Origin of the sequence: Winogradskyella sp. J14-2, assembly GCF_001971725.1 — a bacterium.
Lineage (GTDB): Bacteria > Bacteroidota > Bacteroidia > Flavobacteriales > Flavobacteriaceae > Winogradskyella.
Map to the genome: position 1 here is coordinate 2,018,501 of NZ_CP019388.1, position 57,671 is coordinate 2,076,171.

Here is a 57,671-nt window from a genome sequence, read left to right on the forward strand (position 1 = left end):
CTGTAGATGTTGTTGCTGCGGATGCTTTTAGTAATGATGCAAATACGCAGATTTGCGACGTAAGACAAATACCAGATGGCTGGCAAGGTTTGGATGCAGGACCAGAATCTCTTAAAATTTTTGATACGGTTGTCAGCGAAAGTAAAACTATACTTTGGAATGGACCTCTCGGTGTTTTTGAAATGGAATCTTTTGCTAAAGGTACTATAGCTTTAGGCGATTCTATAGCAAACTCTACAAAAAACGGAGCATTTTCACTAGTTGGTGGTGGTGATTCTGTTGCGGCAGTAAAACAGTTCGGTTTCGAAAATAAAGTGAGCTACGTGAGCACAGGAGGAGGAGCCATGTTAGAAAGTCTTGAAGGCAAAACACTTCCTGGTATTGCTGCAATTTTAGAATAACCGTTTTATTGAAACTTAATTTAGAGAGTAAAACGCACAAAAAATACTATTTTTAGACCTACTGACGTTACGTATAGTAGGTCTTTTTTTAAATATATGCATTACAAATACAATATTTTCACCTTCGTTCTTTGTTTGCTGACCATTGGGTTTTCGCAAACAAAGAGAGATACAATTATTCCAATACATAAAACAGGAGATTCTATAATTGATGGAAAATCACTTAATAGCGGAAAAATTATTCCAGCAGAACCAGATACTTTAAACATCAAAAACCTTAAGGACCATCCTGAAGCTGCAGAATTAGATCAAAAATGGCTTGAAGAATTATATAGTGATGCTCTTTACGATACAATTTATAAATCAATCACAGAGCTTACTTATGAGCCTGTTGACTACCCAGAATTATCAACAGACACTCTAAAGGCTAGATTAAAACGTCTCAATGCGAGAACACCATTTAATGTAGAGTATAATCCGTCTCTAGAAAATGTTATAAAACGCTATTTAAAACATAGAAGAACGTCTTTGGAACGCCTAATGGGATTGAGTCATTTTTATTTTCCGATGTTTGAAGCAGAATTTGATAATTACAATATTCCATTAGAGATGAAGTATTTATCAATTGTAGAATCTGCATTAAAGCCAAGGGCAAGATCTAGAGTAGGAGCCACAGGTTTGTGGCAATTTATGTTTGGTACAGGAAAAGAGTACAATTTAGACGTAAGCAGTTATGTAGATGAACGCAGCGATCCAATACGTTCTACAACAGCAGCAGCAAAATATTTATCGCGTTTGTATAAAGTTTTTGGTGATTGGGATTTAGCACTAGCAGCTTACAACTCTGGGCCTGGTAATGTAAATAAAGCAATACGACGCTCTGGTGGTTACAAGAATTATTGGAATATTAGACCCAACCTACCTCGAGAAACTGCAGGTTACGTACCAGCATTTTTAGCAACTATGTATATTTTCGAGTATGCTGAAGAACATGGTTTTAAGCCAGAACGGCCACCTTTTCAGTTAATACAAACCGATACCATCCATGTAAAACAGATGATAACTTTAGATCAGGTTGCAGAAACTACGGGTGTAAATATTGAAGAACTTCAGTTTTTAAATCCTTCGTACAAATTAGATATTATCCCTAAAATTGAAGGAAAAACCTATGTGCTGCGTTTACCAAGAGAGGCGATAGGAATTTTTACCACAAACGAGGATACAATTTATGCGTTTGCAAAAGCAGAATTTGATAAACGCGAAAAACCCTTACCGCAACTCTTTAATGCAGATACTAAGGTGCGCTATCGTGTAAAAAGCGGAGATTATTTAGGCAAAATCGCAAGACGCTATGGTGTAAGAGTTAGCCAAATAAAACGATGGAACGGATTGCGTAGCAACAATCTAAAAATAGGACAACGTTTAACGATCTACCCAAGAAAACCTGTAGTAACAGCTCAAACCACTAAACCAAAAACATCAGTAAGTACAAGTGGTAAAAAAACCTATAAAGTGAAATCTGGTGACTCACTTTGGAGTATAGCGCAAAAATTTTCTGGAGTTTCTATTCAAAATCTTAAAGATTGGAACGATATTAGTGGTAATAAACTCAAAATAGGAATGACACTTATTGTGTCCGAGTAATAAACCAACAAAAAAATATAAATTATGAGAACGCTTTATGCACTTGTATTATGCTTATTGCTAACGGCTTGTGGAGAAAAAAAGCAAGACGATAAAAAAAGATACTTACCAGAGTCTAACGGAAATTTAAATAGCATTTCGGTGGTTATAGATAACGATTTGTGGGAAGGTAGCATAGGAGAAACCATTAGAAAAACCTTTGCGGCTTCTATTTATGGACTACCAGTAGACGAGCCCATGTTTAAACTTCGCCAAATACCACCGCAAGTATTTGACGGATTTGCTACAAGAAGCAGAATTATTCTTAAGATTGAAAAAGGTGAGGCTATAAAACCTACAACCAAAATAGCAAATGAAGCTTTTGCAAAACCACAAACCGTAGCAATTGTTGGTGGAAAAACAAATCAAGAAATCATTTACCAACTTACTGAAGCTAAAGAAAAAATAATAGACGCTTTTAATAAAGAAGAGGTTAAAGAGAAGCAAAGACGAATTAAGTTAGATCTATTAGATGTTAGCGGTATAGAAAATAAGTTAGGTTTTACTGTTAATATTCCATCTGCATACAGAATAGCTAAAGCGGATGATGATTTCTTTTGGATTAGAAAAAACCTTAGTAACTCCAAGACCATAGAGCTAATGTTTTATGAAGTGCCTTTAGAAACTATCTCTAAAAGTGATAGTACAGTTGTAGACATTGTAAAAATGAGAGACCATATTACAAAAACAAAAATACCTGGTGAAGACGGTATTTATATGGCTATAGATGACGCTTACGCTCCAGGAATGTTTAATGCCATAATAGATAATAAACCTGCTTATGAGATAAGAGGCATTTGGGAAATGAGAGGCTTTACAATGGCTGGACCATTTATTACTTACGCTATAGAAGATAAAGTAAACAAGCGTTATCTTATTGCAGATGGCTACGTTTATGCGCCATCCTTGCAAAAAGCTGAGTATGTCTTTGAGCTAGAATCGATTATAAAATCAATTAAGATTAAGTAACAAAAAAAGCCAACTTTTTAAAGTTGGCTTTTTATTTTTATTTAATAAAAACAATTAATTGTTTTCTTCCTTATCTTGAGTTTCGTCTTTACTCGCATCCTTAAACTCCTTAATACCGCTTCCTAAACCTCTCATTAATTCAGGAATTTTTTTACCGCCAAACAATAACAAGACAGCCAAAGCAATTAACACCCAAGAGCCTGGACCAATTGCACCCAAAAATATACTACTAAAAATCATAACTTCAAATTTAGATCGCAAAGTTAGTAATTAAACTTTAATTACAACGTTGTATTCTCAACTTTAATAACTATTGCCAACACAGTTTCACTATTTTATTTAATTTTGTTTTAATGGTAAAAAAGAAAAAAAAAGAAAAGAAGTTTACAAAAAAATTGCTTCATAAGTATCGCCTTGTAATACTTAACGAGGATACTTTTGAAGAGCGTTTTGCGATAAAATTAACACGTCTTAACGTATTTGTTTTAACATCGTTTTCTGCTATTTTTCTCATATTTTTCACAATACTTTTAATAGCATTTACACCGTTAAGAGAATATATCCCTGGTTATTCTTCGGCAAAACTTAAAAAAGAAGCCTCAATGCTTAACTATAAAACAGATTCCTTAGTACAAGAGTTAGAACTTAACAAACGTTATTATGCATCTATCCGAAAGGTACTTACAGGAGATGTATCTACTGTAGATTTTAATAGAGACTCTGTTATCGAAGCCGCTAAAAATGACCCTGAAATTCTTCAAATAACAACAAATAGACAAGATTCTTTACTAAGAGACAAGGTAGAAAAAGAAGATAAATACAACCTTTTTGATGATACATCAAATCAAAACAACTTTGTTTTATTTCCACCTGTAAACGGCACCATTTCAGAAGGTTACAATATAGAAGATAAGCATTATGCGGTGGATGTTGTTGTTGCAAACAACACGCCTGTAAAAGCCACAGCAGATGGAACTGTAATATTTGCAGAGTGGACGGTAGAAACTGGCTATGTTGTTATTATAGAGCATAACCAAGAGTTAATTTCTGTATATAAACATAATGGAGCAATCACTAAATCTCAGGGTGATTTGGTAAAAGCAGGAGAGGTTATTGCCATGTCTGGTAATACTGGCGAGCTTAGCACTGGACCACACCTTCATTTTGAATTATGGAGCAAAGGATATCCCGTAAATCCAACTAATTTTATCGATTTTCAGTAATGGCATCGATTAAGGCAGCACTATCAAAACCGTTTGCAAAATACATCGCAAAACGCATTAATAAATGGGCCTCTCAACCTGTAGAAACTCAAGAAAAGGTGTTTCAAAAGCTTATTAAAGAAGCTAGAAACACCGTTTTCGGAAAAGACCACAAGTTTAATACGATTCAATCTTACGAAGATTTTAAGAATCAAGTTCCGGTAAGAGATTATGAAGCGCTTAGACCTTATATAGAACGCACTGTAGCAGGTGAAAAAAACATACTTTGGAAAGGCAAGCCAATTTATTTTGCTAAAACATCCGGAACGACCTCTGGAGCTAAGTATATTCCTATAACAAGGGCTAGTATGCCAACTCATATTGAAGCAGCAAGAAATGCAATCTTAATGTATATACAAGAAACAGGCAATGCAAAATTTGTAGATGGTAAAATGATTTTTCTTCAAGGCAGCCCAATTCTAGAAGAAAAAAATGGCATCAAATTAGGCAGACTCTCAGGTATTGTTGCGCATTACGTGCCCAAATACCTTCAAAAAAATAGAATGCCTAGTTTAAAAACCAATTGTATAGAAGATTGGGAAACTAAAGTAAACGCTATTGTAGAAGAGACTGTAAATGAAGATATGACTGTCATATCTGGAATACCATCTTGGGTACAAATGTATTTTGAGAAATTAATTGAAAACAAAGGACAAAAGGTCGGCGAAATATTAAAAAATTTCAATTTGTTTATTTTCGGAGGAGTCAATTACGAACCATACAGAGCAAAATTTGAAAATTTAATAGGTCGCAAAGTGGATAGCATCGAATTATATCCTGCTAGTGAAGGATTTTTTGCATTTCAAGATAAGCAAAATCAAAAAGGAATGCTTTTACAATTAAACTCTGGTATCTTTTACGAGTTTATAAAAGCAGATGAGTTTTTTGATAAAAATCCTAAGCGTATCACCATTAAAGATGTAGAACTAGGAGTAAATTACGTTATGCTCATTTCTACTACAGCAGGACTTTGGGCCTACAATATTGGCGATACCGTGCAGTTTTCTTCCTTAAAGCCTTACAGGGTTATTGTAAGTGGTAGAATTAAACATTTTATATCTGCATTTGGAGAACATGTTATAGGTAAGGAAGTAGAGCAAGCCCTCAAAGAGGCAATAGCAAACACAAACATAACTGTTAATGAGTTTACTGTGGCACCTCAGATAAATCCTTCGGAAGGATTACCATATCACGAATGGTTTATTGAGTTTGAAACGGAACCAGAGGACGAATCAAAGCTTATACGAGATTTAGAAAGTTCGCTTCAAAAACAAAATAGCTATTATTTTGATTTAATTGAAGGTAAGGTTTTAAGACCATTGGTAATAACCAAAATTAAAAAAGATGGATTTCAAAAGTACATGAAATCCATAGGCAAATTAGGCGGTCAGAATAAAATTCCGAGACTAGCCAATGACAGAAAAATAGCGGATGCCATATACCAACTTCAATTAACTAAATAAAACTATATTTGCGGGTTAATATAACACATGGGCACAACTAAAAAAAAACACGAAAGAACAAGAGCACAAGAAAGTTCTAATGCAATAGAGCGCATGTACATTACTATGCGTCATTTATTTAATCGTGGGTTTTATAAACCAATGGGAGTTTCTGGCGAAACCTTGCGAGAAGCGTTATTATTATTAAGACCAGAAATCTATGGCTCTATTGCAGATGAAAAAGCAGAGCTCGATGGGTTACTTTACGTTGTAGACCGCCTACCGCAAGGCATCGAAGAATGTACGTTTATTAATTTAACCAGCGACGAAGGCTACGCAAACTCACATTTTAAACCTATTATTCCACCCAAACGAAGACGTAACTGCTACCGTATAGATGATGAGCAAATGAATATTGAAATTACTCGAGGACGCTCAGAGATTTATGACATTTTAACGCATCTAACGTTTTTATTTGTAGAGTCTCATAAAATAAGCAAGCGCGTACTTATTGATGAAGAAGGATCTACCGTAAGAGACTGGCAAAAGTTAGAACAAGCCGTTACGTCAACCAAAAAATTAACCCAAATAGAGCGTGAAATTGCCATTACGCATACTGCAAATATCTTAGGCCGCACATTTAATGAGTTAACAGAAGCCTATCCAAAATTTGCTACAGATATTCAGCCAGAGCGATTATTACATATTGTTTATTGGCTTGGAAAATTAGCTATTGAAGAAATAGTAAAAGGCCATAAGAGAACCATAACCTTTAGTCCTGTATTAAGAGAACGATTAGGACACCATATCCATGGCGAAGAATGGTCAGATAACATCAAGTCTGTACTTCATAAAAAAGGGTTGCTACAAAGACCCATTCATATTATAAGCGCAAATATGCATAGTGTAATGAACTCCTTATTTGCTAAAGGAACACTTAAGGGCGCTGAAGTAAAAAAGAACATTTTTGAAGTATATGAAATATTGAGCAACCCTAAAAGTTCTATAATGCGCAATAAAGTAGAGAAATCTGCGTTGCAAAACGGAATGATATATATTAAGGACACATCTGGGACAAATATCGATGTGCAGATTTTTGACACAGACAACATAAATTTTGCTAAGACAGATTTTGAATATTCTGAAACAGAAAAAGATAACAAAGCTGTCATTTTTGTTATGGATTATGCTTTTGGAGAACAAGCCTATGAAACCTTAGATGAACTTTTAAAGCCCATAAAAGTTAATGGCGAAAAAGTACATTTAGACGTAAAGTCTATCTCTATAATGGGTAAAGCAGGGATTTTAGAAGGAGGTAAGGGAGATATTATGATACCTTCTGCCCATATTTTTGAGGGAACAGCAGATAATTACCCTTTTAAAAACGAATTAAGTAAAAACGATTTATTAGATTGCGGAGTCGATGTTTATGAAGGCACAATGATAACAGTTTTGGGTACATCCTTGCAGAACAAGGAAATCTTAAAGTTTTTTAAAAAATCTACATGGAATGTTATAGGGTTAGAAATGGAAGGTGCTCATTATCAGAAAGCAATTCAAGCAGCATCCAAGGTAAGAGGCAACATCAATGAAGACGTAAAAGTAAGGTATGCTTATTATGCGAGTGATAACCCATTAGAGACAGGCAGTACTCTAGCTTCTGGAGGCCTAGGGACCTCAGGAGTTAAACCAACATATGTAATTACAAAAAAAATACTAGAACAAATATTTAATTCTTAAAATATGAGCGATAAATTACCTCAAGATTCTACTAATGAAGAAGTTGATTTAGGGCAGTTGTTTAATGCTATTGGTAAGCTCTTCGAAAAGCTTTTTGCGTTTATAGGAAAAATATTCAAAGGCCTTTTTACTTTTATTATCTACTCCTTAAAGCCAATTGTAAACAATTTTAAACTATTGGCAATTGTACTAATGTTAGCTGCTATAGTTGGTTTTTTGGTAGAGAAGTATAGTAAAGCAGTATTTAAATCAGATATGTTGGTCAAGCCCTATTTTGAATCTAAATACCAATTAGATAATAATATCAATTATTTTAATGCCTTAATAAGTTCTCAAAACTATTTACAACTATCAAATATTTTTGAAATTGACACTACGGTAGCCAAGGAGTTAATTGGTTTTGAACTGACTATAGGTCCAGAAACCCAGAACGACCTATTAAAAGAATACGACGACTACATAAAATCTATAGATAGCACATTAGCAGCAGAGGTTACTTACGAGCAGTTTATTGATAATAGAGACATACTCTCAGGAACCGTATTTTCTATTCAGGCATACGCATCAAAAAAAGATATATTCTCTAATTTAGAAAAAGGGTTTATTAAAACCTTTGAAAATGAGTATTCTAAAAAATTAAAACGAATTAGAGACTCTGCATTAATCATTAACAAAGAAACTTATCTTAAAGAATTACAAAAAACAGATAGTCTACAAAAGATATATCTATCAATAAAGAAAAGCGAATCTGAAAAAGGTGAGGTGGTTATTGGAGCAAAAGGGTTTTTACCATTTATGCAGCAAAAAACTACCACAAATGAGTATGAGCTATTCCAAGAAGAACTACTTATTAGAAACAAAATAAGAGAGATCGATGAGCAATTAATAGAAGAAAGTGACTATTATGATATTTTATCAAGCTTTGAAGAAGTAGGTACAAGGCATACTTTATTTTATCAAAAATACTCAGTAATATTTCCAATCTTAGCCTTTTTAGTAATGCTATTAGGGTATTTTTCTTTAAAGTTTTTTAAATTTATTAAGGAGTATGAATAATAAAAAATCCTTGCTTGTTACTGGTGGCGCTGGCTTTATAGGTTCTAACTTTATAATCCACACACTAAAAAACAACAAAGAAATTAACATCATAAATTTAGACAAGCTTACCTATGCGGGTGAGCTTTCTAATTTAGAACCAATTGCAGATAGTAAAAATTACCAATTTGTAAAAGGGGATATCTGTAACGAAAAATTGGTTGAGAGCCTTTTCGAAGAACATAAATTTACAGGTGTAATTCATTTTGCAGCAGAGTCACACGTTGATAATTCAATACTAAACCCAGATGCCTTTATTAAAACCAATATATATGGTACTTTTAATCTATTAAATATTGCAAAACGATACTGGATGCAAAAACCATTTCTTGCAAAAAAAGGATGCAAAAACAATAGGTTTTTACACATCTCAACCGACGAAGTATATGGCGCACTAGGCAAAAAAGGGTTGTTTACAGAAGACACACCCTACGCACCAAACAGTCCTTATAGTGCCTCAAAAGCATCATCAGACTTTATAGTAAGAAGTTATTTTCATACCTATGGTTTAAATGTAGTAACTACCAATTGCAGTAATAACTATGGACCCAAACAACACGATGAAAAGTTAATACCAACTATTATTAGAAAAGCTGTCAACGGAGAAGACATACCAATTTATGGCGATGGTAAAAATATTAGAGATTGGCTTTATGTTAAAGATCATTGTGAAGGTATATATTTGGCTTTTAACAAAGGAAAAGCGGGCGAAACCTATAACATAGGAGGTAGAAATGAAAGAGACAATCTTTATATAGCTCATAAAATATGTGAAATATTAGACGAGGTAAGGCCTAAAAACTCAAAATACTCTGATCAAATTACATTTGTAAAGGATAGGCCAGGACATGACTTTAGATATGCAATAAACGCAACTAAAATTGAGAACGAATTAGGCTGGAAAGCAAATGAAAATTTTGAAACAGGTATTCTAAAAACCATAAAATGGTACTTAAATAAATACGATAAACCATGAAAGGAATTATACTAGCTGGTGGGTCGGGCACGAGATTACATCCTTTAACCTTATCAGTAAGTAAGCAATTAATGCCTGTATATGATAAGCCAATGATTTATTATCCTTTGTCTACGTTAATGTACTCAGGTATTAATGAAATTTTAATTATATCAACACCCAAGGACCTACCTCTTTTTAAGGATTTACTAGGAGATGGAAAGAAGTATGGCTGTGAATTTGAATTTGCAGTACAGGAATCACCCAATGGTCTGGCGGAGGCTTTTATAATCGGAGAAGAGTTTATTGGAGAAGATAAAGTTGCATTAATTTTAGGAGATAACATTTTTTATGGTACTGGATTGTCAGATCTTTTACAGAGAAACAATAATCCAGATGGTGGTATTATTTACGCGTACAGAGTGTACGATCCTGAACGTTACGGTGTTGTAGATTTTGATGAAAAAGGACAAGCCATATCTATAGAAGAAAAACCTAAAAAACCAAAATCTAACTTTGCGGTTCCAGGTATTTATTTCTATGATAATGATGTTGTGGATATCGCAAAAAGCATAAAGCCAAGCCATCGAGGCGAACTAGAAATCACAGATGTAAACAAAGAATATCTTAGAAGAAACAAACTCAGTGTTAGTATCTTAGATAGAGGCACCGCTTGGTTAGATACAGGTACTTTTGATTCATTGATGCAGGCATCACAGTTTGTAGAGGTGATAGAGAATAGACAGGGCCTTAAGATTGGCTCTATTGAAGCGGCAGCCTATGAAATGGGATATATATCAGAAGAGAAGTTTAGGGCCTTAGCAAAGCCGTTAATGAAAAGTGGTTATGGTAAAAACCTTTTAGATTTAATAAAAAACAAAAAATGATAGCCACCAAAACAAATCTAAAAGGTTGTTTTATTATTGAGCCTCAAGTATTTCAAGATGATAGGGGTTATTTTTTTGAAAGTTTTAATCAGCAAACCTTCAATAACTTAATTGGTAAACCCGTTAACTTTGTGCAAGACAATGAATCTTTGTCATCTAGAGGAGTCATAAGAGGTTTGCATTTTCAAGAAGGTGAGTTTGCCCAAGCAAAGCTTGTTAGAGTCATTAAGGGCTCAGCTTTAGATGTTGCTGTAGATATAAGAAAAGATTCACCAACTTTTGGCCAACATATAGCCGTTGAGCTAACAGAAGATAACAAAAAACAGTTGTTTGTTCCAAGAGGATTTGCACACGGGTTTTCTGTATTGAGCGACACAGCCATCTTTTCATATAAATGTGATAATTTTTACAATAAAAATGCTGAAGCAGGGATTATATACAACGATCAGTCTTTAAACATCGATTGGAAAATTAAACCTGAAGAAGCGCAACTTTCAGAAAAAGATATTATTTTACCAACCTTAGAAGCGTACTTTAAATGACACCAAGAATATTGGTTACAGGAAGCAATGGGCAGTTAGGAACATGTATCAAAGATGTTGACGACAATAAATTTGATATTAAATACGTAAGTTCTTCGGATCTCGATATAACAAATAACAAAGAGGTTGAAAGTTTTTTTGAACAGCAAAAAATAGATTGGTGTATAAATTGTGCTGCTTACACAGCCGTTGATAAAGCAGAGTCTGATTACAACAGCGCTTTTAATGTTAATGTTTCTGGGGTGAAAAACTTAGCAGAAGCATGTAAAGCGTATAATGTTAAGTTAATACATGTTTCGACGGATTTTGTTTTTGATGGTGAACAAAATAAACCATATAAAGAATCTGACCCAACAAACCCTCTTAGTGTTTATGGAGACACTAAATTAAAAGGGGAACAAGAGGTTTCAAAAGCTTTAAAAGAATATTTTATTTTAAGAACCTCGTGGTTGTACTCAGAACATGGTGCTAACTTTTTGAAAACGATGCTTCGTCTTTCTAAAGATAAAACTCAACTAGGAGTTGTTGGTGACCAAATCGGTACGCCTACTTACGCTAAAGATTTAGCTAAAGCAATATTGCTCTTTATAGAAAAGGATATTTCTAACTATGGAATATATCACTACAGCAACAATGGAGTTGCGAGTTGGTACGATTTTGCTAAAGCTATTTTTGAGATTCATAAAACTAATATACAACTAAACAATATATCTACGGCTCAATTTCCAACACCAGCAAAGCGCCCTCGCTTTAGTGTTTTAGATAAAACAAAAATAGAAACAGCACTTAGGCAAAACGTCCCATATTGGAGAGACAGTCTAATAACCGCAATGCAAAATATACAAAATGAATAAACTACTACAAATAGCTATCAAAGCATCACTAGAAGCAGGAAAAGTAATAATGCAAGTGTATGACACCGCTTTTGATGTAGAAATAAAAGATGATAAATCACCGTTAACAGAGGCAGACAAGAAAGCCAATGATGTTATAAATTCATTCCTAATTCCAACAGAGATCCCTATTATTTCAGAAGAAAACAAACAAACGGACTACAATGTTAGAAAGACTTGGAAAACATGTTGGGTAGTTGATCCTGTAGATGGGACTAAAGAATTTATAAAAAGAAACGGTGAGTTTACTGTAAATATAGCTTTGGTAAATGATGGAAAACCGGTTTTAGGCGTTATTTATGTGCCAGCAGTAAAAACTATCTATTTTGCCAATGTAGAGAGCAATAAGGCGTTTAAAGCAAATTTAGATTCTCATAATGTTACAGTGGAAACTATTTTAAAACTAGCAAAACCACTACAACCAAAGAATAACAGTTCTAACAAAGTTGAGGTTGTTGGAAGTCGCTCACACATGAACGAAGATACTTTAAACTTTGTTGAGGATTTAAGAAATGAAGGTAAAGAGGTAGAAATTGTATCAAAGGGAAGCTCATTAAAATTCTGTTTGGTCGCAGAAGGTAATGCCGACGTATATCCACGTTATGCACCAACTATGGAATGGGACACTGCAGCAGGTCAAGCCATATGTAATGCAGTAGGTATAAAGGTAATCTCCAAAGAAACCAACCAACCACTAATCTATAACAAAGAAAACCTATTAAACAGCTATTTTTTAGTTAGTAAGTAAATGGCAGACGTATCATATAAGAGACATATAGCCAAAACCATTACTTGGAGACTGGTAGGTACACTAGACACCATACTTTTATCATGGTTAGTTACAGGAGACCCTTTAGCAGGTTTAAAAATAGGCTTAGCAGAAATTACAACAAAATCAGTTTTATACTATCTACATGAGCGCGTATGGTATAAAATAAACCTCTCAAAAGATGGAATATTACTAGAAAGTAGAAAACGGCACATAGCAAAAACATTTACTTGGCGTTTTATAGGCACATTAGACACCATGACTTTGGCGTGGATAATATCAGGAAACCCCTTAGCAGCCATGCAAATAGGGTTTGCAGAAGTAATCACAAAAATGGTGCTTTACTATATTCACGAACGCGCTTGGTATAAAATTAACTTTGGTATAACAAAAAGAAAATAAAGCTTATAATGAAAGACAATATAACACCTCACAATTATCAGATCTCAGTAAGAGATAGAAGAGAGAGAAACGGCCATAATTCGTTTTTGTTATGGTTTACGGGTCTTTCAGGTTCGGGTAAATCAACTATAGCCAATGTTGTAGAACAAAAACTATTTAAAGAAGGCATAAAAACATATACCTTAGACGGTGACAACATGAGGAAAGGAATTAATGGTGATTTAACCTTTTCTCCAGAAGATAGAACTGAAAATATCCGTAGAATTGCAGAGGTGGCTAATTTAATGATAGATGCTGGTTTAGTGATACTTGCAGCTTTTGTGTCACCCTACAAAAAAGACCGAGAGAACATTAGAAGTATCGTTAAAGATGTTAACTTTGTTGAAATATTTGTGAATACCAGCGTAGAAGAGTGCGAAAGACGAGACGTAAAAGGACTTTATAAAAAAGCACGCGCTGGCGAAATAAAAAATATGACAGGAATTTCAGCACCTTATGAAGCACCAGAAAATCCTGATATTGAAATAAGAACAGAAAACGAATCGGTAGAGTCAGCAGCTCAACGAATCGCAGAATATATAACACCAAAATTAAAACTCAACGATGAGTAAGTACTATTTAAATTATCTAGACGAGTTAGAGAGTGAAGCTATTTTTGTTTTACGTGAAGTATGGGCACAATTTGAAAATCCGGTAATATTATTCTCTGGAGGAAAAGATTCTATTTTGGTAACACATTTAGCCAAAAAAGCATTTTATCCAGCGAAAATCCCATTTCCCTTAATGCATGTAGATACAGGGCATAACTTTCCAGAAACTATTGCTTTTAGAGATAATATAATTAAAGAATTAGGAGCACAACTAATCGTAGGTTCTGTACAAGAATCTATTGACGAAGGGCGCGTTGCAGAAGAAAAAGGAAAGAACGCTACACGAAACGCACTTCAAATTACCACACTTCTCGATGCTATCGAAACTAATAAGATAGATTGTGCTATTGGCGGTGGGCGTCGTGACGAAGAAAAAGCAAGAGCCAAAGAGCGCTTCTTTTCTCATAGAGATGATTTTGGACAATGGGATCCTAAAAACCAACGACCAGAATTGTGGAATATATTCAACGGAAAGCACTTTGAAGGCGAACACTTTAGAGCATTCCCAATAAGTAACTGGACAGAAATGGACGTATGGAACTACATTAAACGCGAGAATATCGCTATTCCATCATTATACTTTGCACATCAACGTGAGGTAGTTTGGAGACAAGACTCATGGATTCCAAATTCTGAATTTTTAGTATTAGAAGACCATGAAGAAGTAGTGACAAAAAAAATACGCTTTAGAACGCTAGGCGATATAACTATAACAGGTGGTGTAGAATCTGACGCAGATACATTAGAGAAAATTGCTGCTGAAGTTGCTGGTATGCGCAATACAGAGCGAGGAAACAGAAGCGACGATAAGCGATCAGAATCTGCTATGGAAGACCGTAAGCGTCAAGGGTACTTTTAGTCAAAATCAAATTAAAAAATTAACAGTTATGCTGAAGTCATTTTAGCATTTCATACAAAAAATAATATGTTAGACAACAATCAACTATTACGTTTTACAACCGCAGGAAGTGTAGATGATGGAAAAAGTACATTAATAGGGCGTTTGCTATACGATTCTAAATCTATTTTCGAAGACCAACTAGAAGCAATTGAGAATACAAGTAAGAAAAAAGGTCATGACGGCGTAGATTTAGCACTATTTACAGATGGTTTAAGAGACGAAAGAGAGCAGGGTATCACCATTGATGTCGCATACAGATATTTTACAACGCCAAAGCGTAAATTTATAATTGCAGATACACCAGGGCATATACAATATACGCGCAACATGGTTACTGGAGCATCAACAGCTAATGTAGCGACTATTCTAATTGATGCACGCCATGGCGTAATTGAGCAAACAAAACGCCATGCATTTATAGCATCACTATTGCAAATACCGCACATTATTGTTTGTGTAAATAAAATGGATTTGGTTGATTTCTCCGAAGAGGTCTTTAATAATATTGTATCAGAATTTGAAGAGATTTCTTCAAAAATGCTTGTTAAGGATGTTCGATTTATACCAATGTCGGCACTATTAGGAGACAATGTTGTAAATAAGTCAGAAAACATGCCTTGGTACCAAGGCGCACCGATGCTACACACTTTAGAAACGATGCATATTAGTAGTGATATTAATAAAGTAGATGCACGCTTTCCTGTACAAACGGTAATAAGGCCACAACGCGACGGGTTCATTGATTATAGAGGTTATGCAGGTCGTGTAGCTAGTGGAATTCTAAGAAAGGGTGATGAGGTTACTGTAATGCCATCAGGTTTTACATCAAAAGTAAAAAGTATCAACCTCTTCGATAAAGAGTTGGACGAAGCCTATGCACCAATGTCAGTTTCTATTACTTTAGAGGACGATATAGACATTAGTCGAGGAGATATGATAGTACGTTCTAACAACAAGCCAGAACCTTCTCAGGATATTGAAGTGATGTTATGTTGGTTAAATAACAGTCCAGCAAAACCAAGGGCAAAATACACCATTAAACATACGTCTAATGATCAAAAGGCCATGATAAAAGAGGTGGTATATAAATACGACATTAATACTTTAGAGCGTAAGAGTGAAGATAGTGATTTAGCGATGAATGATATAGCCAAAGTTAAAATACGCACTACAAAACCCTTAATGATTGATTCTTACCGAGAGAACAGGGCAACTGGAAGTATTATTCTAGTAGATGATGCCACTAATGAAACGGTTGCTGCAGGAATGATCGTATAATTTATAATAACAAATCACACTTTTACACATACCAAAAAGATAATATGTTTACATTAAAGAATAAATCAATTTTAATAACTGGTGGGACAGGGTCACTAGGTAAAGCACTTACTAACCATATACTCAACAAACACCCAGAAGTAAAAAAATTAGTTATATTTTCTCGAGACGAACAGAAACAATTTCAGATGGCTCAAGAGTATCCATCAGACAAATTTCCTCAAATTAGGTTTTTTATTGGCGATGTTAGAGATAGAGAACGACTAGAGAGAGCTTTTCAGCACATAGATTATGTCATACACGCTGCAGCAATGAAGCACGTTCATATTGCAGAATATAACCCAGACGAGTGTATTAAAACCAACATTAATGGCGCAGAAAATGTAGTAGATGCCTGCTTTAAAACTAATGTAGAGCGGGTCGTAGCCTTGTCAACAGATAAAGCGTGTGCACCCATAAACTTGTATGGCGCGACCAAGCTTACATCAGATAAGTTATTCATTGCGGCAAACAACATTAAAGGGCAAAATCCAATTAAGTTTTCGGTTGTAAGGTATGGCAACGTTATGGGATCTAACGGATCGGTAATCCCTTTCTTTATTAATAAGAAAAAAGAAGAAAATAGGTTGCCAATTACAGACCCAAACATGACGCGATTTAATATCTCTTTACAAGGAGGTGTAGATATGGTAATGCATGCCTTAGAACACGCTTGGGGAGGCGAATTATTTGTCCCTAAAATACCATCTTATAAAATCATGGATGTTGCTGAGGCCATTGGACCTCATTGCGAAAAGCCAGTAATTGGTATTAGACCAGGTGAGAAAGTGCATGAAGAAATGATAACAGCCTCTGACTCGTTTTATACCTATGATTTAGGAAAATATTATACCATTTTACCAGCAACCCATCAGTGGAGTTTAGACGACTTTATAGAAACCTTTGATGCAAAAAAAGTACCACAAGGTTTCAGTTACAATTCTGGCGATAATAGTGATTGGGAAACTATAGAAAGTTTAAGAGCTCTAATTAAAGAACACGTAGACCCAACTTTTGAAGTATAATGAATAAGCCTATCATACCATACGGACGTCAGTATATTGATCAAAACGATATCGATACAGTTATCGATACATTAACCGCAGATTTTTTAACACAAGGCCCTAAGGTTATTGAATTTGAAGAAAAATTTGCTAAATACATTGGTAGCAAGTATGCTGTAGCTGTTTCTAACGCAACAGCAGGGCTTCACATCGCAGTTATGGCTTTAGGATTAAAACCTGGTGAGCGAGTTATAACAACACCAATAACATTTGCAGCATCTGCCAACTGTGTGAGGTATTGTGGTGGTGAGGTCTGGTTTGCAGACATAGACTCTGACACCTACACGCTGTCTTTAGAAAGCACTAAGAAGCTCATAGAAAGTAAGCCGAAAGGATTTTTTAAAGGCATTATACCTGTAGATTTTGCAGGCTTACCCGTAAACTTAGAACAATTTAAGGCATTGGCAACTGAGCATGATTTATGGATTATTGAAGATGCCTGCCATGCGCCAGGAGGTTATTTTTCAGATACAAAAGGTGTAAAACAAATGTGCGGTAACGGCAAATATGCGGATATTGGGATTTTTTCGTTTCACCCCGTAAAACATATTGCTTGTGGTGAAGGAGGTATGGTGACTACTAATTCAAAAGATTTGTACGACCGACTATCTCGACTTAGAACACATGGTATTACAAAGGATAATATGAGCGAAAATCATGGTGGCTGGTATTACGAGATGCAAGAACTTGGATACAACTATAGGTTAACAGATATTCAATCGGCATTGGGTATTACGCAGTTAGAAAAAAACAATGCAGGTGTTAGAAGAAGGAATGAAATAGCTCAAAATTATAAAAATGCCTTTTATGGTAAAATCAAGTTTCAAAGTCTCCCAGAAGGAACTTATAATGCCCACCATTTATTTGTTATTGAGGTAGAAAACAGAAAAGCACTCTACGATTATTTAAGAGAAGCAGGTATATACGCACAAATACATTATATCCCTGTACATACACTACCGTATTACAAATCTATTGGATACGAAGGTGCTGACCTAGGAAATTCAGAAGCGTATTATTCAAAGTGTATTAGTTTGCCCATGTACCCAACCCTAACCGATGAAGAACAATCTTTTGTTATTGAAAAAGTATTAGGGTTTCTTAATGAGTAACTTAGCCATCATACCAGCACGAGGAGGAAGTAAAAGAATACCAAAAAAGAATATCAAATCTTTTTTAGGAAAGCCCATTATTGCGTATTCTATTGAAGCAGCCTTAAAAAGCAATTGCTTTGAAGAGGTTATGGTCTCTACAGACGACTCGGAAATTGCTAAAATTGCTGTTCAGTATGGCGCAAAAGTGCCTTTTATAAGAAGCCATGAAAACGCAAATGATTTTGCGGTTTTAGCAGATGTTATTAGTGAAGTTCTCGAGAGATATGCATCTAATAACAAAAAATTTAAAAACATTTGTTGTCTTCTACCAACAGCCCCTTTTATAGATTCTGAAAAGCTAAAAGAAGCGTATAGAATTTTTATGGATAAAAAATTTGACAGCATATTTCCAATTCTGGAGTACTCTTTTCCTATTCAAAGATCACTTAAAATAGAGGATGGTAAAGTTAAAATGGTCTGGGAAGAACACTTAAAAACAAGATCTCAAGATTTAGAACCTAGATACCATGATTCTGGACAATTTTACTGGGTAAAGTCGGATAAATTTTTAATTGAAAAAAAATTATTCACTCAAAATACAGGCTCATACATCATTTCACAATTGGAAGCTCAAGATATTGATACTGAAACCGACTGGAAGTTAGCAGAAATAAAATACAAATTGATGCTTGATGAAAAAAAGAATAATTTTTAGGGCAGATGGTGATGCAAGCACAGGTTTAGGGCATCTGTATAGGCTATTTGGTCTTGTTGAAGTCCTTAAAGACAGCTTTGATTTTGTATTTGTTACCAAAGCGTCTTCTACCTTTAGTGTTATCCCCAAAAGCTACAAGACTCATTTTATTCCAGAACATATAGATTTTAAAGATGAAGTCACCTGGCTTTCTCAAAGCTATAATCCTAACGATCATATAACTATTGTAGACGGATACCAATTCAATAGCACATATCAAAAGAAAATAAAAGATAAAGGATATACACTTGTGTATATAGATGATTTGGCATCAGAACACATCTTTGCAGACCTTGTAATAAACCATTCGCCTTACCTAACCGAAAAACACTACAAAAAAGAACCTTATACCAAGTTAGCACTTGGAACAAGATATGCACTACTTAGACCAGGTTTTTTAAAAGAAGCGAAGCTAGAAAGAAACATTAAAAGTATTGATTCGGCATTTGTTTGCTTTGGTGGTGCCGACCCGTTTAATTTAACATACAAAGCGGTAACTGCCCTATTGCAATTAAATAGAATTAAAAAAATATCAGTGGTCTTGGGCGGAGCCTATAAATTCAATGAGATTTTAGAATTAAAAAACACTCACCCATTAAAAATCGATTTGTATAAGAATCTTTCTGAAAACGAATTGATAAAAGTTATGAAAAACTGCAACTTTGCAATTGTACCGGCAAGCACTATTTTGTTTGAAATATGTTGTATAAAAATGCCAGTTTTGAGTGGCTTTTATGTTGAAAACCAAGAACTAATTTATAAGGGGTTTTTAAATAAAAAATCTATCTACGAAGGTGGCGATATGTCAAAATTTAAGGCGTTAGACTTTCATCGTATTGTAAAAAATTTACTTTTAAAAAATGATTATAGCTTGTATGTATCACATCAAAAAGTATTATTTGACAAAATGATAAAAGAGAGACATGTAAATTTAATTAAGTCTTTATGCTAAAATTGGCGGTATTATGTAGTGGTGGTCTCGGTCTAGACACACTAAAAAGAGTGCACATCAAGTATAAAATAGAATGTATTTTAACTGATAGTAATTCCAAAGGAATTATAGATTATGCAGAACAATCAAGAATACCTTGCTTTATAGGAAATCCAAGAAATGGAAAAGGCTACCATTTCATAAAAACCTACGATATTGATGTTATAATTTCTGTAAACTACTTGTTTTTGCTGGAATCTGATGTTATAAACCACTCCAATATCCTTACATTCAATATACATGGCTCACTCTTGCCAAAATATAGAGGAAGGACTCCTCACGTGTGGGCTATAATCAACGGAGAAACAAAAGCGGGTATTACGGCCCACCAAATAGATTCGGGATGTGACACAGGAAAAATCATACATCAAATAGAGGTGCCAATAACAAATGATGATACAGGCGCGAGCATTCTAAATAAGTACACTAAACTATACTTTCCTTTGATAGAAAAAGTGCTCAATGATATTTTACTAGGAACCCTTAAATTATATCCCCAAAACGAACAAAACGCAACTTACTTTGGTAAACGAACACCATACGACGGTGAAATAAATTGGGATTGGGATAAGGAAAGAATCAGAAATTGGGTAAGAGCACAATCCCATCCCTATCCTGGCGCGTTTACCTTTTTAGACGGAAAAAAGATTATTATTGACAAAGTCATCTACTTAAATCAAGAAAGAGTAAAAAGTGCGGACAATGGAGAAATAGTTCAAACTACACCCAAGATTTTGGTTAACGTAAAAGATGGCCTTATAATATTAGAGACGATACGAACAGAAAACTGTAATTTTGAAAAAGGAAACAAATTTGAAAATGAAAATAGGAAATAAGAGCATTGGTAAAAATCATCCCTGTTTTATTATTGCAGAATTATCAGCCAACCATAACGGAAATTTAGATGTTGCAATAGAAACGATTAAAGCAGCAAAGAAAACTGGCGCAGACGCTATTAAATTACAAACCTACACTCCAGATACTTTAACTATAGATTCTGATAAAGATTATTTTAAGATAGAAGGAGGTACATTATGGGACGGAAAGACACTACACGAATTATATGGGGAAGCTTATACACCTTGGCAATGGCACAAAAAACTTTTTGAAGTTGCCCAACAGGAAGGATTAATATGTTTCTCTTCTCCATTTGATTTTTCGGCAGTTGATTTTCTAGAAGAACTTAATGTTCCAGCTTACAAGATTGCTTCTTTTGAAATTCAAGATATTCCATTAATAGAATACGCCGCATCAAAAAAGAAGCCTATAATGATATCAACAGGGATAGCAGAAGAAGATGATATTCAACTAGCTGTAGATACCTGCAGAAAAGTTGGAAATAATGACATTACACTACTCAAATGCACCTCGTCCTATCCAGCTCCATTAGAGTTGGCAAATCTAAACACTATTCCTGATTTGAAAAAACGATTTAATGTTGAGGTAGGATTTAGTGACCACACATATGGTTCTTTAGCACCAACAATTGCAGTAACCTTGGGAGCTAAAGTGATTGAGAAGCATTTTATTTTAGACAAAAAAATAGGAGGTCCAGATGCAGATTTTTCTTTAGATGTTAACGAATTTACCGATATGGTTAAAAAAGTAAGAGATACAGAAAAATTATTAGGCGAAGTTTCTTATGAGATTTCTGAAAAGGTAAGAAAAAACAGAAAGTTTGCACGGTCCTTATTTGTTGTTAACGATGTAAAAAAGGGAGACGTTATTAGCTCAGAAAATATAAGATCTATTAGACCGGGTTATGGTCTTCACCCAAAGTATTACAATAAAATCCTCGGAAAACAGTTTACATGTAATGTAAACCGTGGCGAACCACTTTCGCTTAGTATGATTGAAGGCTTATAGAATGAAATTACTCTTTATCGAAAACAGGTATAAAACCTATTTTTTTGAGCCAATAGCGCATAGACTTAAGTCTGAAGGACACGATATATACTGGATTATTCAAAACAGGGAGTTTTCCCCTTCAGAATCATCCAATACGTATTTTATAGACTATCCTAAAGGTAGATTTGACTATGAAAAAGCAGAACATGTTGAGAAGGTTATCATAAGCGATAGGCAGATCAACCACTTCAACCAAAAAGACACCTCATATTTTTATTATTATGACAAGAAGATAAATGAGCTACTCAATGCAATACAGCCCGATTTGGTATTTGGAGAGTCTACGGCCTTTCATGAACTACTTACCATAGAAAACTGTAAAAAACGTAATATTCTTTATTTAAACCCATCAACATGTAGGTATCCTGTTGGTCGGTTCTCGTTTTATAAATATGATACATTAGAGCCTTTTTCTGGTAGTGGTGAAGTTTTAGAAACCAATGAAGCATTGGGTATAGTCAACCAAATTGTTAACAGAGAAACGGCGCCCAATTATATGGTACCGGTTACAACTTCAAAAACCACCTTGCTTAAGGATAAGATAAAAAAAACGCTAACGTATTATAAAGGCGAAATCTATAATACCCCTAACCCAATCACAAAATATAAACTAGAAAAAAACAAAAAGAAAAACATCATAAGATGGGATAAAAACGCTTTAACAAGTATTGAAAGTTCAAGCACCATAAAACTACTTTATCCGTTACAAATGCAACCTGAGGCAAATATTGATGTTTGGGGAAGGCCTTACAGAAATCAGCTCAAACTCATAAAAGACCTAAGTCTTGCTCTGCCTTCAAACGCGCAGCTCTATGTAAAGCCAAATCCAAAATCCAAATACGAATTAGGGAAAGATTTAATACATTTTGTTGAACAGACAAACAACATTAAGGCATTACACCATTCTACCAAAATGGACGACGTCTTACCAGTAATGGATTTAGTAATTACGGTAACAGGCACCATAGCCATAGAGTGTGTTTTATCTAATACACCTGTGGTCTCATTGGTAAACACCATTAATACCAAAGCCAATAACTGTAAGTTTGTAACCGATATTAAATCGGAGTTGCCTCATATTATAAAAATAGTTTCAGAAGATACCTTTCCAAAAATCTCTGATGAAGAAAAAATAGCGTATATTAATCTATTAAACCAAACGAGCTTTAAAGGTATTGTTTCAGATCCGTTAAGTGATGTAGGCTGTGTAAGCGAAGAGAATATTAATGATATGTTTGTCGCGTTTAGTACATTGTTGAATGATTATAAATGTAACTAGGATAAATGTTTTCAAGAAAAATCAGGTTACTTAATAAAATCGTTTATATTGAACTAAGTGAGGCTCCCTTTTATGAGCTTAAGGATTCTCTAATTTTTGGCTTCCCAATAAATTTAGAAGATTCATTTTTTAATCTTAAGAATGAAGTTTTAGGTAATAAACTAAAAGGCTATTGGCTTAAAATTGACTTTACTGACAATAAAATAACCATTACTAACGATATTTTAGGGGGCTACAGGCTTTATTATTATGAGGTCGCAAACAAAATTTATGTATCAGACAACCATTTTAAAATTCTTGAGAAGCTTGAACGTAGTGCAATAATAAAGAATAAGATTGAGTACGACTTTTGGCTAAAACATCGTTATACGACTGGAAAATCTACTTTTATTGAAGGCCTAAACAAGTTGAGCCCAGCAAGTATATTAGAAATATTAGATTATGATATTTATGAAAAAACATATTTTAAGGATATAATAAGAAAGTCAAACCCTGAAAATCATAAAAACCAAGTACACAAGGACTTATTAGAAACTTTTGCCAAAATAAAAAAATCTACTAATAAAGTAATTTTATTATTCAGTGGGGGTAAAGACTCTTGTCTTTTGTTGCAGTATTTATTGTATTATAAAATTCCTTTTAAACCTGTTTTTTTAAAATTAAATCCTATTTCTAAGTTTGGACTCAACGATATTAAGAGAGTAAGGGCTGTGGCAAAGGAGTTAGAATTAGATTTAGATGAAATAGAAATTGAATTATCAGTTATTTCCAAAAAGCAGAAAGAAGATATAGTAGAGAAGCAATTATTTGATAGACATTTTTCTTTATTGCACTTCATTGGCAGTAAAGCTATAAGAGAAAAATATGGTAAAGAATGCTTGGTTATTAATGGGCAGAGTTCAGATAGTATTTTATCTTTTGGCCCTTCCGAAAATAGTACAATGAGTTATTTTAGGCGGCACATAATGTACAAGCCAAGAACCATTATATCTAAATTAGGTCTTTTACTATTGATATTAAAAACAAAGAAGAAGTTTAGACTTCCTAAAAACAAAGACGAGTTGTTATTCGCCTTATTTGATGAGTATAAATACACAAGAGTTATAGATAATAATACAAGTAAGGAATATGTTAACTACATAAATGATTATATAAATACCAAAACCAAAAAACTAGAATCTTTTCATTCCAAAGAAATGTATGTTAAGATTTTATCCTTTTGCCAGGGCTCGGATAATCAAGTGGTTGTTAACAGTTCTAAGGCTAACAATCTCCTAACTATAATGCCTTTTGCTACACCAAACATTATATATGAAACAATAGAACTCAAAGACGAGAATTTAGAAATAAGGAAACCTAAATATGTAATTGAACAAATTTTAGAGAACCAATTCTCATTCTACTATAACAATTTAAAATTAAAAGAGGTCGATGCAAGCGATGTTTTGGTTGATATGAAAAGTAAAATACAGAATATAGTAGATGAAAAATTCATTGAAAGAGTTAAAAATGTTTTTGACTAACTTTAAAGCATAACAGTAACAGATTCAAATTCTTATGAAAACTAAATTCTTTTTTTGTGTATCGGTTTTATTAACCTTTCTTGGTTGTACTAAAGAATATAACTTTTATGAGGAGGGGTCGGCAGGAGACAACCCTTCTCAAGCAAAATATGTCTTTGTTAATGAAGAATATTCTATTCAACCAAACACAGATGTTTCTTCCGCACTTCAGCAAGCAGTGGATGAATCAGATGGAGCTATTTTGGTTATAGATGCAGGTACTTATTATTTAGATTGCCCAATAGTATATACTCCGAAGATGAACATGGTAGCAAACACAAATATCTCAAATATTCTAAACCCTACAGGACTAAAAATACAAGGGGATGGGATAAATAGTACGATTTTTATTAATAGAAGTAACGATTATGCTTTTCAGTTATTAGGGGTAACAAATGATAACAATGACTTGGTCTTCAATAAATTTCAAACTAACGGGTTTTTTAATGATTTTTCAATTTATAGCCCAAGTTTACCGTCTGAAAATGGGAATGATATGGAGTGTAACCCTGATATTGAACCACCTAAAGGAGGCGTACTTATGTTTGGATGCAAAGCGTTTAGTTTCAATAATTTTAGTGTAGCTGGTTTTGAAAACAATAAATTCTCTGAACATGGAATTTACATCCCTTTATTATCTTCTTTAACAACTGACTACCCATTTGAAACGTCTTATTTGAACGATTTTGAGGATTATGTAACGCATAATGCTAATATTAGCGGAGGTTTTCAAGTTATAGATATTAATCTTATTTACGACAATCCTGATTTTTATGCCTCTACTTCCACAATTTTAAACAATGTAGAAATAAATAATTGTAATGGATTTGCATTAAACGGGGAAAATGGAGTAGGGTTTAACTTTAGCTCAATTAATCTCAAAATTTATGGATGTGAAGATGGGGGAATATACACAGAGGGTCATTCATCAACGATTGAAGGAGGCTTTATTTTGGGCTGTGGTTTTAATGGCACAACTACGTCTGCAGGTATAATTATTGATAGGCGAGGTGCAAATCCAAACGGGTTTTCAGTAAGGGATGTTGAATTTGATGGTAATAATAACTATCACATTTGGCTAAAGTCGTCTATAAATGCTGAGATAACATTAAACAGATTCGTAAATAATCAGAGTATAAAAAGCAGCTGTAAAATTGGTGGTGCTCACAATAATTATGGTTTTATTTCAGGGATTAATCTCAATAACAATTTTTTTAGATACTCTGAACAAATCTTACCTAACTACCAAAATGCAATTGAATTAAATAATTATATTAAATATTCAATTTTTAGAGATAATACTCTAGATACAGGTGCGGCTTCAAACAGCGCGAACAACTCTAACTTTTATGAAATAAAACCAGGTTTTTCTCAAGGCAACAATTTAGTTATTCATAATGGAATAACTCTAGTTGACAATAACAATTCACCTTTTTTTATTGTCGATAATCGTTCAGCATCAAATTTAACTATACAAACAGGGAGTAACCGAGAAAAAGTAAATTGGACTGACATTATTCAAGATAGTGCTAATTCATTTAATTTAGATTCGGATAGTTATCTAACAACATCTGTTGGTTACCACACTTTCAATTTAACATTAGGTATAGATGATTTAGGCGTGGGGAAGACTATAAAAGTTGACTTTGGATATGAAGAAAATGGGTCTTTTGTGCCATTAAACTCTCAATTTCACACATCAAACACTAATGGATATAATACAGTTACATTTTTAGCAAATGTTTATTTAAGTAGTCCAAAAAACATAGAGGTAAGAATAACAAATAATTCAGGTGACGACTTTGATTTATTATCTGGCCCAAATGTCACTAATTTTTCAGGAAATTTAAACTAATGAAAAAAATTGTAACATTAGTTGTTGGGTTAATACCTGTTGGACTTCTGAGAAAAGTACTTTTAAACATACTTGGGCACAAAATCTCTTATAATTCCAAATTTGGAATTAACATTCTCTGGGTAAAACATATTTCTTTAGAAGAAGACAGCAGTATTGGACATTTTAACTTTATAGCAAATAAGTTGGTTCGTCTAGAAAAAAAAGCTTTTATAAAAAATTTCAATTACTTTAGAGGACCCTTTGATGTTTACATAGGGAATGAATCGGGTATTTCTAATAATAATAAGTTTAGGAGAGCAAAGTATCCAATTTCGGTTGGCGATTCTTCGCTGCAATTAGGAAAAAATTCATTTATAGTATCTGGACATTTTGTTGATTTAACAAGAGCAGTGAGCTTTGGGGATAATTCAATTTTAGCAGGAATAAGAAGTCAAATTTGGACACATGGTTACTATCATGCAAATGATGGTTCCGATAGGGTTAGAATAGATGGCGATGTTGTAATTGGCAATAATGTCTATATAGGTTCTAGCTGTATATTTAACCCAGGTATTAAAGTATTGGATGCCATACATATAGGAGCAGGTAGCGTAATATCTAAAAACCTTGAAGAATCTGGCATGTATGTTGGTCAAGGGCTTAGATTTGTTAGTAAAAATATTGACGATATAAAATCTAAGCTACATAAAGTGGAAGACGAAAACTTAGTAGAAGACGTATATTATAAATGAAAGCCAAAAATGAGAAGATAAAAAAAGAAAGTTCTAAGATAGAATGGGTTTACAGGGCTAAGGGTCTTGGAATTTTATTAGTAGTTGCTGGTCATATACTAAGGGGATTAAATAACGCAAACTTATTCTCTGGTTCAGTTTTTACCAATATTGATTATGTGCTTTATACATTTCATATGCCTTTGTTTTTCTTTTTATCAGGAATTTTTTTCTTAAGAAGTCTAAAAAAAAGAGGTTTAAAGTCCTTTTTGTTAAATAAAGTTAATCTTCTATTGTATTTGTACATTATATGGTCTATTATTCAATTAATAGTTCAGGTTTTATTAAATAAATATATAAATGGACATGCTGATTTTAAGGATTTTTTGGAAATTTTATATTTACCAAAAGGCCAGATGTGGTTTCTCTATGTTTTATTATTAATTTTTATTATAAACGCTTTTATTTTCTCGAAGTTTTCTGAGGGGTATAAAAATTTTATACTTACAATATCAATTATAGTGGGTATTTATCTTAGAGTTATTACTATAGAAGATTATTATGTAATTGATAAGTTGTCAGCTAACTTTTTGTTTTTTCAATTAGGCATTATGTGGTCAATGCTTAGTTTTAAATCATCATTAAATAGCGTTAATTATTTTTTTGCCGCTATAGCAATGGTCTTGGTCTTTACGGCTGTTACTTATTTTAATATTAATAATAATAGATTAGATTATGATAATCAAATAATAGCTGCAATTGTAGGGATTTTATTAATCAGTCTAATTTCTCAGGTTATAAAACTAAAAACTCTGTATAGCTTAGGTAAATTTTCTTTACAAATATATTTAGCCCATATTCTATTTGCTTCAGGGGCAAGAATTTTTCTTCATAAGTTCTTAAATGTTACCGATATATATTTGCATATTATTGCAGGAATAACTTTTGGGGTTTTTGGACCATTGGTATTGGTTAGAATTAGTGAAAAGTATAAAATATTTAAATTTCTGTTTGAAAATAAAATAAAAAAAATCAATGTCACTGATTAAACCAGCATACTTGTTGATTACCTCATTTATTATATGGCTTATTGCTTACTTGTCAATACCAGCTACATATATAAATTTAGGTGAGTCGTTGTGGTTTCCAATACTAACATTAACTTTTTTTAACCTGTTATTTGTTTTAGGCTTAAATACTGTAAACGGAGTACCTAAAAAGCATCCTCAAATATCTATTCAAAAAAAACAGATTATCATACTTTTATTGTTTGGGATTGGTGTTTTAGGGGCTACTTTAAGAGTTTTTCAAAGGGTATTTATACAAGAAATATATTTCGCCGAAGATTTAGTAAAAACCAGAATGGATTTGATGGCAAATGAAGGAAATTCTGGTTTAATTGGTGTGATTTCTGCCGTGGCCTATCCGTTTACCACAGTTACCCTAATGCTAGCTATACTATGGATTAAGAGCATAAGAAAGAGTTTTTTTATAGTAATATTCTTAATTGGTCTTTATCCGATTTATGATTCTTTTTTAACAGAAAGTCGTCTGTTAATTGTATTTGTATTAGGTATGCTAGTTGTTACGGTATTGGCTTCAAAAATTAGTTTTTTTAAATCATTTACCACCTTTAACTTTCATAAGCTACCCCTTTTTAGGATACCAACGATATTAAGACGAAAAAGGGTATTTATACCGTTAATAATTATTTCGGTGGGTTTTGTGATTTTTAGTCAAAAAGTAATAAATAACAGGTTGGCTGCTTTTGGATATAAAGATACTCTTACAATTTGGGAGTATTATCACGAGACAAAAATTGATAAAGATTTTAAACAAGAAGTTAAAAGAGAAAACTCTATTGTACAAAAAAACAAACAAATAGGGATGTATAGTTTAAAGCACTATTTTTCACACAGTGTTTTTGAGTACGTAAGGCTTGTAAACCATTTAGAGAGTTCTTATGGTTATTATTATGGGCTTTTTGAGTTTTATACTTTTATAAAGTTTGCAAAAATTATAGGTTTTGACATTCCTTCTTTTTCTGAATTAAATGAAGTTTCATACAAACCTGCAGTTTATACTACTTTTTGGGGGCCGTTTTTTATAGATTTTGGTGTTTTTGGTTTTATCATAAGTTTCATTTTAGGACGCTTCACTAAGCGCATGTATTTAAAAGCTAGAGAAGGCTCAGAGTCTGCGATACTAATTTATGCATTTATTGCGGTAATAATTTTAGCTTCTTTCTTTGTTAACTTAGCAATGGGTGGAAACCTGTATTTTCTTAACGCTATATTTATAAGCATACTATTTATAAAGTTCTGGCCAAACAAAACAGTTATTACAGTGTAAATGAGTTTAAGAATAATTTACTTAAGTATCGTACTTCTTCTTATAGGTTGTCGTAAGAATTCACATACTACTCCCAAAGAACGTACTTTAAGAGAGATGAGTGATCAATGCTGTGTAAAAGACTCTACATTTATAAAAGGCGACGTTAGGCGTTATGGTATTTATCCTAAACGTTCTTTTACCAACAATCAATGGAGTGAAGTGGTTAAGCTGGCCGATAGAGGTATGCCTATAACATTTAATAAAGGCATGTACTATGGCAATATTATCCTTAAAGGGGTTGATAGTATTACCATATACTTTGATGATGCTACAATAGCTGGAGGAATCCAAATAATAAACAATGGAGATGTAGCGTCCAATAGCATAACCCTATCTGGTAAACTAACCGTCTTAGACAAAGTGTTTATACGCCAATCTAGTAACATAAAATTTGACGAACTCAATATTATTTCAGATACATTAAACAACATTTATAAAAAGAAAAATAGAGGGTTAAGTATCTATGCTGGTTCAAAAAAAATAAATATAGATACTCTAAGAATCATGGATACAGGTGGCACTGATGATGACTTTTACACCTATAGTGCTGCAGCGATGCAGGTGCATGGTTATAATAATAACCCAGAAATGATTACTGTAAACTATTTAAAAATTAAAAATGCAGCCAGGAGTGCGCTTTATCTAACAGGTAACAATCACAAAATAGAAAAAGTTGAGATTAACAACTTTGGATATGGATCTAATAATAATATGTTTGGACTGGAAGACGCTAAGCCAGAAGCTCAAAAAGTATTCTCTGGAGCTTGGTTTAACAAGTGCAACGATTGTACCATAGATACGTTAATGATTAATGCAAAGAAAGGTAACAAAACTTACAGTGCAAGATTTGACCTTGGCGTATATTCTAAACCATGCATAATAAATACTATTAAGTTTAACAGTATTGCTAAACAGATGCCAATAGAAGATGATGTGCTTACCAACGTACTTGTAAAAAGGGTCTTAAAGGATGATTAAACATAGAGACAGTATAATATACAGCTTGTATGGGATCATTTGTTTGGCCTTTATATTGTCTTATGCTATTACAAATATTGCTTCAGTTTTATTGCTGGCCATGTTCTTTATAGATAATAAAAGTGAATTGGTCGATAAGTTTAAATACATCAAAACGAATAAAATTATAGGGCTATATATTGCTTTTTTTGTTATACAACTAGTTGGTTTAATCTACACCTCTAACCTTAATGAAGGTCTAAGAAGGATAACTGTTATGCTTCCGCTGCTGTTTTTGCCAATGGTAGTAATTTCAGAACGCAAAAATGATTCCTGTTTTGCTAGATTAATGAGTGTTCTTCAGTTTGCAATACCCATAATTTTTGTTGTGCTAATTTTTTTTCACGTCTTTTACGATGATAGAGTAATAAGCACTTTTGTTCATTTTACCATTGAAGAAAAATTAGGAATAAGTCAATTCTATTTAGTTTTTATACTCATATTACCCTTGTACGTTTCTTATCAAAAAATTTTAGACAAAAACAAGGTTCTATTAAGTAGTCTAACGTTTTTAACAACTTTGGGCATAGTGTTTATTTTGGGTAATAAAACGATTATTATTTTACTTTTTATTTTAGTGGGTTTCTATTTTATAAACAACCTTAAGAACTTGAGAAAATTTATTTTAAGCATAGTTGCGCTGGTTATTCTGGGAGTGGCTTCATTCAATATTCCAATTGTAAAAGAACGCTTTGTTACCATGTTTAAGACCATGGACTTTGACATGGAAGTTATAAAAACAAAAAACAGTTTTACTGTAACCAAAAACACATTAGAGCATAGAATTTTAATAAACTATCTTTCTTTTAACGAAATTATAGAGGCTTTACCCTTTGGTGTTGGTACAGGCGATGTAGAAGATGTATTAAAAAAACAATATAAAGAGGCCAATTTTAAGGCTGGAATGTTAAATAACTTTAATAGCCACAATCAATATTTTTATGAGTTTTTTAAAACTGGGCTTTTGGGTGGAGTTACATTCATTGTATTGCTTTTCTTTTTAATTGAAAGAGCGTACCATTCAAATGGTTTGGCTCTTATACTCACAATTTTCTTTGCATTAGCTTGTTTTATTGAGTCCTATCTTTTCAGACAGCATGGAGTTACTATATTTGCGTTTGTAATCCCTCTATTTTTAAATCAAAAACTTAAAACCAATCATAAATGAAGATATTAAGAATTTTTATTATTAGTATGCTCGTTTTTTTTTCATGTAAGAATGAAGAAAAGCAAAGAGAGAATACAGAGAGTTCAAATCCTAAAGAGGCGTTTAACGACTCTAGCTACGTTTTAGACCCTAAGTTTCCAATAGGTGACGCAAGAAGATATGGTGTTACCGCAAGTACGGCAAAACTAAAACACCCATATACAGGTAAAAATAGATTTACAACCACACTAGATCTAGCCCAAGAATATGGTTTAGAGATGACTTTTCCTAGCGGTTTTTATAAAATGAACTTAGATTTATCATCTTATAAAGATCTAAAACTCAACTTCAATAATTCTGAGTTTAGCCTAATTCAAATAGTTCAGATGAACGATTCTCTTCCTATTCCCAAGAATATTACATTAGGCGGAACATTAGTAGCCTTTGATAGACTTGCCATTACAGAAGCTCAAAATATAATTATCGATTCAATAATTATTAAATCCGATAAACAAAAAAATCTTTTAAGTGGAAGATCTAGAGGCTGCCACATTTATCATGGAAGCGAAGATATTAAGATAAAATATCTACAGGTTAATGACTTAGGGTCAGATCCAATAAAAGATAAATATACACACGCTGCGTTGGCAATTGATGGTTGGAATAATAATCCTGTAAATGTTCAAATTGAAGAAATATATATTAAATCTACAGACAGACATGGTATTTATATAACAGGAAAGGACCATTTAATTGGCGATGTTATTATAGACAGATTTGGCGTGGGCTCTTCAGAGGGTATGGATGGTATGCAAGACGCTCAGCTTGGTGAGGAAAAAGAGTTTAAAGCCCTGTGGATCAACAAATGCTATGATAGTTTTATTGAAAATATAACGATTAACGAAAAAGATTCTAAAGCTAAATACAATGCCCATTTTGATGCAGGAGATAAGACTAGGCCATTTACAATAGGAAATTTTAAAGTTATAAACGACAATCCTAAAATAGATACCTTAGAGGAAGAAAACAGTGGTGTAGTTATTGAAATTATGGACTAACAGAAGTAGTTTCCTGAATATTGAGCTGGCAGATATGATAAAGTATATAAAAAAACACGCCATGTTTGGTGTAATTTTTACATCTGCAAAAGCATTGGTATATTTTGTGCCATTATTACTTGCAGATGTTTTAACAACATCAGACTTTGGGATTTTAGAATACGCTTTGGCTGGATTGGGCATGGTAACTAATGCCTTGTTTAACCTTGGTGTACCTGGTGCTTACCCCTACTTTATAATTCGAAAAGAGCAAAGCGAAGTAAAACATGGATTTTCGCTACATCCAATAATTCTTTTAATCCCATTCTTAATCAATCAAATAGCATATTTTGTCCTTGATCTAGATCTTAGTTTTTATTTAGCTTTTAATATTTCTTACATCATTTCTAACCAAGTCTTTTACTCTACACAACTAAAATCTCACGAAAAATCGAGTTTTGCCGTAATTTTAGACTCTGGACTTTACATAGTTCTTTTTTTGCTTTTTATAGCTTACAAAGTAGGGCTAACAGATACTGATATTAATACCATTAACACCTTTATTCTTTGTTACTCTTTTATTTATATATTCATAGCCATTTATAGTTTTTTAAGAAATAAGAGAAAAAACCTTGTCACGGCATATAAAACAATATTGCGGTTTAGCATTCATCTACTTATCTCTACTTTTTTAATTTTTTTAATTACAACATCGGGTAGAATATTGGTCGAATATTTTTTTGGCTTTGAAGAGGTTGGTGTTTACGCCTTTTACTTTAGGTTGGCGGCTATTGTAGTTATGATTCATCAAGTAATTAATATTGCTTTTTTTAAGAAGATTTACACAGCCAATCCTTTAGTATTAGATAAATATTTTTCTATATTTTTTGTTCTTATTAGTATACTATCAATTATAATTTATTTGGTATCGCCATATATTGTAAGACATTTATCTGATTTTTTTAATAATACTTACGAACGCTTTAATGACATCTATTTTATATTATCCGCTCAAATGGTTATGTGGATAGCTAGCGCATTAAATTCTAATATTATTGACAGGGAAAATTTAGCAAAAAAAAATAATGTGTTTTTTTTCCTTCTTATCTTGTTAGTGTTAGTGCTTATTTACCTTTTTAGATATAAAATGACGTTTTCAGATTTAATATACATACATTTCTCTAGCATTTATATAGCTTGTATGATTCAATTCTTTTCGCTTTCAAGAAAAAGGATATTTTTTAAAAAAACAGGCGCTATACTTACACTTATATTTATTTTTCAGAGTAGCTACTATTTTATTAATTTCTAATGTTAAACATTGCAAAAACATACGGTTTTTTTTATGCCAGCATTCTTTTTGGGGTGTTTATCTGGTTGTTTTCTTTTTTAATATTACCAGCAAAAGCAGTTGAGGTTTTTAAACTAGAAACGGCCTTGTTTATACTGACGTGCTATACTACTCTTATCTTGGGTTTTACAATAGTTAGTTTTAAAACAGTTGACAGATACAAAGAGATTAATAGTAAGCGACTTATTAATTTTCTTACATTTCTTTTGGTCATCTGTTTTTTGTTGAGATGGGTAGATCTTTTTGGCTTCAGAAAGGTGTCTTTTTTTAATGATTCGTTTGAAAATAGAAGACTAAGTAAAATACATAGCGATACAAATATTATTTTCATTCTAGCCTCAATTTTAAAATCTTTATATTTTTTTCCTTTTGTAATACACCTCAAATTGGGTTTTAAAAAAAGAATTGCATCTGTCGCGGCAATTATAATTTTATTTTTTCCACTGGTGGAGGCTTTACTTTACGGAACAAGAAAGCCATACTTTGAAATAGCAATCATAATTTTTATTTCATTACTTCTTTTCAGGAAAATTAAATTAAAGATTTTTAACATTTTTGCTTTTTTAACAATATTATTCTTATTAATGACAGTGTCTTATAAAGTCATGTTAAAAAGAGAAACAGAGCGAAGTTCTAAAGAGGATATTTATAAAGTTATAACTACAAGTCGATATAACGACTTATTAAAACCTAATAAAGAAGTTATAGGCTACTTAAACAACCCAAATGTTAACGTAAATAAAAAAAACTATACCTTAATTTTATTACAAACGGGTCAATATATTAACCATGGTGTCTTTGAGTTTAATCATATTTTAAATACTAATTTGCCAACTACTTATGGCCAATACACTTTATATCCATTTTTTAAGTTTTTTGCAAAAACGATAACAAAAAATAATTATGAAAACTTCAATCCGTCACCAAGAAAATATGTCTATCTTTCAGCTTTTGGAAGCTTTTATATAGACTTTAAATGGGCAAGTATTATAATTTTTTTTCTACTAGGGATTATTCAAAAATATTTTCATAAAAATTATAAGGGCAGTCTAATTCACTCACCAATGGTTATTTATCTAGCAATAATTAACATATTTTTGCCAATACTAAATTACTTAAGAGGCGCTGGAATTTATCCACTAATAGGGTTCTCTGTAATTTTAATTTTTTGTCACTTTTTTATAAAAAGAATAAATGAAAAAAGCACTGATACATGATTGGTATTATATAAATGGTGGCGCAGAAAAAGTCATACATTCCTTTAATAACATATGGGATGATTTTAATCATTATGCCATAGTAGATTTTTTAAATTATAAGGACAGGGCATATATTTTAAACGGTAAAACCGTTAATACAAGTTTTATTCAGAATTTACCAACGGCTAGGTCTAACCATAGAAAATTTTTACAATTCTTTCCATATGCAATAGAACAATTCGATTTAAGTGATTACGACCTTATATTAAGCTCTTCAGCATCTGTAGCCAAAGGCGTTTTAACACACCAAAATCAACTTCATGTTTGTTACTGTCACTCTCCAATGCGATATGCTTGGGACTTATACCATCAGTATTTAAAAGAATCTAACTTTGGATATCTAAAAAAAATATATGCAAAACGTGTTTTGCATAAAGTTAGAATTTGGGATGTTATAAACTCCAATAGAGTAGATGTATTTGTGGCAAATTCAAATTATATAAGTGGTAGAATTAAAAAAATATACAATCGCGAGGCAAAGGTTATCTATCCACCTGTAGACGTTCAAAAATTCACCTTAGAAAAAAGCAAAAGCGATTACTACTTTACAGCCTCTAGAATGGTACCTTACAAAAAAATAGAACTCATTGTAAGGGCATTTAATAGGATGCCTAGCAAAAAACTCATTGTAGCAGGTGCAGGTCCAGAGCTAAAGAAGATAAAAGCAATTGCTAAAGAGAATATAGAGCTTTTGGGATTTATTGAAGATGAAATATTGACAAGGTACATGTCAGAAGCAAAAGCATTTGTATTTGCTGCAGAAGAAGATTTTGGCATTGTACCTGTAGAAGCACAGGCCTGCGGCACTCCTGTTATAGCTTACAATAAAGGCGGTACCAATGAAACTGTTATAAACCAAAAAACAGGCGTTCTGTTTAATAAACAAACAGAAAAGGAAATCATAGATGCGGTAACCAGATTTGAAACTTTAGAGTTCAGCCATGAGCTAGTAAGAGAAAATGCACTTAGATTTTCTAAAGAACGGTTTGAAAAAGAAATGGAGGACTTTGTGCAATGTCAATACCAACAATTTAAGAATCGAAAATAATACAGGTATTTTCACAATAAACTATTCAATAAAATAGGGACTAATTGATATTTATAACAACGAAAAGCTCTTCTAATTAAAAAAGTAGGTTATTTTTGTCAACCAATTAATTTTAAATTAACAAGTAGAGATTGAGTTTATTCAAACACGGAAGATATTCAGGCTATTTAAGACCAATATCCTACTTTATAGATTTAAGCATTATAAATGGCATAGGGTTCTTGTATTTACTACCAAACCAGAATCCTTTTATTTTTTCGATATTTATATCTATAGGTTGGGTTTTGTTATCTGTTTACTCCAAGTTTTATGAAGTTTACAGATACACAAGGCCTGTTAATATACTCTCATTAATCGTTAAACAGTCCGTTTTATTTACACTGTTTGTGTTTGCTTTTTCAGGCTTATACCATGAGTTAAAGATCTATCCAAAACCAATAGTAAAATACGCGTTACTATCTTTTGTTTTAATAGGTGTTTTAAAGTTTACTGTGTACTATTTGCTTCAAAAGTATAGGGTTTCCTTTGGTGGTAACTACAGAACTACAGTTATCTTAGGGCTCAATAAAAAAACACTTTCTTTAGAGAATTTTTTTAATAAAAATCCTGAATATGGATATCTACACAAAAGAACATTCAACTTTAAGAATAAAGCGCAGACAATAAACGAGTGTTTTGAGTACATTTTAAACGAAACTATAGACGAGATATACTGTTCTATATCAGAGCTCACAAATTCACAAATTGCAGACATTGTAGATTTTGCAGATAATAATCTAAAAATTTTAAAGTTTATTCCAGATAGTAAGGAGATTTATTCTAAAAAACTTAGATACGAGTACTACGATTATATTCCTGTACTTACTTTGCGTAATATTCCATTAGAGGATTCGGCCAATATGCTTATAAAGCGATCGTTTGATATACTATTTTCTAGTATAGTTATAGTATTTATATTGTCTTGGCTAACACCTATTATTGCCATACTTATAAAATTAGAATCTAAAGGACCAGTATTCTTCAAGCAATCTAGAAATGGATTTAACTATAAGGAGTTTGATTGTTATAAATTCAGGTCAATGACGCCTAATAAAACGGCACATCTGCATCAAGCCACAAGAGGAGACCAACGTGTTACTAAAGTCGGAAGATTTATCAGAAAAACAAGCATAGACGAACTACCTCAATTTTTTAATGTATTATTTGGAGACATGTCGGTTGTTGGACCAAGACCACATATGGTGAGTCACACCAACATGTATGCAAAGAAGATAGATAAATTTATGGTAAGGCATTTTGTAAAACCAGGAATTACTGGCCTGGCTCAAGTAAGTGGCTTTAGAGGTGAAGTAGAGTCAGATAAAGATATTATTGGAAGAGTAAAATACGATATCTTTTACATCGAGAACTGGTCTATACTGCTAGATTTAAAAATCATAGCTCAAACCTTTATAAATGCTGTAAAAGGGGAAGATAAGGCCTACTAGAGCTTTTTTTTAAGCAACGATAGCTGTTTTCTAAAATCGAAATTTTTATAAGCTGTTTGTTGAATCTTTTGTTTTAAACCAACATCCAGTTTTTCTTTTTTTATAGATTTTATTGTTGAATTTAGATCATTATAATCACCAGCTCTAGCAACCCAACCTAGGTCGTGCTCATTAATGACATCTTCACCTTCACCTCCACCAAAATAAAGCATAGGTAAGCCTAATTTAGCGTATTCAAATATTTTTGAAGGTACAGAGCCATAGATTCTATGTAATAGCGGAATTACCACGATATCGTACTTTTTAAGCTCGCTATGAAGCTCGGCTCTCTCAACCCTTCCATAAAAGTGTATAGGTAGGTCCTTATTATTTTCGATAAAAGTTTTGATGTCGTTTTCTTCAACACCAGAGCCATATATGTGTAGTTCTATAGTGTTATAATCAAGTTCTTTACAAAGCTTTAGAATACCTTGTGCCACACCCAAAAGACCAGCATATACAATCTTTAGAGTATTACTTTCTAAGAAAGTTTCAGTAATGTCTTGTCGGTTGATATTTGGATAGTTTCTATAAAGAAACAATTGCGGTTTTGAGGTAATCTTACCTACATGAGTTAAGATCTCGTTACTCTGTCCTAAAACCAAATCAGCAGCTTTGTAATTAAAATGTTCTAGTTTTTGAAGCATTTTATAACCAAACCCTTGTTTTAAAGCGCCAAGTTCAAAACCAGCACTAGGCCAAAGGTCACTAACGTTTAAGATGAGTTTTCGTTTTTTAGACCGTAAAAAAAACATACAAGTAAAAGCAACCAAGAGCGGCGGAGATTGCACAATGACTTTATCCGGAATTTTATGCCACATAAAAAACCACACCAAACTCATACTGTAAGATAGCATAGCAAATAAACGCACAAACTTGTTTTTAGATTTACTAGCATATATCCAAAGCCTAACAATAGTGATATTATTCTCACGAGATTTCACTTTGAATTTGCCCTTGTAAGCATCAAAAATTTTACCAGTAGGATAATTTGGTAAAGGGGTTACCACAGTAACATTATAGTCAGATTGTAAGCCTTCAGCTAAATGAAAAATACGGTTAGAAGCAGCACCAATTTCTGGTGGAAAATAACTCGTTATTATCATTATGTTTTTCATTGGCTTAATTTATGAACGATGTAAACTGTTTTAGTTTCCCTGATTTAGAACGATCTAGTTTTGCAACACGATCAAAAGTAATAGAAATTCCTGGCTCTAAATATTGAACCATCGCCTTTCTAATAGTTTCTTCTTCACTCAATAGGAGTTTAGTTTTACTCACATATGTTATCTTAAAAACATCTAACTGTAATTGCTCTATAACAAACTCGGATACGTTTCCATCGTTTTCAATAACGCTTTTGGTAATGTAGTAAAAGGTAAGTCCAGCTGCAGTTTTTCCGCTTGGTAAATGTGCAATATCGTTAGTACGACCTATTAATTGTTTTAAAATAGGCTTTTTTAAGGTGCTGTTTTCATCTAAAATCCCTATGTCTCCAATATCATATCGAATAAAGGGATGCGCTTTATTGTAAAGCGAGGTAATTACAATGCGCCCTTCTTGCCCATAAGGCAGTATATTGTCATTGTCATCTAAAATTTCAACATACAGCGTTTCGCTATTAACCTGCCATTGATCTTCGGTATTCTGAAAAGCGATGAGGTCTAATTCAGACGCTCCATACTCGTTTACAATCGGTAGTCCAAACTGTGTTTCTAATAGTGTTTTGTCATTATCAAAAAGCATTTCAGAAGTAACGATGCAGACTTTTAAAGTAGGACAAACAGTTTTTAAAACAATATCTTTTCTTTTAAGGAATTTGGCAAATTGTACTATAGAACTTGTGTAGCCATTGATATAGTCAAAAGATGTAGATTGAAACTTTGCTAATACGTTTTTAAAAGCGTTATCACTCAAATCAAAAACCGAAAACCGATAGCGATGACTAAACCAATCTTTTAATCGTTCTTTATAATAGCCTTTTTTATCCAGAGGAATCCCGTAAAATCGAGCTTGTTTAGAGGTGTTAAAGTCAATACCAAACCACCCAAAACGATTCATTATTTCAGCCCAAGTAAGTGCATGGCACCATTTGTCTTTTGCAAAAATAAAAGGATCTCCAGAGCTGCCAGAGGTTTTGTTTACATACACAGAATTTGCCGTATAGCCATCACTTAAGCGTTGCTCTAAGGGTTGCTGTAAATGACGCTTGGTCATAACAGGTAAGGACTCCCAATTGTTAATATTAGCCGTCTTGCTAAACGATTTATAGAACTTGTTATTTTCTGTATGAAAGGATACAATTTCTCGCCGCTTAGTCTTTAAATAGACCTTAAATTCATCATTATTGAGTATTTGAATATTTTGCAAAGCAGATTTAGCCTTGGTAATATCAAAGCCATTAAGTTTTAAGGAAAAATTGAATAGTTGCAAGATCTAAAATGAGCAATAAGGTTTATGTAAATTAATTGTTTTTTCATCGTAAAACCAATTATTTTTGCGCAAACAAAACACAATCATGAATATTTTAGTCTTAGGGTCTGGCGGAAGAGAACATACATTTGCATGGAAAATTACGCAAAGTAGCAAGTGCACTAACCTTTACGTTGCACCAGGAAACTCAGGCACAAGTGCCATAGCAACTAATTTAGACCTTTCGGTTACCGATTTTAAAGGCATTAAAGATGCCGTACTAGCTAATAATATAGAATTGGTTGTTGTTGGGCCAGAAGACCCTTTGGTACAAGGTATACACGACTTTTTTCTAGAAGACGAAGCAATAAAAAATGTGGCTGTAATTGGCCCTCAAAAAGCAGCCGCAGCGTTAGAAGGATCGAAAGAATTTGCCAAAGAGTTTATGTCGCGACATAATATTCCTACAGCAGCTTACCAGAGCTTTACCAAAGATAATGTAGAAGAAGGCTATAAATTTTTAGAAACTCTAGAGGCTCCGTACGTTTTAAAAGCAGATGGGTTAGCAGCAGGAAAAGGTGTTTTAATTCTTAATGATTTAGAAGAAGCAAAAACCGAATTAAAACATATGCTCGTTGATGCCAAATTTGGTAACGCAAGTACTAAAGTGGTTATTGAAGAGTTTTTAGATGGTATTGAGTTAAGTTGTTTTGTGCTTACAGATGGGAAGGATTACAAAATACTGCCAACGGCAAAAGATTATAAAAGAATCGGAGAAGGTGATACAGGATTAAACACTGGAGGCATGGGTGCTGTGTCTCCCGTGCCATTTGCTACGGATGAATTTTTAAATAAAATTGAAAATAAAATTGTTAAACCAACAGTTGATGGTTTACAGAAAGACAATTTACCATATGTAGGTTTCATTTTTATAGGATTGATTAAAGTAGGCAACGATCCAAAAGTCATTGAGTATAACGTAAGAATGGGAGACCCTGAAACTGAAGTGGTTTTACCAAGATTAAAATCAGATATAGTTGAAATTTTTATTGCCATGGCAAACGGTTCACTGTCCGATGTGTCTATAGATATCGACGAGCGTGCCGCAACAACAATTATGCTAGTATCTGGTGGATATCCTGAAGCTTATGAAAAGGGTAAGGAAATTACAGGACTAGAAAAGATTGAAGACGCTATCTTATTTCATGCAGGAGCAAAAGATACAGATGGTAAAGTGGTAACTTCTGGTGGTCGTGTTATGGCTGTAACATCTTATGGAAACACGTACCAAGAAGCCATAAAAAAATCTTATCAAAATATAGAAAAACTACATTTTGATAAGATGTATTATCGTAAAGATATTGGATTCGATTTATAAATAAGAGTGAGAAGTAATACTCTTGTCCTCTTCGTTGTTAGCGTTGTATTTTGCTAATTGCTTCATCCAATAAACAAATGCAACAAAACCAATAGCCATAAAAAACCAAGACATAATGTTTGCGGCAAACCAAGAAGAAAGCTCTAATTCTCTTAAATAATCTAATGGTGCAAACAATACATTAACAAATAAATCTTGTATTGCGTAAAAGAAATCCTTCATAACTTTATAAATTTACTCGGCTAGCGAGATTTAAATTATATTTATACTCACATCCAATTTAGCTTTGCTAAATAGCTAAAACATCTAATTGGATAACAAAAATACAAAAACAGTAAATGATTACAAGCATTTTTAGTAAATCTAAGCCCATAAACTTTATAATGGTTGCAGGTTTTGTGGTTGTACTCTTTATCACTTCTAATTTTACCGTACTTTTTACAGATATAAATTTAATTTTAAAGGCTTTAAGTAGACTGGTTATTACTGTTTTTTTTATTTTTCTTTTAGATTTTATTATTTCAAAAAATAATCTTACCAAGAAAAATAGTTATGCCATAATGACTTTTGGTTTGTTGTTTGGTATGTTCCCAGAGGCGTTAAAAAATTCAGATCTATTGCTTGCTAATCTATTTATATTATTAGCCTTAAGACGCCTAATTAGTTTACAAACCAATCTGCATATTAAGAAAAAGCTTTTTGATGCTGGGTTTTGGATTATGATTGCAGCACTATTTTATTTCTGGGCCATTTTATTTTTCGCCGTTGTCATAGTAGCTTTAATTTACCACTCTAAAAACAACTTAAAAAATGTAATTATTCCTTTTGTTGGTGTCGCTACAGTAATCTTATTATTAGTTGCCTATAATATTATTGTATATGATATGTATATAAGACCAACTAATTTTAGCCGTTTTGCAAGTGTTGATTACGCTGTATATAATAACAAAGCTTTTATTTTAAAGTTTACAGTTCTATTTACGTCTTTTGTATGGATACTGATCTACTTCTTTAGAAGTATACAAGACAAAAACAAAAAATTGAAGCCCTCTCTTTTTCTTATTGCTTGGTCTTCTATTATTGCTATTCTAATCGCTATAATTGCGCCTCTTAAGGACGGGAGTGAATTTATCTTTTTATTTGCACCATTTTCTGTAATTATGGCAAATTATATCGAAGTTGTTTCAGAAAAATGGTTCAAAGAAGTTTTCATTTCGTTACTAATAATAACACCTGTCATTAGTTTATTGCTGTAATTTATTACCAAAAGCTAAGTCTCCAGCATCACCCAAACCAGGTACAATGTAACCTTTCTCGTTTAGTGTATCATCGATATCTGCAATCCATAGATGGGCCTTTGCGTTAAAATGTCTAGAAACAAATTCAACACCTTCTTGCGCACCAATAACACTTACCAAATGAACATCCTTAGGTGTGCCAAAGGGTTTAAGCGCTTCGTAAGTAGCTACCATGGATTGTCCCGTAGCTAACATAGGATCTGCAAGGATTAAGGTTTTGTCTTCAAGGCTTGGGCAAGCTAAATATTCAACAATAATTTCAAAACTTTCAGGATTGTGTTTGTGGTGTCTGTATGCAGAAATAAATGCGTTTTCTGCTGCATCAAAGTAATTTAATAAACCACTATGCAGAGGAACTCCTGCTCTTAAGATTGAGCATAATACAATATTATTTTTATATAAACTTGTATTGTGGTTGCCTAAAGGGGTTGCTGTCTTGTGTGCTTCAAAATGAAGTGATTTGCTTAATTCATAACCTAAAATTTCACCTATACGCTCTATATTTCTTCTAAAACGCATACTGTCTTTTTGAACATTAACCGCTCTAATTTCAGACATAAAAGTATTTAAAATTGAAGGCGTTTCAGAAAGGTTATGAATTTGCATAATGATGTCTTTTGCTTAAATGGCTAAGTTAATAATTCAAAGTATATTTGCATATTCAAATCAAATTATTCCATATGTTTTCAGATAAAGCAAACAGTATTTTTCAAGATGTAATTAAAACCTATAAAGTTTTAAATACCGTAGATCAACCATTTACAAACAAGTATGATAAAAATGAAGATCTTATTGCACATTTACTATACAGAAAATGTTGGATAGATACTGTACAATGGGCTTACGAAGATATTATTAGAGACCCAAATATTGATCCTGTTGCGGCATTAAAATTAAAACGTATGATTGATGCTTCTAACCAAGACAGAACAGATACTGTTGAATACATTGATAGTTATTTTCTAGATAAATATAAAGATGTCGAGGTAAAGCCAGATGCTAAGATTAATTCTGAAAGTCCTGCTTGGGCTATAGACAGACTTTCTATTTTGGCATTGAAAATCTATCATATGCACTTAGAGACTGTGAGAGAAGACGCTACCGAAGCTCATAAAGCAGCCTGCCAAAAGAAATTAGATGTTTTACTAGAACAACGTAAAGATCTTAGCACTGCAATTGACGATTTACTAAACGATATCGCCAACGGAGATAAATACATGAAAGTTTATAAACAAATGAAAATGTATAACGACGATGAGCTTAATCCTGTTTTAAGAGGGCAAAAATAAGCCGTCATCCTGAACGTGTTTTAGGATCTCTTTTCTGAAATTAATGTCAGCAGCTAAACACATACTCGTCATAAGATTTTCGGCAATGGGAGACGTTGCTATGATGGTACCTGTGTTGCGTACATTAACCTCACAACATCCGCAAGTAAAAGTAACCGTTGTTACCAGAGCGTTTTTTAAACCTTTATTTGAAAACCTACCAAACGTTGAGGTTTTTACCGCAGACCTTAAAGGCAAATACAAAGGTGTTTTAGGACTTTATAAGCTGTCAAAAGAACTTAGAACGTTAGGTTTTGATGTTGTTGCTGATCTTCATAACGTTTTACGAAGTAAAATTTTGAAGCTGTTTTTCTTCGGAAAAATAGTGATTCAGATTGATAAAGGCAGAGCAGATAAGAAGGCTTTAGTTTCTGGTGAAGCAGTAAGACAACTAAAAACTACACATCAACGTTATGCAGATGTGTTTAAAGCATTAGGCTTTCCAGTTGATTTATCACAGCCAAAATTTCCAAAAGCAAAACCTTTATCCAAAACAGTTTTAGATTTAGGTATTAGCAGCAATGAAACTTTAATAGGTATTGCACCATTTGCAGCTTACGAAAGTAAAACGTATCCGCTTGAAAACATGGAGGCCGTTATTTCAGAATTATCTAAAGAGTACAAGGTTATCTTATTTGGAGGTGGTGTTAAAGAAATAGAAATACTTAATGACATTGAGGCTAAGTATAATAATGTAGTTTCTGTTGCAGGAAAAATGTCGTTTGATGAAGAGTTGGAGTTAATTTCAAATTTAGAATTAATGCTTGCCATGGATTCTGGTAATGGCCATTTAGCCGCTATGTTTGGTGTAAAAGTGATTACGATTTGGGGAGTTACCCATCCTTTTGCTGGTTTTGTGCCTTTTAATCAACCTAAAGATTTTCAGCTTACAGCAGATCGCAGTCAATACCCAAAAATACCAACATCTATTTACGGTAACAACTATCCTGAAGGCTATAAAAACGTAGCAGGAAGCATTGCTGTAACAACTATTATTTCAAAAATAAAGTCTGTAATATCTGCCTAAGCAAGAGTCTAATAGTCTACTGATCTAAAAATCTAAGCATCTAGTTTACACATCGTCATAATCCACAACAATAGTTGCAGATGTAGGATGTGCTTGGCACGTAAGGATTAAACCTTCAGCCACTTCATTATCTGTAAGAATGTTGTTTTGTCGCATCTTAGCATCGCCTTCTGTAATACGGGCTATACAACTGCTACAAATACCACCTTGGCAAGAGTACGGAGCGTCAATATCTTGTTTTAGTGCAGCTTCAAGAATGGTTTGCTCTTTAGACATTTCAAATTCAAAGTCTTCATCGTCCACCAATACTTTTATTTTGGTATTGCCAGATAAATCTTCAACCGAATTTTCATTTTCTGCGACAACAGGAGCTGTAAACAATTCAAAGAAAATGGCTTTTTCTTTAATGCCGTTTTCAATTAAAGTATCTTTTACGGTGTGAATCATGGCTTCTGGTCCGCACAAATAAAATGCTTCTATATTAACACCTTGGTACTTGTTTTTAACGATAAGATTAACCGTGCTTTTTTCTATACGACCTAAAAGTGCACCTTCTTCGCGCGATTGGCTATAAATAAAATGGACATGAAAACGATTACCGTAATTGGCTTGCATTTCTACTAAATCTTTAAAAAACATCGTGTCTTTTGAAGATTTGTTACCATAAACTAAAATGAAATTACTAAACGGCTCTTCTTCTAAAAGTGTTTTGGCAATGCCTAAAATCGGTGTAATACCACTACCTGCAGCAAAGGCAGCAACGGTTCTTGTTTTAGCTTCGTTGGGTTCAAAAACAAAGCGACCGTTGGGCTCAGCAACCTCAATAGTATCTCCTGCTTTTAGCGCGGTATTGGCGTATACCGAAAATGTACCACCATCAACCGCTTTTACGGCAACAGTTAGATCTCCACTGTTTTTTGATGCGCAGATAGAATAGTCCCTTCTAACAGCTTCACCATTAATATCCGTTTTTAGAGTAATGTATTGACCTGCTTTAAAAGAAAAAGTGTCTTTTAAGTCCGTAGGAACTTCAAAAGTTATAGCTACCGATTTTTCAGTAACGTTTTCTATGGACTTTATAGTAAGATTGTAAAATTGTGACATTGCAAAAAAATTTATGCAAAAATAAGGAAGGATGGTTGTTTTGACGATTTTTTTAAGATTATTATAATACCTAAGAAACTTATACATAAGAAAATTATGTATATTTGTGCTACTATGAGTAATTCAAAATTATATAAAGGGAGTTTAAATACCATCATTTTAAAGTTGCTAAACGAAAATGATAAGATGTATGGCTACGAGATTACCCAAAAAGTAAAGGAGCTAACCAAGGGTGAGCTTAAAATTACTGAAGGAGCACTCTATCCTGCTCTACACAAATTGGAAGCGCAAGGTTTGCTAGATGTTGAGGTAGCCAAAGTAGATAATCGATTAAGAAAGTACTACAAGCTAACCGAAAATGGTACCAAAGAAACCGCAAACAAGCTCGAAGAATTAGCGGAATACATAAAAACAATGCAAGCTTTGGTAAATCCTAAATTGGCTTAAGAATGAAATTAACAAAAGAAGATATACAATTTATAGACCAATACCTCGAAAATTCTGATGTTATACACGTAGACATTAGAATGGAAATGACAGACCATATCGCTTCAGAAATAGAAGCTATGATGGAGGGTGGAGACCAAAGAGCGTTCTATTTTATTTTTAAAGATTACATGGTCGCCAACAAGCACAGCTTGCTTTCAAACAATAAATCGTTTATTAAAGCAACGGATAAACAATTAAGCCTAAGCATATTTAAAGCCTTAATGGAATGGCCAAGTCTGCTCACGTTTCTTATTTGTATGTTGCTTTTTACAATCCTTAACATGGTAACTAACATTAGTGTATTAAAAAGTTGGGTTGGTGTATTGCCACTTATTGGCTTTGTGTTTTTTGGTGTAACTTATTTTGTGCAATTAAAATGGTTTAAGCTAGAGCGTTTTTCTGCCTTAGAACGCATGGGTTTTATTTATGTTATGGCGTTCCACTTGTTTCATTTTTGTTGGAGTATTTCAAATTTTAAAAAGGTAGAAAACAATTATGTAGTCTATGTATTCTCTAGTTTAGCTCTGGCACTTTTGGTAGCCATGGTATTGGTAGCTAAGAATAAGGCAGAGGATTATAAAAACAGATTTAAAGTTTTGGTTTAAAAAATGAAGCTAACAAAAGAAAACATAGATTTTATAGACAACTACCTTAAAAAAGGCGGTATAAAATATTGGGATGTACGCTTAGAAATGGTGGATCATCTGGTTTCTGATATTGAAAATTATGAAGGTGCTGCAGATTTTGAAACCGCTTTTAATCACAGTCTTGTAAATGTTGGTTGGGACAAAAATCTAGAGGTGGTGCATATGCAAAGTTGGAAATCTACAAACAAGATTTACAGAAAAATGCATTTTGATGAAATTTTAAAACTACTCAAAAATCCAGCAACGCTTATTGGTTTTGTTGCATTTTACCTTTTGTTTAATAGAATAGCTGTTATTTTTTCTGAGTACTTAAAATTAGTTGCTTTTACGGTTTTACTTGTACCAATTTTAGTGCTTTTGTATGAGTCTGTTAAGACATGGATAAAAAAGTTAGGCAAGTCGGTAAATATGCAGTACGGATTGTTCTATTTTTCTTTCGGATTGATAATGATAAACCTACCACTTCAATTATTACCTAAGACTTACTTAAATATTTGGTTACCATTCCTTATGACGGTTTACCTTTTAATGAAGGTTGCTGGTTATAAGGTTTATAAATATGCTTATAAGAAGATGTTGAAACTAAAATATCTTTATAATGAAACTTAACCAGTCTCAAATACAAGACCTATATGCGTTTACGAGAAAACACTTTGTAGAGCACTACGATTTGCAAACCGAGCTGGTAGATGACCTGGCAAATGATATTGAAACCATGTGGAAAACAGACACCAATCTTACTTTTGAAGAAGCTAGAGACAAAGCCTTTAAAAAGTTTGGCATTTTTGGGTTTATGGAAGCTATTGAAGAACGACAAAAAGCCATGAACAAACGTTATATGTGTTACTTTTGGAATGAGCTTAAGCTTTGGTTTAGGGTGCCACAAATTATAACAACATTAGGTTTGTTTTGTGTGTACTATTTATCATTTTCATCTTCATACACAGAATTCCTTTCGGTTGGGTATTATATAATAATAGCAATATGGTCTATTTTCAAAAGTGTTCAGTTAAACAGACAGTTTAGAAGACGCAAAGAAAAGTCAGATAAAAAATGGATGCTAGAAGAAATGATTTACAAACAAGCAGGAGGTACTACACTAGTTTTTATGTCTCAGGTTTATAATGTGTTTCTTATTTCGGACAGATTTTCTGGAAAGTTTACAGCTATATTGTTTTTCTCAATAATCTTTACGTTACTTACCTTAATCAATTATATAAGCTTTCAACTTATACCAAATAAAGCCGAAGCGTTACTCAATGAAACTTACCCAGAGTTCTCATTGTAACAAATCGGTACTTTTAGATACTAACACATAAACAACTAACCAATAGCTTATGATAAAGCACTTTCTTAATTTAGAGTGGAAGCAGTATTTCCGTTCTTCATATTGGCAAAAGAGTTTAGCATTAAATATTCTTCTTGTCTTTTTTGCACTTTACTTTATTGTCATGTTTTTAGGTTTAGGCTTTGGCTTACTTTTTATTTTAAAGAAAGCTTATCCAGATCAAGACCCATTTGTAATAGCCAACAGCTTTTTATTTTATTGGCTTATGGTAGATTTAATGATGCGTTTCTTTTTACAAAAGCTACCAGTAATGAGCGTTAAGCCATTACTTACGTTACCCATAAAACGATCAACCATTGTACATTTTGTATTGGGTAAATCTGCTTTGTCCTTTTTTAACTTTTTACCATTATTTGCTATAATTCCATTTAGTATAATGCTTATTAAAGAAGGTTACGAAACCACTCAGATATTGCCATGGATGTTTGCTTTAATAATTGTAGTACTCATTATTAATTTCTTAAACTTTATTATTGAAGCCTTATCCTCCAAAACCGATTTGCCATTTTTACCATTAATAGCAATTGTTGGTGTTCTGTATGGTTTAGAGTATTTTGATATCGTATCAATGACGTCTTTGGTTGGTGATGCTTTTATGAGCATTTCTGACAATCCGGTTTTAATCCTGATTCCAATAGTATTGTTGGTGATAACATATACTTTCAATTTTAAAATATTAAGAGAAAAACTATTTTTAGATAGTGGATTAAAATCCAAGGTTACAGAAGTTAAAGCGGCGGATTTATCTTGGACAAATCGCTTTGGTGATATTGCTCCTTTTATGCAGTTAGATTTGAAGTTAATATGGCGTAACAAACGCACTAAGTCTTCAGCATTTATAATGATTATTGGCCTTTTGTACGGTTTGTTTTTTTATACCCAACCAGTATACAAAGATTCTTTATATGCTGCATCTTTTGTAGGCGTGTTTTCAACAGGTATTTTCCTTATCAATTTTGGGCAGTTTATTCCGGCTTGGGATAGTGGTTATTACAAAATGTTAATGAGCCAGAATATTAAATACGAGCAGTATCTGCGTTCAAAATTTGTACTTATGATGCTTAGCGTTGTTATTATGTTTGTTTTAGGAATTCCGTACATCTATTTTGGTTGGAAGATTTTAGTCATGCATTTTGCAGCAGCCATCTACAATATTGGTGTCAACTCCCACATTATGTTATACGGAGGTTCTTTTAATAGAAAGAAAATAGACCTAAATCAGCGAGCAGCATTTAACTATCAAGGTACAGGAGCAGTACAATGGATTATAGGATTGCCTATTATGCTAATTCCATTGATAATTTTTTCGGTAGCCAACTATTTTATTGGTTTCGAAGCCGGAGTAGCAGTGCTTATTTTAATAGGAGTTGCAGGTATAGTGCTTCATAAAAAACTCATGAAATCTATTACGCAACGCTACTTAGATTCAAAATACAAAATGATTGACGCTTTTAGTCAAGATAACTAATTACACAACACAACCATGATACAGACAAAAGACCTTTCAAAAGCATATAACGGAACTACCGTTTTACATATAGACGAGTTAACCATACCAAAGGGCCAAAGTTTTGGTTTGGTGGGCAATAATGGAGCTGGTAAAACAACCTACTTTAGTTTGTTATTAGATTTAATAAAACCAACAACAGGACGTATTACCAGTAACAAAGTTGTAGTAGACCAAAGCGAAGATTGGAAACCTTTTACATCTGCATTTATAGACGAAAGCTTTTTAATTGGTTACCTTACACCAGAGGAATATTTTTACTTTATAGGAGATCTAAGAGGACAAAACAAAGCTGATATAGATGCGCTAACCTCGCAGTTTGAAGATTTCTTCAACGGAGAAATCCTTGGGAAGAAAAAATACTTGCGCGATTTGAGTAAAGGAAACCAAAAGAAAGCAGGTATTGTTGCAGCACTTATTGGTAATCCTGAGGTTATTATCTTAGACGAGCCTTTTGCGAATTTAGATCCAACAACGCAAATACGCTTAAAGCAAATTCTGAAAGATTTGGCACAAAAACAAGGTGTTACCATTTTGGTATCTAGTCACGATTTAATGCACGTTACAGATGTTTGCGAACGCATTGTTGTGCTGGAAAAAGGGAATGTTGTAAAAGATTTAGAAACTAACCCTACCACCTTAAAGGAATTAGAAGCTCATTTTTCTGGCAGTATGGCCACTCTCGAAGAAGAATAAATTACCCAATCAATCAATTTTAAAAAGCTTGTGAAGATTAAAATCGCACAAGCTTTTTTGTTTTAACTAGGTACTGTCTTTCCTCGAAAAACAATGTAATACCATCATAAATTCAAAAAGATGCTTATTTTTACCACTTAGCACACTAAAATCGATAAAGTTTAGTTATCTATTAATTAAATAGAATCAACGTTGAAATTCAAAATAAAGCACATATTATATCTTTTTTTGGTAGCGATTATTGTTCAAAATTGTTCTCGAAAAAAAGATACTTTCATCAACAGAAATTTTCATGCCTTAGGTACCGAATACAACATTCTGTATAACGGAAACATAGCTTTAGAAAGAGGAAAACTAGCTGTCAATGATGCCTTTACAGAAAATTTTTGGGAATTACTGCCAGTAGAGCGCATGCAAGTAAGCGAAGATGTTTTCTTGCCAGGACAATCTAAAAATGCAGATTTTGAACGTGCCGAAGAAAAGGCCATAAAAGCCATTCAAAAACACGGAATGAATATTGATGGCAAAGAGAAAAACCCTCAAATTGATGAAGCCTACTTATTACTAGGTAAAGCACGATATTACGATCAGCGTTTTGTACCTGCGCTTGCAGCATTCAACAATATTTTAAACAAATATCCCACAAGCGACAAGATTAATCAGGTAAAAATTTGGCGCGAAAAATCTAACATGCGTTTAGACAATAATGAAGGTGCCATAAAAAAACTTAAGCGCCTTCTCGACGAAGAAGAGATTGAAGGTCAAGATTTAGCAGATGCAACCGCGACCTTAGCACAAGCGTATATTAATATAAAAGCAAAGGATAGTGCTATACCGTTGCTGGGTATTGCTGCAGAAAATACTAAAGTTAAAAGTGAAAAAGCACGGTTTCATTTTATAAGAGGGCAATTGTATAATGAATTCAAAGAAAAAGACAGTGCCAATATGGAATTTGATGCTATTATTGATATGCATAGGCAAGTTCCTAGAGCATTTTATATTAACGCACATCTTGAAAAATCTTATAATTTCGATACAACCGAAGGTGATGAAGTAGAATTCTTGGAGTATTTAACAGAGTTAGAAGAAAACCGAGAAAACAGACCATTTTTAGACAAGATTTATCACCGAATTGCTGAGTTTCATAGAAATAAAGCTTCAGACAGCTTAGCAGAAGCTTACTACAACAAATCGTTGCGTAAAATTACATCAGACAAATTTCTAAGAGCGCTCAATTTTGAGACCATTGGTAATATGTATTTTGATAAGAACGTGTATAAAACAGCAGGAGCTTACTACGATAGTACACTAACAGCAATGACACCAAACACCAAGCCTTACAGAATTTTAAAACGTAAGCGCGAAAATTTAGATGATGTTATTTACTACGAAGGTGTCGCCCAGGTTAACGATAGTATTCTTCGTATGGTGAGTTTGCCAAAAGAAGAACAATTAGCCATTTACACTAAGTATGCTGAAGAATTAAAGCAAAAAGCACTTAAAGAAGAGCAGCGTAAAGAAGAGGAATCAAGACAACAAGAGTCTAGACAAAACATGGCTTTAAATGTCGCAAAAAGCAAAAATGCAAGGCCTAACTTAAGCCCTAGAGGATTACCAGGAGAATTTACTTCTAAAGGTGGAGACGGAGCAAGTAGTTTTTACTTTTACAATTCTACAACTGTTGCTTACGGAAAGAACGAGTTTTTAAAGATTTGGGGAGACCGAAAGCTTCAAGACAATTGGCGATTATCCAACCAAAAATCGGGAATCAAAAATTCAGAAAAAACAGAAACTATAGCTTCAGTAACTGGTAAGGAAGATCAGTATAATCCTGAAGCATATATAGCATCTTTACCAACAGAGCAAAAAGCCATTGATAGCATAGCAAAAGAGAGAAACTTTGCATATTATCAATTAGGTATCATATACAGAGAGAAATTCAAAGAGCTTTCTCTGTCCAAATCACGATTTGAAGACTTACTAAAAAACTCACCAGAAGAACGTCTTATCTTACCTTCTAAATACAATTTATATAAAATATACACGGAGCTAGGCTTGTCTAGAAAAGCAGAAGCCATGAAGTCAGATATAGTCGCTAATTATCCAGATTCGCGCTATGCTGAAATTTTACTTAACCCACAATCTGAATTAGCTAAAGACGAAAACAGTCCTGAAGTAATTTATACAAATTTATATAAGCAGTTTGAAAACCAAGAATATGCTGAGGTCATTACAGAAGCCGAAAAACAAATTAAGCGTTTAGAAGGAGATGACTTCCTACCAAAATTCGAAATTCTAAAAGCCTCTGCCAAAGGACGTCTATATGGATTTGAAGAGTATAAAAAGGGAATAGATTACATAGCATTAACGTATCCAAATACAGAAGAAGGTAAAAAAGCACAAGAACTGCTTAATAATGCCATTCCAGTATTGGCTAAAAAAGAATTTATAGAAGATGATAAAGCCACGCATTTTAATGTCGTATATCAATTTGAAAATGGCTCAGGCGAAAATATCAATGCTTTTGTAAAAACACTCAATGAAGAGATTGAAAAAAAGATTAAATATTTTGACCTAACAACATCAATTGATATATATAATGAAAGCAAAACATTTGTTGTAGTACATGGTCTTACAAGTATACAAGGAGCGAGCGGTTTTGCGCAGTTATTACAATCAGACGAAAAAGATAATAGAGGCAGACCAGTAAAACCTAAAATTACAAAAGAGTACTTTGCTATTTCGTCACCTAATTATGCTATTATTCAACGTCATAAAAACTTAAACGCATACCTAAAATTAGAATAAATTAATACCAAATCAACAATGTTTTCCTCAGACAATAAAAAATCTAAATACGCATTAAGTATGGAAACAAGTACACAACAAAACATTATAGCGCAAGGCACCAAGATAGTTGGTGATATTGCTAGTGAAGGGCCATTTAGAATCGATGGTACCGTTGAGGGTAACGTAAAGACTTCTGGAAAAGTAGTGATTGGCAAATCGGGTTTTATTAAAGGTACATTACAAGGTGAAAACGCAGATTTTGAAGGTAAATTCTCAGGTAAATTAATCTTATCTGGCACATTATCTTTAAAGTCTACTGCACATATTGAAGGTGAGGTACATACAAGTAAATTAGCAGTTGAACCTGGCGCAACCTTCAATGCTACTTGTAGCATGAAAGGCACTGTAAAAACATTACCTAATGAACCAGCAAAACCAAAACAACCAGAACAAACAACCCAAAGACAGCAAGGGTAAATACAATAAATTTTTACGATTTACAGGTGTTGCTTTACAAATGGGACTTACCATTTATGCAGGCAATTTCTTAGGTATGTGGTTAGACTCTCAATACAACTCAGATAAATTTGAACCAAGTATAACTTTGTTAGCAGTTTTTGCATCAATGTATATGGTTATTGCTCAGGTTATAAAAGTTTCTAAAGAGTAATGGTTAAAAGTATAGTCACTTACGTTCTTGTTTTTATTATTACTGGTGTGTCAGCGTATTTGCTTCACAATAATTTTATTGAAGAGAAAAATATTTTCCTTCCTTTTTCATTAAAAAAAGTATATCTGTTCTTTGTACTTTTTTCCTTATTGATCTGTTTTTTATTTAAAGTAGGAAGCGTTATTAACAAAATTAAAGAGCAATTAGGCTTTATCTACCTTGGCACTATAATTTTTAAAATTACAGTTTTTACTGCTGTTTTTTACGAATCTGTTTTTACCATAAACCTTACTAATCCTCAACGCATTGCACTAATTATCCCAATGGCAATCTTTTTATTTATCGAGGTGTTTTTTGTGGCAAAAATCCTAAACAAAACTTCTTTCTAATTTATCTCAATAAAATTGGTTTAATTGTTAATAAATTATGTACTTTTGCGCCGAATTTATCTAGAGTAATATTTTTCAAAAGAAAAAAATGAAGATAGCAAATAAACCTATCAAATCTTACTTACTGATTGTATTAGCGTTAACAGCTTTTTTTGGTTATGCTAGTGATCCTGTAAAATCGCAAGACGGAGGAATTGTAGATACTGAGCAAGAGGTTAAAGATTACATCCTTCATCACTTAAAAGATTCTCACGACTTTCATTTGTTTTCATACACTAGCGATGGTGAAAGAAAACACGTTGGTTTTCCGCTTCCTGTAATTGTTTGGGGTGAAAACGGGTTAACAACATTTATGTCTTCTGCATTTCACCATGATGATTCAGGGGAGGTCATAGTAGATAAGAACGACTCTAGGTTTGTTAAGATTCACAGTAAGATTTACGAATTAGAAGAAGGTGCAACTACCGTAAATTTTGACGACCACCATCACCCAACAAACGCTCACAAAGTTTTAGATTTCTCCATCACAAAAAGTGTGTTTGGTATTTTAATCATAGGTCTTTTAATGTTGTTTTGGTTCTCTAGGTTAGCCAAGCAATATAAAAACAGAAGCATTCCAACTGGATTTGGTAGAGTATTAGAGCCACTTGTGGTTTATGTACGTGACGAAATCGCAAGACCAAACATTGGAGACAAACACTACAGAAGATTTACAGGTTACTTATTAACGGTATTCTTCTTTATTTGGATAATGAATTTAGTAGGTTTAATGCCATTTGGTTTTAATGTAACAGGTCAGTTAGCCGTTACTGCAGCTTTAGCGGTATTAACCTTAATCATATACACATTTAGTGCTAAAAAAGATTACTGGCAACACGTATTATGGATGCCAGGAGTGCCAATTTTTGTAAAACCAGTATTGGCAGTAATAGAATTAGCTGGCCATTTCTTAATTAAACCATTTTCACTACTTGTGCGTTTGTTTGCAAACATTTCAGCAGGTCACATTGTAGTAATGAGTTTAATTGCGATTATGTTCACATTAAAGAATGAATTAGGTACAGTAGGTGCAACAGGTTTATCACTTGTGTTGTCATTCTTTATCACGTTAATAGAAGTTTTGGTTGCGTTCTTACAGGCTTATATCTTTACAATGCTTTCAGCATTATTTATAGGTATGGCTGTTGAAGAGCACGATCATCACTAATAGATTTGTTTAATTAATTTAAATTATTTGGCTATGACAGTTCCAAATTTAGTAGGTGCAGGTTTAATTGTAATCGGTGCTGGTATCGGATTAGGTAAAATTGGTGGAAGTGCAATGGAAGGTATTGCGCGTCAACCTGAAGCAACTGGTAAGATCCAGACTGCGATGATTATTATCGCTGCATTATTAGAAGGTTTAGCATTCGGTGCTTTATTCTTAGGAAAATAAGAATCGAAAATGCAAACTAATAAACACGAATTCCTGCAACGGTTGGTTGCAGGAGCGTGTTTTACAAAAAATTAAAAAAATCAAAGTAAATATATAATGGAGCAATTATTAAACGATTTCTCACCAGGATTATTTATAGTACAAACCATACTGTTTTTACTATTAATCTTTTTAATGGTGAAGTTTGCGTGGAAGCCAATTCTTAACTCTTTAAATGATAGAGAGGAAGGCATTAAAAGTGCATTAGATGCAGCTGAGAATGCTAAAAAAGAAATGGAAAACCTAAACGCAGATAACGAGCGTTTATTAAAAGAAGCGCGTATTGAAAGAGAAGCACTTTTAAAAGAAGCCAGAGAGATGAAAGATAAAATCATTTCTGATGCTACTAACGAAGCGCAAGAAAAAGCTGGCAAAATGATAGAGCAAGCTCAGGTTGCTATTGAGACCGAAAAGAAAACTGCTATGGCAGAGTTAAAAAGTCACGTAGCTGGTTTATCTATCGAGATCGCAGAAAAAGTTGTACGCGAAGAGTTATCTAACAAAGACAAACAATTAAAGCTTGTTGAAGATATGTTAGGTGAAACCACTTTAAACTAATAATCGATGGCAGAGTCTAGAGCAGCAATACGTTATGCAAAAGCAGTACTAAGTTTAGCTACCGACAATAAGGTGGCTGAAGCTGTTAATACTGATATGAAGCAAATTGCAAATGCTATTGCAGAAAGCAGTGAGTTAAATGCAGTTTTGGTAAATCCTATTGTTAGATCTGCAGACAAAAAAGCAGTGTTAACTTCAGTGTTTAAAAATGTTAATGCTGCTACAACAAACTTAATAGATACTTTAATTGCAAATAAGCGAGTGGCACTATTAGGAGATGTTGCTAATAAATACACACAATTATACGATCAGTTAAGGGACACACAAATAGCTAAAGTAACTTCAGCAACACCACTAACTAAAGAATTAGAAGAAAAAGTGTTAGCTAAAGTAAAAGCGCTTACAGGTAAAACTACAGAAATAGAAAACACGGTTGATGAATCTATTTTAGGAGGTTTTATCCTAAGAGTTGGCGATTTGCAATATGACGCAAGTATTGCTAACAAACTAAATAATTTAAAAAGAGAATTTACATTAAATTAAAATAGCTGGTCGCTGAGGTTCTCGAAGCGACGCTACGGCAAAACATAATAAAATGGCAGAAGTAAAACCAGCTGAAATATCAGCAATCTTAAAACAACAACTTTCA

At 33.1% G+C, this 57,671-nt stretch carries 60 protein-coding genes (2 of these 60 running past the window's edge); 54 read left to right on the plus strand and 6 right to left on the minus strand.

Annotation, left to right across the window (positions count from 1 at the left end; all coding sequences use genetic code 11):
• From BWZ20_RS09180 to BWZ20_RS09190, 3 genes are all read left to right on the plus strand, one after another.
• On the plus strand, window positions 1-401 hold the final stretch of the coding sequence (locus BWZ20_RS09180) for a phosphoglycerate kinase (RefSeq protein WP_076619278.1). 787 nt of this gene lie to the left of the window's left edge; only the last 401 of its 1,188 coding nucleotides appear in the window; the start codon falls outside the window, past its left edge; its stop codon occupies window positions 399-401.
• Window positions 402-497: 96 nt separating this feature from the next.
• Window positions 498-2,045 (plus strand): LysM peptidoglycan-binding domain-containing protein, encoded by a 1,548-nt coding sequence (locus tag BWZ20_RS09185; protein WP_076619279.1) that lies wholly within the window; start codon window positions 498-500, stop codon window positions 2,043-2,045.
• Window positions 2,046-2,069: 24 nt separating this feature from the next.
• The gene (locus BWZ20_RS09190) at window positions 2,070-3,053 is read left to right on the plus strand and encodes a DUF4837 family protein (protein ID WP_076619280.1); all 984 of its coding nucleotides are present in this window, start codon (window positions 2,070-2,072) and stop codon (window positions 3,051-3,053) included.
• 54 nt (window positions 3,054-3,107) lie between these two features.
• Here the strand turns inward: BWZ20_RS09190 and tatA are convergent, their stop codons facing one another.
• Window positions 3,108-3,293, minus strand: coding sequence for a twin-arginine translocase TatA/TatE family subunit (gene tatA, locus BWZ20_RS09195; RefSeq protein ID WP_076619281.1), 186 nt, complete (start codon window positions 3,291-3,293; stop codon window positions 3,108-3,110).
• Window positions 3,294-3,406: 113 nt separating this feature from the next.
• On the opposite strand from tatA, the gene BWZ20_RS09200 reads away from it, so the two are divergent.
• The 32 genes from BWZ20_RS09200 (at window position 3,407) to BWZ20_RS09355 (ending at window position 37,868) form a co-directional block, all read left to right on the plus strand.
• A complete protein-coding gene (locus BWZ20_RS09200; protein ID WP_076619282.1) occupies window positions 3,407-4,276 on the plus strand; it encodes a M23 family metallopeptidase in 870 nt (289 codons plus the stop codon).
• Entirely contained in the window at window positions 4,276-5,778 is a 1,503-nt protein-coding gene (locus BWZ20_RS09205) for a GH3 auxin-responsive promoter family protein (protein WP_076619283.1), read from the plus strand. Before BWZ20_RS09200 ends, BWZ20_RS09205 begins: the two co-directional genes overlap by 1 nt.
• A 27-nt stretch (window positions 5,779-5,805) precedes the next feature.
• Window positions 5,806-7,497: a DUF6909 family protein gene (locus tag BWZ20_RS09210; protein WP_076619284.1), complete on the plus strand. Its 1,692-nt coding sequence runs from the start codon at window positions 5,806-5,808 to the stop codon at window positions 7,495-7,497.
• Window positions 7,498-7,500: 3 nt separating this feature from the next.
• Window positions 7,501-8,553, plus strand: a complete 1,053-nt coding sequence (locus BWZ20_RS09215; RefSeq protein ID WP_076619286.1) for a hypothetical protein — start codon at window positions 7,501-7,503, stop codon at window positions 8,551-8,553.
• A complete protein-coding gene (gene rfbB / locus BWZ20_RS09220; protein ID WP_076619288.1) occupies window positions 8,546-9,568 on the plus strand; it encodes a dTDP-glucose 4,6-dehydratase in 1,023 nt (340 codons plus the stop codon). The genes BWZ20_RS09215 and rfbB overlap by 8 nt, the downstream gene beginning before the upstream one ends.
• Window positions 9,565-10,434, plus strand: coding sequence for a glucose-1-phosphate thymidylyltransferase RfbA (rfbA, locus tag BWZ20_RS09225; RefSeq protein ID WP_076619290.1), 870 nt, complete (start codon window positions 9,565-9,567; stop codon window positions 10,432-10,434). The genes rfbB and rfbA overlap by 4 nt, the downstream gene beginning before the upstream one ends.
• The gene (gene rfbC / locus BWZ20_RS09230; protein ID WP_076619291.1) at window positions 10,431-10,976 is read left to right on the plus strand and encodes a dTDP-4-dehydrorhamnose 3,5-epimerase; all 546 of its coding nucleotides are present in this window, start codon (window positions 10,431-10,433) and stop codon (window positions 10,974-10,976) included. The genes rfbA and rfbC overlap by 4 nt, the downstream gene beginning before the upstream one ends.
• Entirely contained in the window at window positions 10,973-11,830 is an 858-nt protein-coding gene (gene rfbD, locus BWZ20_RS09235) for a dTDP-4-dehydrorhamnose reductase (protein WP_076619293.1), read from the plus strand. Before rfbC ends, rfbD begins: the two co-directional genes overlap by 4 nt.
• Window positions 11,823-12,617, plus strand: coding sequence for a 3'(2'),5'-bisphosphate nucleotidase CysQ (cysQ, locus tag BWZ20_RS09240; protein ID WP_076619295.1), 795 nt, complete (start codon window positions 11,823-11,825; stop codon window positions 12,615-12,617). The genes rfbD and cysQ overlap by 8 nt, the downstream gene beginning before the upstream one ends.
• The gene (locus BWZ20_RS09245; protein WP_076619297.1) at window positions 12,618-13,040 is read left to right on the plus strand and encodes a DUF2061 domain-containing protein; all 423 of its coding nucleotides are present in this window, start codon (window positions 12,618-12,620) and stop codon (window positions 13,038-13,040) included.
• A gap of 8 nt (window positions 13,041-13,048) precedes the next feature.
• Window positions 13,049-13,651: an adenylyl-sulfate kinase gene (gene cysC, locus BWZ20_RS09250; protein WP_076619299.1), complete on the plus strand. Its 603-nt coding sequence runs from the start codon at window positions 13,049-13,051 to the stop codon at window positions 13,649-13,651.
• Window positions 13,644-14,549: a sulfate adenylyltransferase subunit CysD gene (gene cysD, locus BWZ20_RS09255; protein WP_076619301.1), complete on the plus strand. Its 906-nt coding sequence runs from the start codon at window positions 13,644-13,646 to the stop codon at window positions 14,547-14,549. The genes cysC and cysD overlap by 8 nt, the downstream gene beginning before the upstream one ends.
• Window positions 14,550-14,615: 66 nt before the next feature.
• Window positions 14,616-15,869, plus strand: a complete 1,254-nt coding sequence (cysN, locus tag BWZ20_RS09260) for a sulfate adenylyltransferase subunit CysN (protein ID WP_076619303.1) — start codon at window positions 14,616-14,618, stop codon at window positions 15,867-15,869.
• A 44-nt stretch (window positions 15,870-15,913) separates the two neighbouring features.
• Window positions 15,914-16,933 (plus strand): UDP-N-acetylglucosamine 4,6-dehydratase (inverting), encoded by a 1,020-nt coding sequence (pseB, locus tag BWZ20_RS09265; RefSeq protein ID WP_076619305.1) that lies wholly within the window; start codon window positions 15,914-15,916, stop codon window positions 16,931-16,933.
• Window positions 16,933-18,084: a UDP-4-amino-4,6-dideoxy-N-acetyl-beta-L-altrosamine transaminase gene (gene pseC / locus BWZ20_RS09270; protein ID WP_198034947.1), complete on the plus strand. Its 1,152-nt coding sequence runs from the start codon at window positions 16,933-16,935 to the stop codon at window positions 18,082-18,084. The genes pseB and pseC overlap by 1 nt, the downstream gene beginning before the upstream one ends.
• The gene (gene pseF, locus BWZ20_RS09275; protein WP_076619309.1) at window positions 18,077-18,781 is read left to right on the plus strand and encodes a pseudaminic acid cytidylyltransferase; all 705 of its coding nucleotides are present in this window, start codon (window positions 18,077-18,079) and stop codon (window positions 18,779-18,781) included. Before pseC ends, pseF begins: the two co-directional genes overlap by 8 nt.
• Window positions 18,759-19,772, plus strand: a complete 1,014-nt coding sequence (gene pseG, locus BWZ20_RS09280) for a UDP-2,4-diacetamido-2,4,6-trideoxy-beta-L-altropyranose hydrolase (RefSeq protein ID WP_076619311.1) — start codon at window positions 18,759-18,761, stop codon at window positions 19,770-19,772. The genes pseF and pseG overlap by 23 nt, the downstream gene beginning before the upstream one ends.
• Window positions 19,766-20,647 (plus strand): methionyl-tRNA formyltransferase, encoded by an 882-nt coding sequence (locus tag BWZ20_RS09285; RefSeq protein ID WP_076619313.1) that lies wholly within the window; start codon window positions 19,766-19,768, stop codon window positions 20,645-20,647. Before pseG ends, BWZ20_RS09285 begins: the two co-directional genes overlap by 7 nt.
• Entirely contained in the window at window positions 20,631-21,677 is a 1,047-nt protein-coding gene (gene pseI / locus BWZ20_RS09290; RefSeq protein WP_076619315.1) for a pseudaminic acid synthase, read from the plus strand. Before BWZ20_RS09285 ends, pseI begins: the two co-directional genes overlap by 17 nt.
• A 1-nt stretch (window position 21,678) precedes the next feature.
• On the plus strand, window positions 21,679-22,998 hold the full coding sequence (locus BWZ20_RS09295; RefSeq protein ID WP_076619317.1) for a hypothetical protein: 1,320 nt from the start codon (window positions 21,679-21,681) through the stop codon (window positions 22,996-22,998).
• A gap of 5 nt (window positions 22,999-23,003) precedes the next feature.
• Complete coding sequence (locus BWZ20_RS09300) at window positions 23,004-24,521, plus strand: hypothetical protein (protein ID WP_076619319.1); 1,518 nt, start codon at window positions 23,004-23,006, stop codon at window positions 24,519-24,521.
• Between the two features lie 34 nt (window positions 24,522-24,555).
• A complete protein-coding gene (locus BWZ20_RS09305; protein WP_076619321.1) occupies window positions 24,556-26,415 on the plus strand; it encodes a hypothetical protein in 1,860 nt (619 codons plus the stop codon).
• Complete coding sequence (locus BWZ20_RS09310) at window positions 26,415-27,149, plus strand: acyltransferase (RefSeq protein WP_076619324.1); 735 nt, start codon at window positions 26,415-26,417, stop codon at window positions 27,147-27,149. Before BWZ20_RS09305 ends, BWZ20_RS09310 begins: the two co-directional genes overlap by 1 nt.
• Entirely contained in the window at window positions 27,146-28,177 is a 1,032-nt protein-coding gene (locus BWZ20_RS09315) for an acyltransferase family protein (protein ID WP_076619327.1), read from the plus strand. Before BWZ20_RS09310 ends, BWZ20_RS09315 begins: the two co-directional genes overlap by 4 nt.
• Complete coding sequence (locus BWZ20_RS09320; protein ID WP_076619329.1) at window positions 28,164-29,480, plus strand: hypothetical protein; 1,317 nt, start codon at window positions 28,164-28,166, stop codon at window positions 29,478-29,480. Before BWZ20_RS09315 ends, BWZ20_RS09320 begins: the two co-directional genes overlap by 14 nt.
• Window positions 29,481-30,500 carry a hypothetical protein gene (locus BWZ20_RS09325; protein ID WP_157358372.1) on the plus strand — a complete coding sequence of 340 codons (1,020 nt, stop codon included), beginning with the start codon at window positions 29,481-29,483 and terminating at the stop codon, window positions 30,498-30,500.
• On the plus strand, window positions 30,493-31,707 hold the full coding sequence (locus BWZ20_RS09330) for an O-antigen ligase family protein (protein WP_076619332.1): 1,215 nt from the start codon (window positions 30,493-30,495) through the stop codon (window positions 31,705-31,707). The genes BWZ20_RS09325 and BWZ20_RS09330 overlap by 8 nt, the downstream gene beginning before the upstream one ends.
• Complete coding sequence (locus BWZ20_RS09335; RefSeq protein ID WP_076619334.1) at window positions 31,704-32,744, plus strand: hypothetical protein; 1,041 nt, start codon at window positions 31,704-31,706, stop codon at window positions 32,742-32,744. The genes BWZ20_RS09330 and BWZ20_RS09335 overlap by 4 nt, the downstream gene beginning before the upstream one ends.
• Before the next feature lie 34 nt (window positions 32,745-32,778).
• Window positions 32,779-34,035 carry an oligosaccharide flippase family protein gene (locus BWZ20_RS09340; RefSeq protein WP_157358374.1) on the plus strand — a complete coding sequence of 419 codons (1,257 nt, stop codon included), beginning with the start codon at window positions 32,779-32,781 and terminating at the stop codon, window positions 34,033-34,035.
• Window positions 34,035-35,291 (plus strand): hypothetical protein, encoded by a 1,257-nt coding sequence (locus BWZ20_RS09345; RefSeq protein ID WP_076619338.1) that lies wholly within the window; start codon window positions 34,035-34,037, stop codon window positions 35,289-35,291. Before BWZ20_RS09340 ends, BWZ20_RS09345 begins: the two co-directional genes overlap by 1 nt.
• Window positions 35,269-36,381, plus strand: a complete 1,113-nt coding sequence (locus tag BWZ20_RS09350) for a glycosyltransferase (protein WP_076619340.1) — start codon at window positions 35,269-35,271, stop codon at window positions 36,379-36,381. Before BWZ20_RS09345 ends, BWZ20_RS09350 begins: the two co-directional genes overlap by 23 nt.
• Before the next feature lie 131 nt (window positions 36,382-36,512).
• The gene (locus tag BWZ20_RS09355) at window positions 36,513-37,868 is read left to right on the plus strand and encodes an undecaprenyl-phosphate glucose phosphotransferase (RefSeq protein ID WP_076619342.1); all 1,356 of its coding nucleotides are present in this window, start codon (window positions 36,513-36,515) and stop codon (window positions 37,866-37,868) included.
• Here BWZ20_RS09355 and BWZ20_RS09360 read toward each other — a convergent pair.
• Together BWZ20_RS09360 and BWZ20_RS09365 are read right to left on the minus strand one after the other, a co-directional pair.
• Window positions 37,865-39,025: a glycosyltransferase family 4 protein gene (locus BWZ20_RS09360; protein WP_076619344.1), complete on the minus strand. Its 1,161-nt coding sequence runs from the start codon at window positions 39,023-39,025 to the stop codon at window positions 37,865-37,867. The two genes, BWZ20_RS09355 and BWZ20_RS09360, sit on opposite strands and share 4 nt — an antisense overlap.
• Window positions 39,026-39,029: 4 nt before the next feature.
• The gene (locus tag BWZ20_RS09365) at window positions 39,030-40,340 is read right to left on the minus strand and encodes a phenylacetate--CoA ligase family protein (RefSeq protein WP_083677198.1); all 1,311 of its coding nucleotides are present in this window, start codon (window positions 40,338-40,340) and stop codon (window positions 39,030-39,032) included.
• A gap of 85 nt (window positions 40,341-40,425) precedes the next feature.
• Here BWZ20_RS09365 and purD point away from each other — a divergent pair, with 85 nt between their 5' ends.
• Window positions 40,426-41,697, plus strand: a complete 1,272-nt coding sequence (gene purD, locus BWZ20_RS09370; RefSeq protein WP_076619348.1) for a phosphoribosylamine--glycine ligase — start codon at window positions 40,426-40,428, stop codon at window positions 41,695-41,697.
• Here purD and BWZ20_RS09375 read toward each other — a convergent pair.
• On the minus strand, window positions 41,692-41,919 hold the full coding sequence (locus BWZ20_RS09375; protein WP_076619351.1) for a DUF6341 family protein: 228 nt from the start codon (window positions 41,917-41,919) through the stop codon (window positions 41,692-41,694). The two genes, purD and BWZ20_RS09375, sit on opposite strands and share 6 nt — an antisense overlap.
• Window positions 41,920-42,035: 116 nt before the next feature.
• Here BWZ20_RS09375 and BWZ20_RS09380 point away from each other — a divergent pair, with 116 nt between their 5' ends.
• Window positions 42,036-42,953 carry a DUF6427 family protein gene (locus BWZ20_RS09380; RefSeq protein WP_076619353.1) on the plus strand — a complete coding sequence of 306 codons (918 nt, stop codon included), beginning with the start codon at window positions 42,036-42,038 and terminating at the stop codon, window positions 42,951-42,953.
• Here BWZ20_RS09380 and upp read toward each other — a convergent pair.
• Window positions 42,942-43,601 (minus strand): uracil phosphoribosyltransferase, encoded by a 660-nt coding sequence (upp, locus tag BWZ20_RS09385; RefSeq protein ID WP_076619355.1) that lies wholly within the window; start codon window positions 43,599-43,601, stop codon window positions 42,942-42,944. The two genes, BWZ20_RS09380 and upp, sit on opposite strands and share 12 nt — an antisense overlap.
• A 74-nt stretch (window positions 43,602-43,675) precedes the next feature.
• Between upp and BWZ20_RS09390 the strand changes: the two genes are divergently transcribed.
• Together BWZ20_RS09390 and BWZ20_RS09395 are read left to right on the plus strand one after the other, a co-directional pair.
• Window positions 43,676-44,284 (plus strand): DUF4254 domain-containing protein, encoded by a 609-nt coding sequence (locus BWZ20_RS09390; RefSeq protein ID WP_076619356.1) that lies wholly within the window; start codon window positions 43,676-43,678, stop codon window positions 44,282-44,284.
• 43 nt (window positions 44,285-44,327) lie between these two features.
• Complete coding sequence (locus BWZ20_RS09395; RefSeq protein ID WP_232217095.1) at window positions 44,328-45,350, plus strand: glycosyltransferase family 9 protein; 1,023 nt, start codon at window positions 44,328-44,330, stop codon at window positions 45,348-45,350.
• Between the two features lie 45 nt (window positions 45,351-45,395).
• On the opposite strand, the gene BWZ20_RS09400 is transcribed toward BWZ20_RS09395, so the two are convergent.
• Complete coding sequence (locus BWZ20_RS09400) at window positions 45,396-46,454, minus strand: ferredoxin--NADP reductase (RefSeq protein WP_076619358.1); 1,059 nt, start codon at window positions 46,452-46,454, stop codon at window positions 45,396-45,398.
• 114 nt (window positions 46,455-46,568) lie between these two features.
• Between BWZ20_RS09400 and BWZ20_RS09405 the strand changes: the two genes are divergently transcribed.
• The 15 genes from BWZ20_RS09405 to atpA form a co-directional block, all read left to right on the plus strand.
• Window positions 46,569-46,901, plus strand: coding sequence for a PadR family transcriptional regulator (locus BWZ20_RS09405; protein WP_076619360.1), 333 nt, complete (start codon window positions 46,569-46,571; stop codon window positions 46,899-46,901).
• A gap of 2 nt (window positions 46,902-46,903) precedes the next feature.
• Window positions 46,904-47,548 (plus strand): hypothetical protein, encoded by a 645-nt coding sequence (locus BWZ20_RS09410; RefSeq protein ID WP_076619362.1) that lies wholly within the window; start codon window positions 46,904-46,906, stop codon window positions 47,546-47,548.
• A 3-nt stretch (window positions 47,549-47,551) separates the two neighbouring features.
• Window positions 47,552-48,199, plus strand: coding sequence for a hypothetical protein (locus tag BWZ20_RS09415; protein ID WP_076619364.1), 648 nt, complete (start codon window positions 47,552-47,554; stop codon window positions 48,197-48,199).
• On the plus strand, window positions 48,189-48,878 hold the full coding sequence (locus tag BWZ20_RS09420) for a hypothetical protein (RefSeq protein WP_076619365.1): 690 nt from the start codon (window positions 48,189-48,191) through the stop codon (window positions 48,876-48,878). The genes BWZ20_RS09415 and BWZ20_RS09420 overlap by 11 nt, the downstream gene beginning before the upstream one ends.
• Window positions 48,879-48,927: 49 nt before the next feature.
• Window positions 48,928-50,406, plus strand: coding sequence for a DUF5687 family protein (locus BWZ20_RS09425; RefSeq protein WP_076619367.1), 1,479 nt, complete (start codon window positions 48,928-48,930; stop codon window positions 50,404-50,406).
• Between the two features lie 15 nt (window positions 50,407-50,421).
• The gene (locus BWZ20_RS09430) at window positions 50,422-51,141 is read left to right on the plus strand and encodes an ABC transporter ATP-binding protein (RefSeq protein ID WP_076619369.1); all 720 of its coding nucleotides are present in this window, start codon (window positions 50,422-50,424) and stop codon (window positions 51,139-51,141) included.
• A 192-nt stretch (window positions 51,142-51,333) separates the two neighbouring features.
• Complete coding sequence (locus BWZ20_RS09435) at window positions 51,334-53,949, plus strand: tetratricopeptide repeat protein (RefSeq protein ID WP_076619371.1); 2,616 nt, start codon at window positions 51,334-51,336, stop codon at window positions 53,947-53,949.
• An 18-nt stretch (window positions 53,950-53,967) separates the two neighbouring features.
• A complete protein-coding gene (locus tag BWZ20_RS09440; RefSeq protein WP_076619373.1) occupies window positions 53,968-54,408 on the plus strand; it encodes a polymer-forming cytoskeletal protein in 441 nt (146 codons plus the stop codon).
• Complete coding sequence (locus BWZ20_RS09445) at window positions 54,353-54,601, plus strand: AtpZ/AtpI family protein (protein WP_076619375.1); 249 nt, start codon at window positions 54,353-54,355, stop codon at window positions 54,599-54,601. The genes BWZ20_RS09440 and BWZ20_RS09445 overlap by 56 nt, the downstream gene beginning before the upstream one ends.
• A complete protein-coding gene (locus tag BWZ20_RS09450; RefSeq protein ID WP_076619377.1) occupies window positions 54,601-54,990 on the plus strand; it encodes a DUF6168 family protein in 390 nt (129 codons plus the stop codon). Before BWZ20_RS09445 ends, BWZ20_RS09450 begins: the two co-directional genes overlap by 1 nt.
• A gap of 88 nt (window positions 54,991-55,078) precedes the next feature.
• Window positions 55,079-56,197, plus strand: coding sequence for a F0F1 ATP synthase subunit A (gene atpB, locus BWZ20_RS09455; RefSeq protein WP_076619378.1), 1,119 nt, complete (start codon window positions 55,079-55,081; stop codon window positions 56,195-56,197).
• Window positions 56,198-56,230: 33 nt separating this feature from the next.
• Window positions 56,231-56,425, plus strand: a complete 195-nt coding sequence (gene atpE, locus BWZ20_RS09460) for an ATP synthase F0 subunit C (protein WP_014032715.1) — start codon at window positions 56,231-56,233, stop codon at window positions 56,423-56,425.
• 96 nt (window positions 56,426-56,521) lie between these two features.
• Entirely contained in the window at window positions 56,522-57,022 is a 501-nt protein-coding gene (locus tag BWZ20_RS09465) for a F0F1 ATP synthase subunit B (RefSeq protein ID WP_076619380.1), read from the plus strand.
• 6 nt (window positions 57,023-57,028) lie between these two features.
• Window positions 57,029-57,565, plus strand: coding sequence for an ATP synthase F1 subunit delta (gene atpH / locus BWZ20_RS09470; protein ID WP_076619383.1), 537 nt, complete (start codon window positions 57,029-57,031; stop codon window positions 57,563-57,565).
• Window positions 57,566-57,617: 52 nt separating this feature from the next.
• On the plus strand, window positions 57,618-57,671 hold the 5' end (the start) of the coding sequence (atpA, locus tag BWZ20_RS09475; protein ID WP_076619385.1) for a F0F1 ATP synthase subunit alpha. It continues 1,527 nt past the right edge of the window; the window shows 54 of its 1,581 coding nt (coding positions 1-54); it begins with the start codon at window positions 57,618-57,620; its stop codon lies off the right edge, out of view.

Bases quoted from the DNA above. Each gene is read 5' to 3' on its own strand.
- BWZ20_RS09185 (WP_076619279.1), top strand. From the start codon at position 498: ATGCATTACAAATACAATATTTTCACCTTCGTTCTTTGTTTGCTGACC.
- BWZ20_RS09325 (WP_157358372.1), top strand. From the start codon at position 29,481: ATGAGTTTAAGAATAATTTACTTAAGTATCGTACTTCTTCTTATAGGT.
- BWZ20_RS09395 (WP_232217095.1), top strand. From the start codon at position 44,328: ATGTCAGCAGCTAAACACATACTCGTCATAAGATTTTCGGCAATGGGA.
- BWZ20_RS09320 (WP_076619329.1), top strand. From the start codon at position 28,164: ATGTCACTGATTAAACCAGCATACTTGTTGATTACCTCATTTATTATA.
- pseF (WP_076619309.1), top strand. From the start codon at position 18,077: ATGAGTAACTTAGCCATCATACCAGCACGAGGAGGAAGTAAAAGAATA.
- BWZ20_RS09390 (WP_076619356.1), top strand. From the start codon at position 43,676: ATGTTTTCAGATAAAGCAAACAGTATTTTTCAAGATGTAATTAAAACC.
- BWZ20_RS09450 (WP_076619377.1), top strand. From the start codon at position 54,601: ATGGTTAAAAGTATAGTCACTTACGTTCTTGTTTTTATTATTACTGGT.
- BWZ20_RS09215 (WP_076619286.1), top strand. From the start codon at position 7,501: ATGAGCGATAAATTACCTCAAGATTCTACTAATGAAGAAGTTGATTTA.
- atpE (WP_014032715.1), top strand. From the start codon at position 56,231: ATGACAGTTCCAAATTTAGTAGGTGCAGGTTTAATTGTAATCGGTGCT.
- BWZ20_RS09310 (WP_076619324.1), top strand. From the start codon at position 26,415: ATGAAAAAAATTGTAACATTAGTTGTTGGGTTAATACCTGTTGGACTT.
- cysQ (WP_076619295.1), top strand. From the start codon at position 11,823: ATGAATAAACTACTACAAATAGCTATCAAAGCATCACTAGAAGCAGGA.
- BWZ20_RS09305 (WP_076619321.1), top strand. From the start codon at position 24,556: ATGAAAACTAAATTCTTTTTTTGTGTATCGGTTTTATTAACCTTTCTT.
- pseI (WP_076619315.1), top strand. From the start codon at position 20,631: ATGAAAATAGGAAATAAGAGCATTGGTAAAAATCATCCCTGTTTTATT.
- pseB (WP_076619305.1), top strand. From the start codon at position 15,914: ATGTTTACATTAAAGAATAAATCAATTTTAATAACTGGTGGGACAGGG.
- BWZ20_RS09465 (WP_076619380.1), top strand. From the start codon at position 56,522: ATGGAGCAATTATTAAACGATTTCTCACCAGGATTATTTATAGTACAA.
- BWZ20_RS09300 (WP_076619319.1), top strand. From the start codon at position 23,004: ATGTTTTCAAGAAAAATCAGGTTACTTAATAAAATCGTTTATATTGAA.
- BWZ20_RS09430 (WP_076619369.1), top strand. From the start codon at position 50,422: ATGATACAGACAAAAGACCTTTCAAAAGCATATAACGGAACTACCGTT.
- pseC (WP_198034947.1), top strand. From the start codon at position 16,933: ATGAATAAGCCTATCATACCATACGGACGTCAGTATATTGATCAAAAC.
- rfbB (WP_076619288.1), top strand. From the start codon at position 8,546: ATGAATAATAAAAAATCCTTGCTTGTTACTGGTGGCGCTGGCTTTATA.
- rfbC (WP_076619291.1), top strand. From the start codon at position 10,431: ATGATAGCCACCAAAACAAATCTAAAAGGTTGTTTTATTATTGAGCCT.
- rfbA (WP_076619290.1), top strand. From the start codon at position 9,565: ATGAAAGGAATTATACTAGCTGGTGGGTCGGGCACGAGATTACATCCT.
- BWZ20_RS09245 (WP_076619297.1), top strand. From the start codon at position 12,618: ATGGCAGACGTATCATATAAGAGACATATAGCCAAAACCATTACTTGG.
- BWZ20_RS09350 (WP_076619340.1), top strand. From the start codon at position 35,269: ATGAAAAAAGCACTGATACATGATTGGTATTATATAAATGGTGGCGCA.
- BWZ20_RS09205 (WP_076619283.1), top strand. From the start codon at position 4,276: ATGGCATCGATTAAGGCAGCACTATCAAAACCGTTTGCAAAATACATC.
- cysC (WP_076619299.1), top strand. From the start codon at position 13,049: ATGAAAGACAATATAACACCTCACAATTATCAGATCTCAGTAAGAGAT.
- cysD (WP_076619301.1), top strand. From the start codon at position 13,644: ATGAGTAAGTACTATTTAAATTATCTAGACGAGTTAGAGAGTGAAGCT.
- BWZ20_RS09285 (WP_076619313.1), top strand. From the start codon at position 19,766: ATGCTAAAATTGGCGGTATTATGTAGTGGTGGTCTCGGTCTAGACACA.
- BWZ20_RS09315 (WP_076619327.1), top strand. From the start codon at position 27,146: ATGAAAGCCAAAAATGAGAAGATAAAAAAAGAAAGTTCTAAGATAGAA.
- upp (WP_076619355.1), bottom strand. From the start codon at position 43,601: ATGCAAATTCATAACCTTTCTGAAACGCCTTCAATTTTAAATACTTTT.
- BWZ20_RS09415 (WP_076619364.1), top strand. From the start codon at position 47,552: ATGAAGCTAACAAAAGAAAACATAGATTTTATAGACAACTACCTTAAA.
- BWZ20_RS09295 (WP_076619317.1), top strand. From the start codon at position 21,679: ATGAAATTACTCTTTATCGAAAACAGGTATAAAACCTATTTTTTTGAG.
- pseG (WP_076619311.1), top strand. From the start codon at position 18,759: ATGAAAAAAAGAATAATTTTTAGGGCAGATGGTGATGCAAGCACAGGT.
- atpB (WP_076619378.1), top strand. From the start codon at position 55,079: ATGAAGATAGCAAATAAACCTATCAAATCTTACTTACTGATTGTATTA.
- BWZ20_RS09210 (WP_076619284.1), top strand. From the start codon at position 5,806: ATGGGCACAACTAAAAAAAAACACGAAAGAACAAGAGCACAAGAAAGT.
- BWZ20_RS09440 (WP_076619373.1), top strand. From the start codon at position 53,968: ATGTTTTCCTCAGACAATAAAAAATCTAAATACGCATTAAGTATGGAA.
- BWZ20_RS09345 (WP_076619338.1), top strand. From the start codon at position 34,035: ATGTTAAACATTGCAAAAACATACGGTTTTTTTTATGCCAGCATTCTT.
- BWZ20_RS09420 (WP_076619365.1), top strand. From the start codon at position 48,189: ATGAAACTTAACCAGTCTCAAATACAAGACCTATATGCGTTTACGAGA.
- cysN (WP_076619303.1), top strand. From the start codon at position 14,616: ATGTTAGACAACAATCAACTATTACGTTTTACAACCGCAGGAAGTGTA.
- BWZ20_RS09425 (WP_076619367.1), top strand. From the start codon at position 48,928: ATGATAAAGCACTTTCTTAATTTAGAGTGGAAGCAGTATTTCCGTTCT.
- BWZ20_RS09410 (WP_076619362.1), top strand. From the start codon at position 46,904: ATGAAATTAACAAAAGAAGATATACAATTTATAGACCAATACCTCGAA.
- BWZ20_RS09190 (WP_076619280.1), top strand. From the start codon at position 2,070: ATGAGAACGCTTTATGCACTTGTATTATGCTTATTGCTAACGGCTTGT.
- BWZ20_RS09375 (WP_076619351.1), bottom strand. From the start codon at position 41,919: ATGAAGGATTTCTTTTACGCAATACAAGATTTATTTGTTAATGTATTG.
- atpH (WP_076619383.1), top strand. From the start codon at position 57,029: ATGGCAGAGTCTAGAGCAGCAATACGTTATGCAAAAGCAGTACTAAGT.
- BWZ20_RS09360 (WP_076619344.1), bottom strand. From the start codon at position 39,025: ATGAAAAACATAATGATAATAACGAGTTATTTTCCACCAGAAATTGGT.
- BWZ20_RS09200 (WP_076619282.1), top strand. From the start codon at position 3,407: ATGGTAAAAAAGAAAAAAAAAGAAAAGAAGTTTACAAAAAAATTGCTT.
- BWZ20_RS09340 (WP_157358374.1), top strand. From the start codon at position 32,779: ATGATAAAGTATATAAAAAAACACGCCATGTTTGGTGTAATTTTTACA.
- purD (WP_076619348.1), top strand. From the start codon at position 40,426: ATGAATATTTTAGTCTTAGGGTCTGGCGGAAGAGAACATACATTTGCA.
- BWZ20_RS09445 (WP_076619375.1), top strand. From the start codon at position 54,353: ATGAACCAGCAAAACCAAAACAACCAGAACAAACAACCCAAAGACAGC.
- BWZ20_RS09405 (WP_076619360.1), top strand. From the start codon at position 46,569: ATGAGTAATTCAAAATTATATAAAGGGAGTTTAAATACCATCATTTTA.
- BWZ20_RS09400 (WP_076619358.1), bottom strand. From the start codon at position 46,454: ATGTCACAATTTTACAATCTTACTATAAAGTCCATAGAAAACGTTACT.
- rfbD (WP_076619293.1), top strand. From the start codon at position 10,973: ATGACACCAAGAATATTGGTTACAGGAAGCAATGGGCAGTTAGGAACA.
- BWZ20_RS09330 (WP_076619332.1), top strand. From the start codon at position 30,493: ATGATTAAACATAGAGACAGTATAATATACAGCTTGTATGGGATCATT.
- BWZ20_RS09380 (WP_076619353.1), top strand. From the start codon at position 42,036: ATGATTACAAGCATTTTTAGTAAATCTAAGCCCATAAACTTTATAATG.
- BWZ20_RS09335 (WP_076619334.1), top strand. From the start codon at position 31,704: ATGAAGATATTAAGAATTTTTATTATTAGTATGCTCGTTTTTTTTTCA.
- tatA (WP_076619281.1), bottom strand. From the start codon at position 3,293: ATGATTTTTAGTAGTATATTTTTGGGTGCAATTGGTCCAGGCTCTTGG.